We start from the raw sequence: 51,096 nt of genomic DNA, 5'->3' as shown, positions 1-51,096 counted from the left end.
TGTCGCTTCCGCCTGAAGACTGACCCTCTGATTCCGGGTGAATGCTGACCCACCCTGTGAACGATCATGAGGTGCTGAACGTGGAGGACTGGGCGGAGATCCGACGGTTGCATCGCGCTGAGGGGATGGCGATTCGCGCGATCGCTCGTCGGATGAAGGTTTCGAAGAACACGGTGAAGAAGGCGCTCGGTTCCCATGAGCCGCCGCGGTATCAGCGCAAGCCGAAGGGGTCGGCGGTCGATGAGTTCGAGCCGCAGATTCGGGCGGTGCTCGCCGAGTTCCCGGATATGCCGACGACGGTGATCATGGAACGTGTTGGCTGGCAACGCGGCAAGACGGTGTTCTTCGAGCGAGTGCAGCAGCTGCGGCCGTTGTTCAAGCCGGTGGACCCGGCCTCGCGCACTGAGTATCAGCCCGGCGAGCTTGCTCAGTGCGATTTGTGGTTTCCGCCGGTCGATGTTCCGTTGGGGTTCGGCCATGTCGGTCGTCCGCCGGTGTTGGTGATGGTCAGCGGCTATTCGCGGGTCATGGCGGCGACGATGATCCCGACCCGGCAAAGCCCTGATCTGCTGGCCGGGCATTGGGCGTTGATCTCGGATTGGGGGCGTGTTCCGCGAGCTCTGGTCTGGGACAACGAGTCCGCGGTCGGGCAATGGCGCGGCGGCAAACCGCAGCTGACCGAGACGATGAACGCGTTCCGGGGAACGTTGGGCATCAAGGTGATTCAGTGCCGGCCAGGCGATCCGGAGGCCAAGGGGCTGGTCGAGCGAGCGAACGGATATCTGGAGACCTCGTTCCTGCCCGGCCGTGTGTTCACCAGCCCGGCTGATTTCAACACCCAGCTGGGTGAATGGTTGGTCAAGGCCAACCACCGTCACCATCGGCGGTTGGAGTGTCGCCCGGTTGATCGCTGGGATGCCGACCGGCGCTCGATGCTCGAGCTGCCGCCGGTGGATCCGGTGGTCGGATGGAGGCTCACGACCAGGCTGCCTCGCGATCATTACGTCCGGTTGGACTCCAACGACTACTCCGTTCATCCGGTCGCGATCGGCCGGCGAGTGGAAGTCCGCGCCGACCTGACCGAGGTGGTGATCACCCTGGCCGGCGCCGAACTTGCTCGCCATCAACGGTGTTGGGCCGATCACCAATCCATCACCGATCCCGATCATGCGGCCGCAGCCGCAGATCTGCGCCGATCCCGGCGCCTGGTCGCGGTTCCCGCGATCGACACCGATGTCGAGCATCGAAACCTGTCCGACTATGACCGCATGTTCGACCTCGACGAGGCGAGCAGCAGCGAGGAAATCGCCTGATGGCCACCAAGACCGCCAATGGTTCACGCAACGTAACCTCCGAAATCGCTTATCTCGCAAGAGCACTCAAGGCACCGACACTCGGCAGCGCGGTTGAGCGACTGGCCGAACGCGCCCGCTCGGAAAACTGGAGCCACGAAGAGTTCCTGGCCGCCTGCCTGCAACGAGAAGTTTCCGCCCGCGAATCCCACGGCGGTGAAGGACGCATCCGCAGTGCTCGATTTCCGTCGCGAAAATCGTTGGAGGAGTTCGATTTCGACCATCAGCGTTCGCTCAAACGCGACACCATCACCCACCTCGGGACCTTGGATTTCATTACCGCCAAGGAGAATGTCGTCTTCCTCGGTCCACCTGGCACCGGCAAAACGCATCTGTCGATCGGGCTCGGGATCCGCGCCTGCCAAGCAGGTCACCGCGTCGCGTTCGCCACCGCTGCCGAGTGGGTCTCCCGGCTGGCCGAGTCTCATCACGCCGGAAAACTGCAGGCAGAGCTGATCAAGCTCGGCCGGATTCCGCTGATCATCGTTGACGAAGTGGGCTATATCCCGTTCGAATCCGAGGCCGCGAACCTGTTCTTCCAGCTCGTCTCGTCCCGTTACGAACGAGCTTCGCTGATCGTCACCAGCAACAAACCCTTCGGCCGCTGGGGCGAGGTCTTCGGCGACGACGTCGTCGCCGCCGCAATGATCGACCGCCTCGTCCACCACGCCGAAGTCATCTCAATGAAGGGAGACAGCTACCGACTCAAAGACCGAGACCTCGGCCGCGTCCCAGCGGCCAAGACCAACGACTAACCAAACCAGCAGGGGTGGGTCCGGATTCAACCGGAACGACCGGGTCACGATTCAACCGGAGTTGACAGCGGTGAAGAGATATTCGAATTTGGTGTCCCGGGTCGCGGCTTCCCATGGCTACCCCACGATCATCCATCCGATCGATGTCGAAGCGGGACTTCGTGAGATGGCGGAGGCTGAGGCCGATCGAACCGTCAAATGGGAGGCGGTGTTGCTACTCGGCTCTCCGCAGGCTGTCGAGGCGGGGCGGCGGTGGCACAAGGCGGTGGTAGAGATGAGTTGGGTCGCGAGGGGGCAGGAAGTCGATCATGTCGAGTACATCAGACGTCTGGAGGAGACAGGGCGTCGGCGCAATGAGTTCTATGACTGCGCGCGTGCGGATTTGGGGGTGCGCAGTGGGGCCTTGCCGCCGGGCGATCAGGCTTGGCTGCCGCCGACCGCCGCCCCGATCGCACCAGGGGTGTCGCAATCGGGTCCGACGGGGACCGGGTGATTCAATCGGGGACTTCGGCATACGCCCGACGAGGCGTTCCATGAAAGAGGATTACGTCGTTCTTCCGAGATGAGGCGCAGGCGAGTTCTACGAGTGCGCGTGATCGGATCTCGGGGGCAGAAGTGGCACTGTGCCGCCCGGTGATCGGCCATGGGTGTCACCGACGAACTCGATCGAAACCTGGCCTACTACTGCATGACTGGGAGGGCTCAGTGGCCGGTGTGTTTGTGCTGCCAGGCGGCCAGGGTAAGGGTGGCTACTGCTAGCAGTAGGAGGAGGATGGCGGAAGTCATCAGGCGGGTGGAGATTTGGGAGAGGCGGGTGGAGCGGGAGCGGGTGGTGAAGTAGGCGTCGGTGGGGAGGTTGTCGCCGATGAAGCAGGATTTGGCGGCTCGGGTGGCTTTGGTGGCGAGGGAGTCGGTGGCAACGGATCCGGTCAGGGCGGTGACTGCAGCCGTGACGCAGAGGATCGAGATGGTGATGAGTGCGGCGAATGGCATGAGATCCCCCGAGGATGTCGGCTTCTAGACGTCAGTGAGTGAGTGGTCGCGCTGACTACAAGAAGTGTTGCAGCAGGGTCCGACATCTTTTGCGGTACAACAAGCTGACGGCCGGATCAAGTCCACCGGGAACTGGTGGCGGTCCTGCTCGGGCGATGCCGCCAGGGATTCCCGGTGATCGTTGGTCCAGTTGGGGGCGAGTGCGACGCGGATTTGTCAGCGGCGGACTTCGGCCACGCCGACCGGTCGATTTTCGGATCGCGAAAGTTCGCATGCCTCAGCGATATAGAACGCTTCGAGTGCGTCGGCGGGTGTGCAGGGGTTGGCGAGTTCACCGGATACCACGGAGAGGAACGCCGCGAGTTCCTCGGTATATGCGCGCCGGAAGCGTTCCATGAATCCGGGGTAGGCGGGGAAAGCGGAAGGGGCATAGTCGGGTTCGACCGAAGTCAACGGTGACCGGTCGTCTAGGCCGACGATGGCGTTGCCGCGGGAGCCGAGGGCCTCTAGACGGACGTCGTAGCCTGCGCCGTTGTAGCGGCCGAGGGACACGGTTGCGAGGGTGTCGTCGTCTAGGCGCAACAACACGGACGCGGTATCGACATCGCCCGCGTCGGCGAAGAAACTCTCGCCTCGGTTGGCGCCGGTGGCGTAGACCTCGACTACCTCGCGGCCGGTCACCCAGCGGATGATGTCGAAATCGTGGACGCCGCAGTCGCGGAACAAACCTCCGGAGCGGGGGATGTATTCGGCGGGCGGGGGAGCGGGGTCGAGAGTGGTGGCGCGCACGGTATGTAGCCAGCCGAGTGAACCGGAGGCGATAGCGGCGCGGGCGGCGCGGTAGCCCGCGTCGAAGCGGCGTTGGAAGCCGATTTGGACCGGGATGGTGGAGTTTTCGATGTGGCGGATGACGTCGAGGGTGCCTTGGATGTCGGCGGCGACCGGCTTTTCGCAGAAGACGGGGATGCCCGCGTCGACGGCTCGGGTGATGAGTTCGGGGTGGGAGTCGGTGGCGGTGGCGATGACCAGGCCGTCCAGGGGCGCGGCGAGTAGTGCGGCAATGTCGGGGACGGCTTCCACGCCCAGCTTTCCCGCGGCGGCGCGGGCGCGCTCGGTGTCGGCGTCGGCCACGATGACGGTGTCGACACCGGGCAGGTGTTTCAGCGTCTCGGCGTGGGAGGTGCCGATTCTTCCGGTGCCTGCCAGGCCCACGGTGACGGTGCGTGCGGATGTCATCGGCTCTCCTCCTGGTGAAATTTGGCGATAAGGGATGACTGTGATCAGTCACGGGGTGCGGCAGTCGTGGCGCGGACGACCAGCGACGGTTGCAGGCGGCGACGCACCGGTTCGGTGCGGCCGTCGCGGAGGCGTTCGATGAGCGCCTCGATTGCCAAGCGGCCCATCTGGATTCGGGGCTGGTCGATGGTGGTCAGGGAGACGTGGCGCAATGCGGCGAGCGAGGTGTTGTCGTACCCGACGACGGAAACATCGTGCGGCACTGAGAGTCCGGCCTCTTCCAGCGCCGACATCGCACCGACGGCATTGAAGTCGTTGCCGCACACCAGCGCGGTGGGAAAGTTGTCGCGGGAGAACAGGTTCAGCAACTTCTGGACAGCGGTGATGCCCGCGGAGTCGGTGTGCTCGCTCCCGATGATCATGGGCTCCAATCCATTTCGCTCCATCGCATCGCGATACCCGCGACGGCGCGCGGCCGAGGTGAACGCACCGCCGCCGTCGAGGTGCACGATGCGGCGGTGGCCGAGCGAGACCAGATGATCGACCGCCAGTGCCGCGCCGATCTCACCGTCGTCGTTGACGGTGTCGATATCCGCGATCGTGGAACTGCGGGAGACGAGCACGACCGGGCATTTGTCAGAGGCATCACGGATGGCCGCCACGGGCAGCACGGGGCTGAGCAGGATGATGCCGCCGGGACGGAAGGACAGCAGGCTTTCCAATGCGGTGCGCTCGCGGGCGGCGCTGCGGCGACCGGTATTCAGGATCAACTCGAGCCCCGCGTCCTGCGCGGCCGTGTCCATACCCTCCACCACATCGGCGAAGAACGCATTACGCAGGTCGGAGACCATGACGCCGACAATGTTGGAGGTCCGGCTGGCCAGCGACCGCGCCATGATGTGCGGCTGGTAGCCGAGGTCTTTCGCGGCCTGGAGCACCGCGCGGCGGCGGTGTTCGCTGACCTTGGGGGAATTGCGCATGACCAGGGAGACCAGCGCGCGCGAGACACCGGCGCGGGCGGCGACGTCTTCCATGGTTGGTCGTGCCATCTCGCCTCCGTTCTCCGTTCGCCGTGCTCGTGCCGTGTCGGACGTTACAAGGTTGGCGCACGGTAGGCAATAGAGCGCTCTAATCCGACATTTATCCCATCGCCAACTCACCTCATTTGCCCTGGAAGACAATGTTTTAGCAGGCAGGAGGCGATAATAAAGCCGACGATGCAGTACTTGACACACTATGACCCACGTTACATAGTTGGAGCGCTCCAATAGCCGGAGCGCTACATGTCGATCGAAGGCCGGAGAGTCCCGATGACCGAACCTCTCTACCCGCTGCGCATCGCGGCCGCGCCGATCTCCTGGGGAGTCTGTGAAGTCCCCGGTTGGGGTCACGTGCTCGACGCGCGGACCGTCCTGGCCGAGATGGCCGCGCTCGGCATCACCGCGATGGAATTGGGCCCACCCGGCTACCTACCCCGGGATCCCGTCGAACTACGCACGCTGCTGGACGGTTTCGGCGTCAGCTCGGTCGGCGGATTCCTCGCGCTCGCGCTGCACCGCGACCCGCAGCAGGCGATCGAGGCCGCCAGGGAGAACGCCGCGCTGTTCGCCGCGACCGGCGCCGAGGTGATCGTCCTCGCGGCCGCGACCGGACTCGACGGATACGACACGCGCCCAGCACTTTCCGACTCCGAGTGGCGGATTCTCGTCGAAACAGCCGCCGCGATAAGGGATATCGCCGCCGAATACGGACTGCGCACCACCCTGCATCCACACGTCGGCACCTATGTCGAGAGCGAGGCCGAAGTAGAACGCTTCCTGGCCGATTCCGATCTCGACCTGTGCCTGGATACGGGACATCTGCTCATCGGCGGCACCGATCCGGTACGCCTCGCCGAGCGCTTCCCGCACCGGATCGGACACATCCACCTCAAGGATGTGCGCAACGCGATCGCCGACCGAGTACGAAGCGGCGCAATGGAATACAGCGACGCGGTCCGCCAGGGCATCTACGTCCCGCTCGGCGAGGGCGATGTCGACATCGAGACCCTGGTGCGCAGCGTGCACACCGCCGGATACCGCGGCTGGTATGTCATCGAACAGGACACGGCATTGCGCCCGAACGATTCGGCGGAGCTGCCGAGCCGGGATGCCGCCCGCAGTCTGAGCCACCTCGCGGGCATCGCTTCCGCTCTCGCCTCCGCCCGAATCTAGATGGGAAGTGATGACAACGATGTCTCTCGAAACACACACGGCATGGTGGCGGCGATCGCGTCGTCTGGTGCCGTGGCTGGCCGCGGCGACCATCCTCGCCGCTTGTAGCGGACCCGGCGCGGAAGCACCGGCGCCGACCCAATCCCCGGTCGCCCAGGGCAAATTGGGCTCGGTCGCGGTGGTGACCCACGGCAGCCCCGGTGACGCCTTCTGGAATGTCGTCAAGAACGGCGCGGAGGCGGCGGGCAAGGATCTCGGTGTCCGCGTCGAGTACAACTCCTCCGGCGATCCAGGGCAACAGGCCAAACTCATCGATAACGCGGTCGCGCAGGGCGTGGACGGTCTGGTCGTGTCGATGGCGAATCCGGAGGCGCTGCGGCCTTCGATCGAAAAGGCCGTCGCCGCGGGCATTCCGGTGGTGACCATCAACTCGGGCGAGAGCGACAGCGCCAAATTCGGCGCCATCGGCCATGTGGGACAAAGCGAGACGCTGGCCGGGCAGGCCGCGGGTAAGCGCCTCGCCGACGCGGGCCGCAAGAAGCTGCTCTGCGTAATCCACGAGGCGGGCAATATCGGCGCCAATCAGCGCTGCGACGGCGCGACCAAGGCCTTCGGCAATGGCACCACTCTGCAGGTCGATATCAACAACCCCACCGACGCGCAGTCCCGCATCAAGGGCGCACTGGAGGCGGATAGGTCCATCGACGCGGTGCTGACGCTGAATTCACAGGTCGCGGCCCGGGCAGTGGACGGGGTGAAGGAATCGCAGTCGGCCGCGACGGTGGCGACCTTCGACCTGAATACCGATGTGGTCGAGGCGATTCGGGCGGGCAAGCTGCTGTTCGCGGTGGATCAGCAGCAATACGAGCAGGGCTATCTGCCGGTGGTGCTGCTGCAGCTGTATCGGACGAATCTGAACTCGGTCGGTGGTGGCGCGCCGGTGCAGACGGGTCCTGCCTTCGTCGACAAGAACAATGTCGAAGCCGTCGCCGCCCGCGTGGCACTGGGCATGCGCTGAGGGAAGTGGATGAAATGACTATTGCCACAAAGGCTTCCGAGGTCACACCGAGCAGTCCGCCGGAGGGTCCTTCGCTGTTCCAGCGGTTGGTCGTGCGCCCCGAGATCGGGGCATTGCTCGGCGCCGCACTGGTTTTCGTATTCTTCTCGATCATTACCGACCGGTTCCTCAGCCCGCTCGGCGTCGCGACCTGGCTGGACGACTCGTCCACGCTCGGCATCATGGCGGTCGCGGTCGCGCTGTTGATGATCGGCGGTGAATTCGACCTCTCGGCCGGTGTCATGACCGCCTCCACCGCGCTGGTGACCGCATTGCTCGCAGTGCACGCGGGCTGGAATGTCTGGCTGGCGCTGCTGGTTTCGCTGCTGTTCGCGCTGACGGTCGGTGCGTTCAACGGGTGGCTCGTAATGCGCACGGGCTTGCCGAGTTTCATCGTCACCCTCGGCACTTTCCTGGCGCTGCAGGGCCTCAATCTCGGCGTGACGCGTCTGGTCACCGGAACCGTTCAGGTCTCGGGCATTCGCGGCGCCGACGGATACAACTCGGCCGGATGGGTCTTCGCATCGACACTGGATATCGGCGACACCCACCTGCAGGCATCGGTCGTGTGGTGGGTCGTGCTGACCGCGGTCGCCGCACTTGTGCTGGTACGCACCAAATTCGGCAACTGGATCTTCGCGGTGGGCGGTGCACTGCCCAGCGCGCGGGCCGTCGGCGTCCCGGCCGACCGGACCAAGATCCTGCTGTTCATGACCACGGCCTTCGCGGGGTGGGTCGTCGGCTCGTGCAGCATCCTGCGGTTCTCCAGCGTGCAGGCGAATCAGGGCGTCGGGCTGGAACTGCATTACATCATCGCGGCTGTGGTCGGCGGCTGCCTGCTGACCGGCGGGTTCGGCTCGGCGATCGGCGCCGCGATCGGTGCGCTGATCTTCGGCATGGCGCGTCAGGGCATAGTCTTCGCCGGTTGGGACAGCGACTGGTTCATGCTGTTCCTCGGTGTGCTGCTGCTGGCGGCGGTGTTGGTCAACAACATTTTCAAGAAGCGAGCCGAAAGGGTACGCCGATGACAACACCACTGATCGAAGCGACCGATATAGGCAAGAGCTACGGCGGTGTCGTCGCGCTGCGTGACGTCTCCACTGTGGTGAACGCGGGACAGGTCACCTGCATCCTCGGTGACAACGGCGCGGGCAAGTCGACGCTGATCAAGATCCTCGCCGGTGTGCACCAGCACGACCGCGGTGAGCTGAAGATCGACGGGCAGACGATCCGATTGTCCTCGCCCCGAGCGGCTTTGGACCATGGCATCGCAACGGTGTACCAGGACCTCGCGGTGGTGCCGTTGATGAGCGTGTGGCGCAACTTCGTGCTCGGCTCCGAGCCGACGGTCGGATTCGGTGCGCTGCGACTGCTCGACCGTCGCAAGGGCCGCGATATCGCGCGAGAAGCGTTGGCGGATATGGGTATCGAGATCCGGGATATGGAGCAGCCGGTCGGCACACTCTCCGGCGGTCAACGCCAGTGCATCGCGATCGCCAGGGCGGTGCACTACGGAGCCAAGGTGCTCATCCTGGATGAGCCCACCGCCGCACTCGGCGTAAAGCAGGCCGGTGTCGTGCTGAAATACGTTGTACAGGCACGGGATCGAGGCCTCGGAGTCATCCTGATCACCCATAACCCGCACCACGCCTTTCCGGTCGGCGATCGCTTCCTGTTGCTCAAACGCGGTGCGATGCTCGGCTCCTACGAGAAATCGGAGATCGACTTGCCGGAGCTGACGAGGCAAATGGCCGGTGGCGCCGAATTGGACGCACTACAGCACGAATTGCAGCGAGTGGTCACCCCGTGATCGGACTCGAGGTCGCGACGATCGGACAGGTCGGCGTCGCTCTGCATCCACAGCAGAGCGGCGTCGGCGCCGCCGGACTCCAAGGACGGTTCGAATGGAATTGACAATGGCGCAGGCACTGGTCGGCTGGTTGGTCGCCCAGCATTCGGAGACCCTCGACGGTCGTGAAGTCCCCCTGTTCCCCGCCGTTTTCGCGATCTTCGGACACGGCAATGTGCTCGGCCTCGGCACCGCATTGCAGGAGCGGCGCGACGAGATTCCGGTCTGGCGTGGACATACCGAACAGGGGATGGCGCTGGCGGCGATCGGGCTGGCCAAAGCCACCCACCGCCGTCAGGTCGGCATCGCGACCTCCTCGATCGGCCCCGGCGCTCTCAATATGGTGACGGCGGCGGGCGTCGCCCACGCGAATCGCCTGCCACTGCTACTACTTCCGGGCGACACGTTCACCAGTCGAGCACCGGATCCGGTTCTGCAACAGGTGGAGCACTTCGGCGACCCCACCCTCACCGTCAACGACGCGTTCCGTGCGGTGAGCCGATACTTCGACCGCATCACGCGCCCCGAGCAGTTGATGGCCACCCTGCCCCAGGTGGCCCGCGTGTTGACCGACGCTGCCGATGCGGGCCCGGTCACCCTCGCACTGCCGCAGGACGTTCAAGCCGAGATCTACGACTTCCCCGAGGCCCTGTTCGAGCCGGTCGTACATCGAATAACGCGTTCTCGCCCCGACCTTCGCGCAGTGACCGAAGCCGCCGACGCGCTGCGATCGGCGCGACGTCCGCTGCTGATCCTCGGCGGCGGCGTGCGCTACTCGGGTGCGGGCCGACTCATACTCGAATTCGCCGAGCGCCACGGTATTCCGATGACGGAGACGACGGCGGGCCGGACCCTCGTACCGCATGACCACCCCTTGTTCACCGGACCACTCGGCGTGACCGGCTCGACATCGGCCAATACCGCTGCCGCACAGGCGGATCTGGTGCTGGCCATCGGCACTCGACTACAGGACTTCACCACGGCGTCCTGGACCGTCTTCGCCCCCGACGTCCGACTGGTCACCATCAACGCGGCCCGATTCGACGCGGTGAAGCACGGCGCACTCGCGCTCGTCGGCGACGCCGACGCCACGGTGCGGGAACTGGCGGTGCGCCTGGGGAATTGGCGAGTGGACGCCGAGTGGTCGGCCCGCGCCGAAGGTCTGCGCACCACCTGGGACGCCCATATCGACAAGTTGCGCGCCCCGGCGCCGGGCACCCCGAGCTACGCCCAAATCGTCGGCGTCGTCAACGAATTGAGCGCGCCCGACGACTACGTCATGACCGCCTCGGGCGGCATGCCCGGCGAACTGATCGGCGGTTGGCGCGCCACCGGCACCGTCCCGACGATGGATGTCGAGTACGGATTCTCCTGCATGGGTTACGAACTCGCGGGTGCGTGGGGCGCGGCCATGGCGCACGTCCACGGCCTGGTCACCACCATGCTCGGCGACGGCTCCTATCTGATGCTGAACTCCGAACTGTTCTCGGCGGCCTTCGCGGGTCACCGGTTCGTCGCGGTCGTATGCGATAACGACGGGTACGCGGTGATCGCGCGGCTCCAGGAGGGACAGGGCGGCGACCCGTTCAACAACTTCTACGCCGACTGCCGCACCAATCACGCCCAGCCACCCCGGGTCGACTTCGCGAGCCACGCCCGAGCGCTGGGCTGCGCGGTCTACACCGCCGCCGACCTGACCGAATTCCGCGGTGCATACGCCCGCGCCAGAGCCGCGGCCCTCAGCGAGTCCCGCCCGGCCGTCGTGGTCGTGCGCACCCAGCCGTCCGCGTGGACCGAGGCGGGCGCCTGGTGGGAGGTCGGCGTGCCTGAGCATCTATCCGGCCGCGCGGCCTACGACGAGTCGAAGGCGCGGCAGGTGCGCTACATACAGGGGGTGGAGCGGGGTCTTCCGGAGTAGCCTGCCGGCATGGCTGCTCTCGCCGATGCCGAGGTCGTCGCCTTCGCGCCGTCATTGGATCTGGACCGATCGCGTCGGTTCTACGCCGACGTGCTCGAACTCGAGATCGTCGAGGTGACGCCCTTCGCGTGCGTCGCGCGCGGTGGCGGCACCACCATTCGCATAACGCACGTGAACGACCTTGTCCCGCAGCCGTTCACGATCCTGGGCTGGGTCGTGTCCGATATCGCTGGAACCATCGCCGATCTGACCGCGCGCGGCGTGAAATTCCACCGCTATGACGGTATGGACCAGGACGACCACGGTGTATGGACCACACCGGGCGGCGACAAGATCGCCTGGTTTCCCGACCCCGACGGCAATGTCCTCTCGCTCACGGAATTCACGGATACCTAGGACACCCGCCCTGGCGTACCGAGCGATCTTCCAGCGACGCCCCTGGCTGGCCCGGCTGCCCCTCGCCGGTCCGAACGCCATCGATTGGATGGACGCCGGGCCTGCGCTGCCGACGTACTGCCGATCTGGATTGGGCCGCCGAGGTCGGCGTCATCACGGTGGTCAGCGGCCACCGTCCGGCAAGCATTCATATTGGCCGGTCAACTCGAAGCGGGCACCCGCGCAGCCGCTCTCGAACAAACGCAGGTCGGGCAGAACTACGGCCGCGACCGCGTCGATCCGACACGATTTCCGGATGCCGCAAGGCTATTCGCCGCCGATATCCGGGAGCCGCCGCCCGAGGATCCGGACGCCAATTTCGCCTTCGGCCTCGAACTCGTCCTCGACGGCGTCGCCGCCGCGGTCGGCCGGGCACACCAGCAAAACTGAAAACCAACCAGTTAGTGCACATGAATGCGCGGCATCGCGTATTTTCTTTACAACTTCTTAGGGTTGGTCCGAAGTGTGTGCCGCGGATGGTTGCTGACATCGCGCACGCGGCCGTTTCGATAGCTCGAAGTGTGCGCTGACCGGCCGATCTATGCTCCGGGGCGGCATGGGGGCAGGGTAGCCAGCGCTTCGTAACCGGCTTTGCGACCGCGGCCACGACCCTGCGCCAACGTCGGCTTGCTCACAGTCACCACTGTTGGATGTGGCCGAATTCGTCGGATGATGGCATTGTTGATCGCGAGACCGGGCTCATCGAAGTGATCTGCTCGGCTCGTCAACAGGAAGTAAGAAGTAAAGAACATGGCTCAAGGCAGTGTGAAGTGGTTCAACAGCGAGAAGGGCTTCGGCTTTATCGCTCAAGACGGAGGCGGCCCTGACGTCTTCGTGCATTACTCGGCCGTTTCCGGCTCGGGTTTCCGGTCCCTCGAAGAGGGCCAGCGCGTGGAGTTCGAGATCGGCCAGGGCCAGAAGGGTCCGCAGGCCCAGGACGTCCGCGCTATCTGATTCAAGCGTGACTTAGGAGGCTCGCACCCGGCAGGGGGTGCGGGCCTCTCTCGTGTTTCGGGGGGATTATTCACTAGCCCGGCCGTTCTCCTTTTCGGATCTGATTGCAATTTGCAATCGGTTGCGGATGGCGCAAGGGGCAACTGGTTGTAGAGTGCAAGCAGTAGTCTCGGCAGAGGGAGCATCGGATGCGCGACGAGGGACGTTCGGGCTGCCCGATCAACGCGACCATCGAGGTCATCGGCGATCGGTGGACGCTGCTGGTACTGCGCGACGTGATGTTCGGCAACCGCCGTCATTTCCGCGAGCTACTGGCCCGCTCCGAGGAGGGCATCGCCTCCAACATCCTGTCCGACCGGCTCAAGCGCCTGGTCGCGGCCGGACTGCTCAGCCGCGAGGACACCCGACCCGGGCAGAAGGCCGAATACCGACTGACCGAGCCCGCGATCCAGTTGGTGCCGATCATGGCGCAGCTCGGCGCATGGGGGTTGCGGCATCGGCCGACGACCAAACACCTGCGCGTGCGAGCGGAACTGCTGGAGGAGGGTGGGCCGCAGCTGTGGGCCGAGTTCATGGACGAGTTGCGCGAGTCGCACCTCGGGATCCCCCGCCCCGATCCGGACGGTCCGACCGCCACTGAACGGCTGGCGCAGGCCTACGCCGCCGCGGTCGCAGAGACGTAATACGGACCTTTCGCGCACCGGATCCGGCCGCACCGCCAGCCGACGGCGCGGCCGAGTCCCGATGCGCTACAGCTCATCTCCGATGGCCAGGACTTCCTTGCGGAAGAAGGCGGCGGTGATCTCGCGAGCCCGATCGAGATCCCGATCCGCGGTCTTCGGGAAAGCATCTGTCGCGCGGTCGAATTCGTCCGCGATGAACTCGGCGATCGGCACAGGCACTGTGCCGCTGCCCATTTCGCGGGTGCGCGACTTGCGCTCGGTCAGCTCCGCGATCGCGGTCACCAGATCGGCGGGCAGCTCGCATTGCTCCAGCAGCGTCGGCAGATGCATCGGCGCCACCGCCGCGTCGGGATGTTCGCGCAGCCAGCGCAATGCCATGGCCGGTCGCAGCGAGTAGAACACCTTCTTCAGTGACCGGTGATGGTCGAACAGTGCCCACTGTCTGCTGCCCAGATGTAGGTAATGCCGGGCCACCTGATTTCGGTCGGCGACTTCTTCGGCCACCGTGCGCAATTCGGCGCGGAACCGGTCGTCGCCCCGGTACACGATCGGCGACATCAGCCACTCGATCAGCACGGCATTGCCCTTCACCAGCAGCTGAAGGGCCTTGGCCAAGTCCCAGCCGTTCACATCGAGCAGGCCGATCAGCGGGGTTTCGATGACATCCCTTGTCCGCCAAGGTGACACGTAGGTATGCAGACCTGCGACGTAGACGAACCGGCAGTCGTAATCGGAGTCGGGCGAGGGGAATCCCCAAGCTCGGCTGCCACTTTCGATGGCGAGCCGCACCGACACCCGATGCGCGCGCTCGACCCGATCGAGCTCGGCATCGATGGACCCGACCACCGTCGGGTCCATCGATGCCGGAATCGCGCGCAGGGACATGGTCGGTGATGGTAGTTCGGCCCGGAGACCGCGGACCACTCGTTTTCGCCGCGATAACCGCGCGCGGTCGGCGAATGCGTGCCGGACCTGAGCGTCGCGCGCGGCGAGGGGCGTTGCGGTTTCTGGCGGGTCTGATCGGGCTGCCCGTGATGGGTGGGAGTTGGCGGCCTTCGGTGTGGCGGTGTGCATGAACAGCCCTACGTCGACGACTCCGGTGCCCGACACCGGCCGCATCCGAATGGCGTTCAACGTGACCTCGACCGGAACCGTCGCGCAGACCGGCTCGGCAGGCAGCGCCGGATGGTCGAACACCCGCGAAATCACGTCGCCGGGTCGGCCAGCGCGCCGGTGATCCACTTCTTCATCAACGACAACGCGCACATCCGTCTGCTTCCGGTCCAATTTCAGTAGCGCCGCGCTTGCTGTCGCGCTAATTCTGGGGACCGTATCCGGTATATCGCGCCGACTAATCCTATTGCGATGCAACTCGGCGGCGGAACCGTCGGATATGTCCGAAGATTGCCCGGGTTGCGCCAGGTTGTCGGTCCTATATCGGATCGGTCTCGGACAGTTTCAAACCATTCTCTCAGAGATCTCTTAGAGAACATCTTTTGCGGAGCTAATTACGACTCGAAAAAGTATGCCTGACCTGCAAATGCGCGGGTCAGTGCTGATCAGGCGCATGCTGGACGGTTGTCCAGATCACATTGGAACGGCAAATGTAGTCTGCGTCACTATCCAGCGAAAATCCGTAACCGGATTTGTTCGAGCCCCGATGTGCCATGTGTCAGCCAGTTCGACTGGATTTGTTTTCGACGAAGAGGAATTTCATGATCCCCGTTATCATCGACACCGGTTCCGCTGCCCTGAACGGCCTGCTTTCCACCGGTAGCGCTGCTCTGCACGGTATTCTCAACACCCTGTGGACGGGTTCGTTCGGCGGCTGATAGCGCTGTACCGGTCGACTGAATTCGACCTTATCCGCGCCACTCGATTCGAGGCGCGATGAGGGAAGGCCCCGCACCCGACGGTGCGGGGCCTTCCCCCTTGCCGGACCCCGCGACGGCACTGACGGCGGCTGCCTGCCAGGGGGTCGGGCGCTGCGATTTCACGCCCACTAAGCTGGTCGGCGGTAAATGCCGACCCCTTCCTCCCAGGAGTAACCCACAGTGAGCCAAGCAGGCCGTCCTGTTGTTCTGATCGCCGACAAGCTCGCCCAGTCGACCGTCGACGCGCTTGGTGACGGTGTCGAGGTTCGCTGGGTCGACGGACCCGACCGCCCGGCGCTGCTCGCCGCGGTGCCCGAGGCGGATGCGCTACTCGTCCGCTCGGCCACCACCGTCGACGCCGAGGTGCTCGAGGCCGGAAAGAACCTGAAGATCGTCGCCCGCGCCGGCGTCGGCCTCGACAATGTCGATGTGCCCGCGGCCACCGAGCGCGGTGTCATGGTCGTCAACGCGCCCACCTCGAATATCCACACCGCCGCCGAGCACGCGGTCACGCTGCTGCTGGCCGCCGCCCGCCAGATCCCGGCCGCCGACGCCACCCTGCGCGAGCGCACTTGGGCGCGCAGCAAGTTCAACGGTGTCGAGATCTTCGACAAGACCGTCGGCGTTGTCGGCCTCGGCCGCATCGGCCAGCTGTTCGCCGCGCGCCTGGCCGCCTTCGAGACCAAGGTGATCGCGTACGACCCCTACGTCTCCCCGGCTCGCGCCGCCCAGCTCGGCATCGAACTGCTGAGCCTGGACGAACTGCTCGAGCGCGCCGACCTGATCTCGGTGCACCTGCCGAAGACCCCGGAGACCAAGGGCATCATCGGCAAGGAAGCCATCGCCAAGACCAAGCCGGGCGTCATCATCGTCAACGCCGCACGCGGTGGGCTGGTCGACGAGCAGGCGCTCGCCGACGCCATCAAGTCGGGTCACGTGCGCGCCGCCGGTCTGGACGTATTCGATACCGAGCCGTGCACCGACAGCCCGCTGTTCGACCTGCCGCAGGTCGTGGTGACCCCGCACCTGGGTGCGTCCACCGCCGAGGCGCAGGACCGCGCGGGCACCGATGTCGCCAAGTCCGTATTGCTGGCCCTGGCCGGTGAATTCGTGCCGGGCGCGGTGAATGTCACCGGAGGCACCGTCAGCGACGAGGTCGCGCCGTGGCTGGAGATCGTGCGCAAGCAGGGGCACCTGCTCGGTGCGGTGTCCAACGAGCTGCCGGTCAGTGTCGAGGTGCAGGTGCGCGGCGAGCTGGCCGCGCAAGATGTTGCGGTGCTGGAGCTTTCGGCGCTGCGCGGCATCTTCTCCGCGCTGGTCGAGGATCAGGTCACCTTCGTCAACGCCCCCGCGCTGGCCAAGGACCGCGGCATCGCCGCCGAGGTCACCAAGGTTTCGGAGAGCCCGAGCCACCGCAGCGTCGTCGACCTGCGCGCGGTCTTCGGCGACGGCAGCACCCTGAATGTGGCCGGCACGCTCACCGAACCGCAGCAGGTGCAGAAGATCGTCAACATCAACGGCCGCAACTACGACATGCGCGCCGAGGGCCTGAACCTGGCCGTGCTGAACTACGAGGACAAGCCGGGCGCGCTGGGCAAGATCGGCACCAAGCTCGGTGAGGCCGAGATCGACATCCTCGCCGCACAGCTGAGCCAGGATGTCGACAAGGAGGGCGCGACCGTGGTTCTGCGGGTGGCCCGCGAAGTCCCCGCCGACGTCCAGGCCGCGATCGCCGAATCCGTCGGCGCCTCCAAGATCGTCCTGGTCGACCTCTTCTGACCACCCCGGCGCCGCGCACATCGACCCGTGCGCGGCGCCGTCACATGTGCCGCGCACGACCTGTCACGCCGCACACGTGGTTGCCGGGCAAACAGTGCGTGGCATGGGAAGACGTGCGCCGCGATGCCCGGCAGCGGTGGGCTGTGCGGGACGAAGTACGGTGGCCCTCGGCAATACTGAACGGAGCATTGTTGTTATGAAGCTTGCTGTTATCGCTGGTGATGGGATCGGGCCCGAGGTCATCGCGGAGGCGCTCAAGGTGCTCGACGTGGTGCAGCCGGGGGTCGAGAAGACCGAATACGACCTGGGCGCGCGGCGCTACCACGCGACCGGGGAGATCCTGCCGGATTCGGTGCTGCCCGAGCTGAAGCAGCACGATGCGATCCTGCTCGGCGCGATCGGCGATCCGTCGGTGCCGAGCGGTGTGCTCGAGCGTGGACTGCTGCTGCGCACCCGCTTCGCGCTGGATCACCACGTGAACCTGCGCCCGTCGAAGCTGTATCCGGGCGTGACGAGTCCGCTGGTCGGCAATCCGGATATCGACTTCGTGGTCGTGCGCGAGGGCACCGAGGGGCCCTACACCGGCACCGGCGGCGCCATCCGAGTGGAGACCCCGCATGAGGTCGCCACCGAGGTCAGCACCAACACCCGCTTCGGCATCGAGCGCGTGGTGCGCTACGCCTTCGCCAAGGCGCAGGCTCGCCGCAAACACCTGACCCTGGTGCACAAGAACAACGTGCTGACCTTCGCCGGATCGCTGTGGCAGCGCACGGTGAACGAGGTCGCGGCCGAATTCCCGCAGGTGCAGACCGCCTACCAGCACATCGACGCCGCCACCATCCACATGGTCACCGATCCGGGCCGCTTCGACGTGATCGTCACCGACAACCTCTTCGGCGACATCATCACCGACCTCGCGGCGGCGGTCAGCGGCGGTATCGGCCTGGCGGCCAGCGGCAATATCGATGCCTCCGGAACCAACCCGAGCATGTTCGAGCCGGTCCACGGCAGTGCGCCCGATATCGCGGGTCAGTCCAAGGCCGATCCGACCGCCGCGATTCTGTCGGTGTCATTGCTGCTCAACCACCTCGGCAACACCGAGGCGGCCGCTCGGATCGAAGCCGCGGTAGCCAAGGATCTCACCTCGCGCAGCGGCGCGGCCTCGACCGTCGAGGTCGGGGATCGGATCGCTGCGGCAGTCTGATTTGTACTCGGCCCCCGCGCTCGATTTCGAGCGCGGGGCCGCCGCAGTTGTCGAGGTAGCCATGCTGCCCAGATTCGTGTCCACCAACTGGTGCTCGATGGCTCGACCTACCGCGCGGCACCGGTAGTCGCCTCGGGTGCGGCATTTGTCGCCGACGTCGAAGCCGATAAGACCTTCCGGGTGATGTTCGACCCGGGTGATCTCCTCGAGATCTGATCTGTTCGAAAAAAGCGGATAACGCTGCGGCGCATTGCTTTCCGCACGCTGACCGTTGACGCCTCGGCGCAGATCCGAACTACTCGCGGCCCAATGCGTCGCCGACCGCCGCGGCCATGCCGCGTATCGACTCGTAGACGGCATCGGCGATGACATCGTGGACCCGCGCCGCAGGTTCGGCGATCGGTCCGATGGCATCGAACACCTCACCGGCGATGGCTCGATGCTGCCATTCGACGGCAGTGGCCGCCGCACTGACCGATTCGACGATTGCCGATCCGCGCCTGCGCAGTTCTTCGAGTTGTTCAACGGTGGGCGGGAATTGCTCGGTCATCACGGCCGCCCAATGGCGTCGTCGGGCGCACCGGGCGCCTCATCAGCCTGCGGAACACCCTGTGTACCAATTTGATTCGCCGAGCTGGGAGCCTGCCACTGCGATGGAGCCGGTTGTGTCATCGGCCAGCGGGGTCGCATTGGCGGGGTTGCGAATCCGGGTGGTGCCGGGGGACCGGGTGGGGTTGGGGGCATGGGAATGCCTGGCGGGGTTGGGAATCCGGGCAGTGTGGGCGGATTCGGTGGTGTGGGTGGGGTCGGGGGTTGGGGGAATGGGCCCATTGGGGGCATCGGGCCACTGAAGCGTTGGAATGCGGCTTGGCGTGAGGTGCCGAGGAGGTCGCCGATCTCGGCCCAGGTGTGGCCTTGTTCGCGGGCCTGCCGGGCCAGGGTGTGCAGGATGTCGTCGACTAGGCGGCTGAGGTTTCGGGTCGCGGTGAGCGCGGGCAATACCGGCGCGCTGGGCCGTCCCTCTTCCGGGCGCAGCGCACCCACGACCAGTTCCGCATTGGCGGACAACAACTTTCCGAGCATCGCCCGCTCGTCCTGCGGGCCTACGCCTTGCTGTTCATCGGACATATGTAAAGCCTGACTTGACGCCATTACCTTGTCAAGGTCGGATTTACATCGCCACCCGATCGGTTTGCCAACCTGGCCCGGCACGCCGGAAACAGCGAGGCTCATCTCGGCGGGATCTGCTCGGTCGACGGCCGTATGTGGTTGGCGCACATGCATCGCGCCGCCCGGCGAACCGGGACGGGCGCGAATTCGTAAGGGGCCGTTATTCAGATCGTCGGTCGGTGGGAACCAGCGGGACCGCGACCATGGCCAACACGGCGGCCAGCAGGTAGGCGGCGGGGAAGCCGCTGGCCGTGATCAGGGCGCCGAAAGCTGGTGGGATGGCGGCTATTGCGAGATTCTGGCCGGTGTTCTGGATGCCGAGTCCGCGTCCACTCCAGTAGGGTCCGGCGATTTCGGCGACCGCGGTGAAGGCCAAGCCGTTATCGGACACCGTGATGACCGATGCCGCGATCAACAGTGGGATCGCAGCCCACCAGGCATGGGTCCATGCGGCCAAAGCCAAGGCGGCCATGGTGATTACGGCGGCGATGGCGACGGTGCGCAGCGGTCGCAGTCGGCTGCCGACGCGATCCGACCACGCGCCCGCGCCGATTCGCCCTAGGGCGCCGAGGATTTGGGTGAAGGTAACCAGGGCGCCCGCGACGGGCAGCGACCAGCCGACGTCACGATGCATCCACAACAATGCGAAAGTCCATACGGTGCCTTGTGGAACGCACAGCAGCACCGACACCGCATGGATGCGCCACAGCGTGGAGTCGCCGCGATAGGGGTTGGCCCGGTCCGCCGCCGCACCCGCGGGGCGTGGCGGATCGACGATCCCGACCAGGCAGCCCAGCGCGGCCGCGCCCGCCATCACCGCGGGCACCAGGATGGCCGCCGAGACGCCGTGCGTGGCCGCCACCGCCGGAATGGCCAGCGCGCCCACGCCGACACCCAAAGGCTGTGCGGTCTGCCGGATTCCCATGGCCAGCCCGCGTCGATGCGGCGGGAACCAGCCGACGATCACTCGCCCGCTGGCGCCATTGGTGCTCGCCGCGCCGACGCCGCCGAAGAACAGCAGTGCGCCGAGCACGACGTAATTCGACGCGGTGGCCGCCGCCACACCCGCGGCGAACATCAGCAATGGCCCGCCGACCAGCACCTTGCGCTCACCGATCCGGTCGACGACGTAACCCCACGCGATGAGCGTGCACACCAACCCGACCGTTGGCATGGCCACCAGCAGTCCTGCGGTCGCCAGCGGCATGCCATCCGCGGTCAGCGCTGGCAGCAGAAATGGGACCCCGTGGATGAACACGGCACTGGCGGCCTGCGCGAAGACGCCGAGTCCGAGCATCGACCACCGTCGGACCTCGCGCAGCTGCGTCACGGGAGTAGCCATCGGCCTCACCTCGAAATCTCAAAATCTGGGAATGAGTTCTCATTCTATGAACATCGGCTCTTACCGTACACCCGGCGCGCAACCTGATTTCGCGACAGTTCTGTCGAACTGCTCACACCCCAGCGGTTTACGAGCACGCCGATCCGGCGGGCGCATGACGCGGTGCGCGGTATCGGACCGCTCGGTCGGGCGCGTTCGAGCAGGTCGAGGGCGGTCGATAGACTGCGGTGCATGCGTCTAGGTCGAATCGCAAGTCCCGATGGAGTCGCTTTCGTCAGCATCGAAGGGGAGGGGAGCGAGAGCGTCGCCAAAGAGATCGCGGAACATCCGTTCGGTACTCCGACATTCACCGGGCGGAGCTGGCCGGTGGCCGATGTGCGCCTGCTCGCGCCGATTCTGGCCAGCAAGGTGGTCTGTATCGGCAAGAACTACGCCGCACACGCGGCCGAAATGGGCGGCGAAGCACCCGCCGATCCGGTGATCTTCATGAAGCCGAGCACCTCGATCGTCGGCCCGAATGCGCCGATCATTTTGCCGCCCAGCTCTTCCCGGGTCGACCACGAGGGTGAGCTGGCGATCGTCATCGGCCGTCCGTGCAAGGACGTGCCCGCCGCCCGCGCGCTCGATGTGGTGCTCGGCTATACCGTCGCCAATGATGTGACCGCGCGCGATCAGCAGAAGCAAGACGGCCAGTGGACCCGGGCCAAGGGCTACGACACCTTCTGTCCGCTCGGCCCGTGGATCGAAACCTCGCTGGACCCTTCGGATCTGGAGATCGTCACCGAAGTCGACGGCGAAGTCCGCCAACGCAGCCGCACTTCGCTTCTGCTGCACGATATTCCGAAGCTCATCGAGTGGGTGACCACCGTGATGACGCTGCTGCCCGGTGATGTGATCCTCACCGGCACCCCCGAGGGCATCGGCCCGCTGCAGTCCGGACAGAACGTGTCCGTGACCGTCGAGGGCATCGGAACCCTCACCAATCCTGTTGCCGCCAAGCGCTAGTCGAAAGAGAGCCATGACTGAAGTACGGGTCCGCTTCTGCCCGTCACCGACCGGAACGCCGCACGTCGGCCTGATCCGGACGGCGCTGTTCAACTGGGCGTACGCCCGCCACACCGGCGGCAAGTTCGTCTTCCGCATCGAGGACACCGATGCCGCACGCGATTCCGAGGAGTCCTACCGCGCACTGCTCGACGCGCTGCGCTGGCTCGGCCTCACCTGGGACGAGGGCCCCGAGGTCGGCGGACCCTATGAGCCCTACCGGCAGTCACAGCGCCGCCCGCTGCACATGGAGGTCGTGCGGAAGTTGCTGGCGGCCGGTGAGGCGTACGAATCCTTCTCCACGCCAGACGAAGTCGAAGCGCGCCATCGCGCGGCGGGCCGCGATCCCAAACTCGGCTACGACAACTATGACCGGGATCTCACCCCCGAGGCGATCGAGGCCTACCGCGCCGAAGGACGCCCGGCGGTGATCCGGCTGCGCATGCCCGACGAGGACATCACCTGGCACGATCTGGTGCGCGGCGAAACCACCTTCAAAGCGGGTACAGTGCCCGACTTCGCGCTTACCCGCGGTAATGGCGATCCGCTCTATACGCTGGTAAACCCGGTCGACGACGCATTGATGAAGATCACCCATGTGTTGCGCGGCGAAGATCTGCTTTCATCCACTCCGCGCCAAATCGCGCTCTATGCGGCGATGCGCCGTATCGGTGTTGCGGAGTTCACTCCGGAGTTCGGTCATCTACCGTTCGTGATGGGTCAGGGCAACAAGAAGTTGTCCAAGCGCGATCCGGAGTCGAATCTGTTCGTCCATCGGGATCGGGGATTCATCCCGGAGGGTTTGCTGAATTACCTGGCGCTACTCGGCTGGAGCATCGCGGATGATCACGATGTTTTCTCGATGGCGGAGATGGTGGCGGCCTTCGATATCTCGAAAGTAAATTCGAATCCGGCACGTTTCGATCAGAAGAAGGCGGATGCGCTCAACGCCGAACAGATCCGATTGCTGGAGCCGGGTGATTTCGCGCACCGCTTGCGTGAGTTCCTGACCGAACACGGTCACATCGGCGCCGACATCGACGAAAAGATGTTCGCCGCGGCCGCCGAACTTGTGCAGACCCGGATCGTGGTGTTGTCCGACGCATGGGACCTGCTGCGTTTCTTGTTCGCGCCCGCGGAAGAGTTCGCGATTGATCCGGCGGCGGGGTCGAAGAATCTCGGCTCCGAAGCCACTCCGGTATTGGACGCCGCCATTGCCGCGCTGGAGCCGTTGACGGCCTGGACCACCTCGGCCATCGAGGACGCGCTCAAAACGGCGCTCATCGATGATCTGGGGCTCAAGCCGCGCAAGGCGTTCGCACCTGTGCGAGTGGCGGTGACGGGTTCGCACATCAGCCCGCCGCTGTACGAGTCGCTGGAGTTGCTCGGCCGCGAGACGAGCCTGGATCGGCTGCGGTCGGCGCTGGCGTGGCCCGGGTCCGCGTAGAAACCGGGCGGGCCCTTTCGAGCGACCGGTGCGCAGTCGCTCGCGAATAGACCGAAAAACAGGGCGTTGACCAGCCGATTTGTAGTTGACCGTATGCGGTTTGGTACTCTTCTTCTCGGCTCGGAACAGGGCCTCGGGTCAGCCGGACACGAGGTCGAACGTCCTGGTCATTGGGGTATGGTGTAATTGGCAACACAGCTGATTCTGGTTCAGCCATTCTAGGTTCGAGTCCTGGTACCCCAGCGGAGAATGTTGTTCGTCTCTCGGTTCGCGACCGAAAGTTGTTCAGCATCCGGCGATTTGGTCGCCGAGCTTCGGTCCGCTAAGCTAACCGAGCTTCCACTGATCGAAAGATCAAACCGGAAAGGTCACCCACAGAAATGTGGGAGATCGAGTCCTGGCCCCGTCGTCTAGCGGCCTAGGACGCCGCCCTCTCAAGGCGGTAGCGCGGGTTCGAATCCCGTCGGGGCTACAACGAGTGCAAGGCTCATGCTCACACAGAGCATGAGCCTTTCTCGTTTTCGCATTGTTTTGTGGGGGTGGAACCCCCACGCCCCCACCCGGAGGGCTTCGCCCCCGGACCCCCGAGTCGGGCCGGGGGCTTCGCCCCGGATCAGGAGCTCGGGGGCGTTGTGGGGGTTTGAAACCTGCAGCCCATCCGGAGGGCCTCGCCCTCCCGGATTCTCGAGTGGGGCCGGGGGCTTTGCTCTGGACCAGGCGCTCGGGGCATTGTGGGGTGTGGAGCCCCGCAGCCCATCTGGAGGGCTTCGCCCGCGGGTCCTCGAGTGGGGGCGGGGGGCTTTGCTCTGGACCAGGAGCTTGGGGGCGTTGTGGGGGGTGTGGAGCCCTACAGCCCATCCGGAGGGCTTCGCCCTGCCGGATTCTCGAGTGGGGCCGGGGCTTTGCTGGACCAGGAGCTCGGGGCGCGTTGTGGGGGTGTGGAACCGCACAGCCGAGAGCCTCTGGATCCTCGAGCGGGGTCGGCGCTTCGCTCCGGACCAGGAGTTCAGGGGCGTTGTGGGGTGTGGAGCCCCGCAGCCGACCGGAGGGCTTCGTCCCCGGACCCTCGGGTTGGGCCGGGGGCTTTGCTCTGGGCCGGCAGCTCGGGGAGTCATTGTGCGGGTTCGGTGCTGTTCCCTCGCAGCTGTGGGCCTTTGTCTTCCTCGCAGCTGGGGCGATTTGTCGTGGCGGGTGTGCGGCTATCCACTGGTGCGCCGTCGGTGGTGCGACGCGAGTTCGTGTTGTCCGACGGGGCTGGGGGTGCTCGAGAGATTCGGCGATACGCAAAAGGCCCTCCAGGGGTTTCGCTGGAGGGCCTTTCTCGGGTTGGTGGGGCTTTATCCGCTCTTGCGCCGGAACTCGCGCTTGTGGCTTGCGCTGCCGTGTGTTGTCGACGCCTTCGACCTGCCGTCCAGGTGATCGTTCGACTTGGCGTGGTGCTGGTTCTTGCGCTCCAAGGCTTCCTTGAACTTGCGCTTGACCTCGTCGGCGCTGGAACCCGCACTGCCGTTGGAACTATCCGCTTCCGCCATCGTCTGCTCCTCGTCGTCGCGGCCGCGCGCCGCGCCAAAGGGCGTCGTCGCGCGGCCGATTCGGGTCGAACAGGGTTGACGCTACTGTGCGGGGTGCGGTGTGTCAGGCGGATATTGCCCGCGTGCCGCGATCAGTCCAGTGGTTGTGCGGTGGTGCCGCCGAGCGGCAGCTGGGGCAGGCCGAGTTTGCGATGGTCCCAGCTGCGCAGGCGATCCGGGATCACCCGGACGGCGACGCGCTTGTTGAGCATCTGCTCGACGAACGGGCGGACCTCTTCGCTGTAGGGGCCGGTGTAGCGCTCCCAGACGCTCACGCCGACGGCGTACAGCTTGTCCGGGTCATCGATGATCTCGGCGTGGCCCTCGATGGAGACCCCGCGCAATTGGTCGTAGGTCTGGCCCGCCTCCACCATGCAGGTGATGCGCGGGTCGCGGCGCAGATTCACGGCCTTTTGCGACTTGGCCTTGGTTTCGAACCAGACCTCGCCGTCGATCAGCGCGTACCACATCGCGGTCAGGTGCGGCGCGCCGTTCGGGCCGATGGTCGCCAGCGTCGCGATGCGGCTGCGCTGCAGGAATTCGGTGATCTCGGCGTCGGACATGACGATCTGCGCCCGTTGGTTTACTCCCATGCGAACCAACCTTAGATGTTCGAACTAGAACGCGTTACAGTCTCTTGTGCAGCGCGTCCGCGGCGGCGACCAGGTCGGCGGCCCAGCGTGCGCCGGGCCTGCGGCCCATGCGATCGATCGGACCCGACACCGAAACGGCGGCGATGACGTGGCCGGCGGCGTCGCGCACGGGCGCCGAGACGCTGGCCACACCGGTGGCCCGCTCGGCGGCGCTCTGCGCCCAGCCGCGCTTGCGGACCTCGGCCAGCGCTCGCTCGCCGAATACCGCGTCGGCCAGGATGGTGCGCTGCAGTTCCGGATCCGCCCAGGCGAGCAGCACCTTGGCGGCCGATCCGGCGGTGAGCGGCAGTCGCGCCCCGATCGGGACGGTGTCGCGCAGGCCGACCGGCGGCTCCAGGGCGGCGATGCAGACTCGCGCATTGCCGTCACGGCAGTAGATCTGGACGCTCTCGCCGGTGATCTCGCGCAGGCGCGGGAGAATGGCCGAGGCGGCCTCGTGCAGCGGATCGGTGGCGCCGGCGGCGAGTTCGGCGAGGGCCGGGCCCGGCCGCCACAGACCGTTGTTGTCACGGGCCAGCAGCCGGTGCACCTCGAGCCCTACGGCCAGGCGATGGGCGGTGGCGCGGGGCAGTCCGGTGCGGGTGCAGAGCTCGTTGAGACCGCATGGGTGCTCCGCGACGGCATACAACACTGACACCGCTTTGTCGAGGACGCCGATACCGCTATGCTGTCTCATAGAACGATATTAGCGTCTCGGATGTTGAGAAGGCCACTCAAGCGCTCTGCTCGCTCCGTACGTGTCGAATAGCCAAGAAATTGTGCAGCCGGGGGCCGCGCCTCAGCCCAGATCGCGCGAACCGGTTGCTCGTCGGAAAGGTGATCGAGAATGGCCGAGCGCCGCACACTGGCCGAGAAGGTGTGGGAGCAGCACGTCGTCGCCCGCGGTGAGGGCGAAGGCGCCTCCCGTGAGCCCGATCTGATCTACATCGATCTGCACCTGGTGCACGAGGTGACGAGTCCGCAGGCCTTCGACGGACTCCGCGCCGCCGGTCGCCCCGTGCGCCGTCCCGATCTCACCATCGCGACCGAGGACCACAACGTCCCGACCATCGATATAGATAAGCCGATCGCCGACCCGATTTCGCGCACCCAGGTCGAGACCCTGCGCCGCAATTGCGCGGAATTCGGTGTGCGGCTGCATCCGATGGGCGATCTGGATCAGGGCATCGTGCACGTCGTGGGCCCGCAGCTGGGTTTGACGCAGCCGGGTACGACGGTGGTGTGCGGCGACAGCCACACCTCGACCCACGGTGCGTTCGGCGCGCTGGCAATGGGTATCGGCACCAGTGAGGTCGAACATGTCCTTGCCACCCAGACGCTCTCGCTGCGCCCGTTCAAGACCATGGCGATCACCGTCGACGGCCAATTGCCGCCCGGTGTCACGAGTAAGGACCTGATTCTGGCCGTCATCGCCAAGATCGGCACCGGCGGCGGTCAGGGCTATGTGCTCGAGTACCGCGGCGAGGCCATTCGCGCCATGTCCATGGAGGCGCGAATGACGATCTGCAACATGTCGATCGAGGCGGGTGCGCGGGCCGGAATGATCGCTCCTGACGAAACCACCTATGAATTCCTCAAAGGACGCCCGCACGCGCCGCAGGGAGCCGACTGGGACGCCGCAGTGGCCGCCTGGGATGCGCTGAAGACGGACGAGGGCGCCGTTTTCGACGCCGAGGTGCACATCGACGCCAATGCGCTGACCCCGTTCGTCACCTGGGGCACGAACCCCGGACAGGGTGCGCCGCTGGGTGAGACGGTGCCCGATCCCACGCAGATTGCCGACGAGACCGCTCGTGAGTCGGCGGAGAAAGCGTTGCGATACATGGATTTGGAGCCGGGAACTCCACTTCGTGATGTATCGGTCGACACCGTATTCGTCGGTTCGTGCACCAACGGGCGTATCGAGGATTTGCGTGCTGTGGCCGGGATTTTGAAGGGACGCCACGTCGCCGACGGGGTACGAATGTTGGTTGTACCGGGATCTATGCGGGTGCGCGCACAGGCGGAAAAAGAAGGACTGGGCGAGATTTTCACCGCGGCGGGCGCCGAATGGCGTCAGGCGGGCTGCTCGATGTGCTTGGGAATGAATCCCGATCAGCTCGAGCCCGGTCAGCGTTGTGCATCGACGTCGAACCGCAACTTCGAGGGGCGGCAGGGCAAAGGTGGCCGTACACACCTGGTTTCCCCGCTCGTAGCGGCCGCGACGGCGGTCCGCGGCACCCTGTCCGCACCGGCGGATCTGGACTGATCGGCGTGCGGGCACTGTTGCGCCCGCATCGATTCGTCGCTCAGCTCGCGCAAATCGCCTAACGACCCAGGAGAATCAGCAAATGGAAGCCTTCACCGTCCACAAGGGGATCGGAGTGCCGCTGCGCCGATCCAATGTCGACACCGATCAGATCATTCCGGCCGTCTACCTGAAGCGGGTGACGCGAACGGGATTCGAGGACGGACTGTTCGCGGCCTGGCGATCGGATCCGGACTTCATTCTGAACACCGATCCCTATAACCGGGGTACTGTGCTTGTCGCCGGTCCGGACTTCGGTACCGGATCGTCACGAGAGCACGCCGTATGGGCGCTGTCGGACTACGGCTTTCGCGTCGTCATCTCCTCGCGCTTCGCCGACATCTTCCGCGGCAATGCGGGCAAGGGTGGTCTGTTGGCCGCGCAGATGTCACAGAACGATGTCGAAATGCTGTGGAAGTTGCTCGAGGAACAGCCCGGCCTCGAATTGGTAGTAGACCTCGAGGCGCGCACGGTGACGGCCGGAACCGTCGTGTTGCCGTTCGATATTGATGACTACACGCGGTGGCGTCTGCTCGAAGGATTGGACGACATCGGGCTGACCCTGCGGCGCAGTGACGTGATCGACGAGTTCGAAAAGGCAAGGCCAAGTTGGAAACCCACAACCCTTCCGGCGCATATTTCGCAGGCGTAATCACCCGGTAGTGATAGCTGTGCAGCCCTAGGGGCGGTAGCTGGACGTGTGCTAAACCACATGAATTTTGGCGTGGCACATAGACTCTTGCTCAAAGTGGGTTTACCGTGGTACCTAGTCGGTCCGACGACGGGCCATTAGTCTGCGGAGGATTCAATGAACAAGGCGGAACTGATCGACGTTCTGACCGAAAAGTTGGGTACGGACAGGCGCACGGCCACCGCGGCAGTCGAGCATGTGGTCGACACCATCGTGCGTGCGGTGCACAAGGGTCAGAGCGTCACAATCACCGGATTCGGTGTGTTCGAACAGCGTAAGCGTGCGGCTCGAGTTGCCAGGAACCCGCGCACCGGCGAAACCGTCAAGGTGAAGCCCACTTCGGTGCCCGCGTTCCGTCCGGGTGCGCAATTCAAGGCCGTCATCGCGGGTAAGCAGAAGCTGACCGCGAGCGGCCCCGCCGTCAAGCGCGGCGCGAATGCACCGGTGGCAGCGAAGAAGGCGGCTGCCAAGAAGACGGCGGCGAAGAAGACCGCCGCCAAGAAGGCGACCGCCACCAAGGCGCCCGCCAAGAAGGCCGCGGCGAAGAAGGCCCCGGCAAAGACGACCGCGCGCAAGGCAACTGCCACCAAGACGGCCGCCAAGAAGGCGCCCGCGAAGAAGACCGTCGCCAAGAAGGCTCCGGTCAAGGCGGCCAAGAAGGCCACGGCGGCCAAGAAGGCCACCGCCGCGAAGAAGACCGTCGCGAAGAAGGCGCCCGCGAAGAAGTCCGCGGCCAAGAAGGCTCCGGCCCGCCGCGCTCGCTGACGCTTCATCCGTGATCCGACGCCGCATCGAATGCGGCCGAAGATCCGGCACCGCCAGGTGATTCGGCGCCGCTAGGCGCAATCACCTGCCATACCGGCTCGAAACGGCCCCGAGGTTCGCCTCGGGGCCGTTTCGAGCGTCTGGGTCCGGATTTTGGCCCAAATAGAGACCGTATGACGGTTATGGTCCCAAAAGGGGTCAGGACTTGACGATGGCGTCCGAGAGCGACCGGTCGAGGTGGTCGGCGGCGACCAGCCGACCCGAGGCGAAAGACAGCACCCACACACTGCCCTTGCGGTTGCGCGCGGACGGCAACGTGATGCCGTCCCGATCGGCCCACCACGCCAGCAGATCGGGAATTACCTTGCCCTGACTGCACACAACGCGCACCGCGCGATCCGGTACGAGGGAAACGGCGCGTTGGCGGGCCTTGTCCGGCGCTGCGGCATAACCGCTTTCGGACAGCAACGGCTCAATGGCGATGCTCGTACCGAGTTTGTCCGCCAGCGGCATCACCGACTGGACACAGCGCACCGGATCGGCCGAATAGATCTCGGATGCACCGAACGCCAGTAGATTCGGGACCAGAGCCTGTGCCTGTGCCTGTCCGGCCCGCTCCAGTGGGCGCTGCTCGTCCGGACCGTCGAATCGGTTCCTGCTGCCCGCCTTGGCGTGCCGCACCAGCAGCAGCGTGCTGGTGGCCGCGGGCAGGCGGGCGAAGGCGCGCAGCACCTGTCGGTCCATCGGATAGGACAGTTGGTCCATCACCCGGTCCAGTGTGTACCAGGACAGCAGATCGACCTCGGAATTGGCGATGAACGCACCACCGGCCACCTCGGCCGCCCAGTAGTCCACCCGCTTCAATTTCCGGTGTCCCGGAACCGGATACGTGACGTGCCCGAGATAGCGGCCCAGACGGCAGTCCAGGCCGGTCTCCTCGCGCACCTCGCGCACCGCCGCGAGCACCGGTGTCTCGCCCGGATCGAGTTTGCCCTTGGGCAACGACCAATCCTGATACTTGGGGCGATGGACCACTGCTATCTCGATGGCGCCGGAACCGTCGGCCGCTCTGCGCCACAGCACCGCCCCCGCGGCGTGAATGTTGGCTGTTACCCGGGGATCCCAGAACGGTCCCCCGTCCATTTCGTATCCCGTCGTACCACTCACTGTTGATCCGGTCTCCGCAGTCGCATCAGGAATTCTTGGTGGTCGCGTACTCCCACGCCGTCTCGGTCGGCGCCGTCGGGCGAGGCCTGCCAGCTGCCGTCGGCTTGGAGTACCCAGCAGCGGGTCGTGGAATACAGGGCGGAGTCGAATACCGACCCCAACTGCTCGCACAGCTTCGGATCCTTAACCTGCGCCATGACTTCCACGCGCCGGTCCAGATTCCGGTGCATCATGTCGGCGCTGCCGATCCAGTATTCATCCTGGGCCTGGAAGTGCATGACTCGCGAATGTTCCAGGAAGCGACCGAGAATCGAGCGCACCTCGATGTTCTCGCTCATGCCCTCGACCCCCGGTCGCAGGCCGCAGATGCCGCGCACCACGATCTGTACCGGTACACCGGCCTGAGAAGCTCGATAGAGCGCGTCGATGACTTGCTCGTCGACAATCGCGTTGGCCTTCATCCGGATTCGCGCCGGGGCGCCTTGGCGCGCGAGGTCGGTCTCGCGCTGGATGCGGTCGATGATTCCGGCGCGCACACCCTGCGGTGCGACAAGCAGGTTGCGGTAGTTGGCCTTTCGCGAGTAACCGGTCAGCGAATTGAACAGATCGGTCAGGTCGGCGCCGATTTCCGGTGCGGCGGTGAGCAACCCGACATCCTCGTAGAGTCGCGCGGTCTTCGGGTTGTAGTTTCCGGTGCCGATATGGCAATAGCGGCGGATGGTCGCGCCCTCGCGGCGCACCACCAGACAGGTCTTGCAGTGGGTCTTGAGGCCAATGAGGCCGTAAACCACGTGCACACCCGCCTGTTCCAGCGCGCGGGCCCATTTGATGTTGGCCTGCTCGTCGAAGCGCGCCTTGATCTCGACCAGTGCGACGACCTGTTTGCCAGCCTCGGCGGCGTCGATGAGCGCGTTGACGATCGGGGAGTCACCAGAGGTCCGGTACAGGGTCTGCTTGATGGCGAGCACCTGAGGATCGGCAGCGGCCTGTTCGATGAAGCGCTGCACGCTCGTGGAGAACGAGTCGTAGGGGTGGTGCACCAGCACATCGCCCTCGCGCAGCGCCTGGAAGACGTTGCGCGGGGTTTCGCGCTCGCCGAACGCCGGTGGCGTCGCGGGCACATACGGTGCGTCCTTGAGATTGGGCCGATCTACGCCGTACACCTGCCACAGGCAGGACAGGTCCAGCAGGCCGGGCACCTGGATCACATCGCCGGGATCGACCTCGAGTTCGCGCAACAGCAGATCGAGCATGTGCTCGGTCATATCGTCGGAGACCTCTAATCGGACCGGCGAACCGAAACGTCGGCGTGCCAGTTCGCGCTCCAGTGCCTGCAGCAGATCCTCGTCGCGGTCCTCGTCGACCTCGAAATCGGCGTTGCGGGTGATGCGGAACGAGTGGTGCTCGACCACCTTCATCCCGGGGAACAGCAAATCGAGGTGCGCGGCGATCAGTTCTTCCATCGGCAGGAAGGCCGCGACGGGGGAGCCGGAGTCGTTGCGCCGCACCCGCACGAAGCGATCGACGTTATCGGGCACCTTCACCCGGGCAAAGTGCTCACCGCCGGTGGAGGAATCCTTCACCGTCACCGCGAGGTTGAGACTCAGGCCGCTGATATAGGGGAACGGGTGCGCCGGATCCACCGCGAGCGGGGTGAGGACCGGGAAGACCTGATCCTGGAAATAGCTCGAGAGGCGCTGGCGCTCATCGTCATCCAGATCGGACCAGTCGATGATGGCGATGCCCTCGGCGGTCAGCGCGGGCAATACCGAGTCGAGGAAGACGCGGGCGTGCCGGTCGGCGATCTCCTGGGCGTGCGTCGCGATCAGCTCCAATTGCTCGGTGGGCGAACGGCCGTCGGCCGAACGCACCGAAAGTCCGGTCTCCGCACGGCGTTTGAGACCGGCGACGCGGACCATGTAGAACTCGTCCAAGTTGGAGGCGAAGATCGCCAGGAATTTCGCGCGTTCCAGCAATGGCAGCGACGCGTCCTCGGCGAGGGCGAGCACCCGCGAGTTGAAATCCAGCCAGCTGAGCTCGCGGTTCAGATAGCGATCACGTGGCAACCGCTGCGCTTCCGAATCCTCGGTCAGTGGTGTCGCCGCGGGCAGCGGTGTCGGCAACAGCTGCTGCTTGACGGTCTCGGTATCGCTCATGCCCATGCCTCGCTGGCACGCGGCTCCGACAGGCGCGATGCGCGCTGGTACGGCATTCGCTCGCTTCGCTCACTCACGGTAACGATCATCCCCTACGAACCGGGCCCTGTGCAGCCCGACATCATCTTTGACGTGAGTATCACGCCCAGCGTGGCGACCGGCTAGCACACCCGGCGAACCCGATCGTGAATGCGAATCGGCCAGCCGATGTCGTGCAGCACAGCGCACGTCGAATCCCCGGTGCCGAGGTCGACGGCGCGGTCGAGATCGTCGGCGGTGTCCACGTCCAGCCGCAATCCCGGCCAGTCACCGCGCAGATCGACTGCGCCCGCGGCGATATGCCTGCCCGCGGAACCCGGCCCGAAACGTGGGTCGAGCGCGACGACGGTGTCGCGGACGAATAGCGCGGCGGTGCCACTGCCGGCGTGGTCGACGACGACCGAGCGAGCACCGATCGGCGCGGTGGTCAGCATGTCCGAGAGTTCGTCCGGGCGCACCGCGGGCAGGTCCGCCTGTAGCGCTAATAGTTCGACGGGACCGTGCCGGTGCCGCAGGGCGGTCGTCGCGTCGGTGAGCGCGGCGTTGAGACCGTCGGGATCGGCGGGGTCGATCATCGCGCGGCGAGGTTCGGGATGGACCGCCGCGCCGAGCGTGCCCGCCAACTCGGCGACCACCGGATCCGGGGTCACCACGGTGACCGTCGCGATCTGCGGCACGGCGATGGCGGCGGACACGGTGTCGGCGAGCATGGCGAGCACCAGCTGTGCCCGGTGCTCCGGGCGCAGCCGGTCGGCCAGGCGGCTCTTGGCCCGATCGAGGCTCTTGACCGCGATCACGGCGTGCACGGCATGCGGACGCATGGTCCTAATCCTTCCACGAGTGGTTCCGTGGCATATTGGGCAGATGACGAGGGCGGCAGTGCTGGGCGCGGGATCATGGGGGACCGCGTTCGCGAAGGTGTTGGCGGATGCGGGAACCGACGTCACGATCTGGGCCAGGCGGCCCGAGGTGGCCAAGGCGCTGACCACCGAACATCGCAATCCGTTCTATCTGCCCGGTGTGCAGCTCCCGGCGGTTGCGGCCACCCACGATCACGTCGAGGCGCTCGACGGAGCCGACATTGTGGTACTGGCGGTTCCGTCTCAATCCTTGCGCGCGAATCTCGAAACGTGGAAGGACGCGATCGGTACGGACGCCGCGCTGCTGAGTCTGGCCAAGGGCATCGAGACCGGCACGCTGCTGCGGATGAGTCAGGTCATCGGTGAGGTCACCGGAGCCGACGAGAGCCGCATCGCGGTGCTGTCCGGTCCGAACCTGGCCAAGGAGATCGCCGCCGAACAGCCCGCGGCGACGGTGATCGCGTGCACCGATGCCGCTCGGGCGGTCGCGCTGCAGCAGGCATGCGCCAACGGATACTTCCGGCCCTACACCAACACCGACGTGATCGGCTGTGAGATCGGCGGTGCGTGCAAGAACGTCATCGCGCTGGCCTGCGGCATCGCCTCGGGAATGGGGTTGGGCGACAATTCGATCGCCAGTCTGATCACCCGGGGCCTGGCCGAGATCATCCGGCTCGGGGTCGCGCTGGGCGCGGAGCCGGTCACGCTGGCGGGACTGGCCGGGGTGGGCGATCTGGTCGCCACCTGCACCTCGCCGCTGTCGCGGAACCGGTCGTTCGGACATGTGCTCGGGGCGGGTGGGTCCATGGAGGCCGCCCAGGAGGCGACCCATGGCCAGGTCGCCGAGGGTGTGAAGTCGTGCACATCGATTCGGGCGCTGGCCGCCGCGCACAATGTGGAGATGCCGCTGACCACATCGGTGCACCAGGTGTGCCATGAGGGTCTTTCGGTGCGCGAGGCGGTCGACAATCTGCTGGGACGGCGGATCAAACCGGAATAGGGCCGAACGCTATAACCACACGGGCGCGAGGTTGGTTCCACCCGCATAACGGGTACGGTTCCGTGCATGACGAACCGGATCAGGGTGGCTGTGGTGTTCGGCGGCCGCAGCAATGAGCACGCCGTGTCCTGTGTATCCGCTGGCAGCGTGTTGCGCAACCTGGATCCGGAGAAATACGAGGCCGTCCCCATCGGCATCACCCTCGAGGGCGCCTGGGTGCTGGGAAGTTCCGATGTCGCCGCACTCGGATTCAAGGACAACGCACTGCCCGCGGTGGACGGCACCGGCACCGCGCTGACGCTGGCCGCCGACCCGAGCCGGTCCGGCGCACTGGTCGCACTCGACGATCCGAGCGCGGCACTGGGGTCGGTGGATGTGGTGTTCCCGATCCTGCACGGCCCGTTCGGTGAGGACGGCACGCTGCAGGGCATGCTCGAACTGGCCGGGGTGCCGTATGTGGGGCCGGGCGTGCTGGCCAGCGCGGCGGGTATGGATAAGGAATTCACCAAGAAGCTGCTCGCCGCCGAGGGGCTGCCGATCGGACGGCAGGTGGTGCTGCGGCGCGGTACCGATACGCTCGGCGCGGAGGATCGGGCGCGGCTCGGACTGCCGGTATTCGTCAAACCGGCGCGCGGCGGATCCTCGATCGGCATCACCAAGGTCACCGACTGGAACGAGTTGGACGCGGCGATCGCCGCGGCGCGTGAACACGATCCGAAGGTGATCGTGGAGGCGGGCATCCTCGGCCGCGAAGTCGAATGCGGTGTGCTGGAATTTCCGGACGGGCGGGTCGAGGCCAGCGTGGTCGCCGAGATCCGGATGCCGGATGCCGATGCGGCGGCGCCGGAGTTCTACGACTTCGAAACCAAATACCTCGACGACGTCTGCGAATTCGACGTTCCGGCCAAGCTGGACGACGAAGTGTCCGACAGGGTCCGGGAACTCGCGGTGCGCGCGTTCAAAGCGTTGGACTGCCAAGGACTCGCCCGTGTCGACTTCTTCGTCACCGCCGAGGGGCCGGTGATCAACGAGATCAATACGATGCCCGGCTTCACCTCGATATCGATGTACCCGCGCATGTGGGAGGCGACCGGAATCGACTACCGGACACTGGTTTCCACGCTGATCGAGACGGCGCTGGTGCGGGGTACCGGCCTGCGCTAGCCGACGGGATGTGCTGTCCGACCGGCCTTTCGGCCCGTGTCGGCATTGCGGCGATCAGTTCGGAAGCGGGCCGGGATCGATCGGCTGTGCGGGCAGATTCGCGGTGATGGTGTCCGAAACTCCTTGCAGCGGAGTCGGTCCGGAGCCGTCGGGGACGGTCAGCGCGATATAGGTTGCGCGGTCGACGGCGAACCAGGTGCTCGCCTTGGCGGCCGCATCGCGCACCTCGAACCACTGCACGCCATTGACGATCTGCAGCGCGGACGCGCGATTGAACTCCAGTGGGCGCTCCAGACCGCAGCGCAGCACGATGGGGTCGCCGCCGTCCGTGCGCTGCCAGGCGCGCGTCGCGGGCGGGGCGGGTTCCACGAGGGTGGATTTGGTGTAGTCGCCGAGGTCGACCGGCAGTGCGGGCAGTAGGGCCGTGCAGGCGGGTCCGGCCGCTGCGGGCGCGGGGACGGGGCCGAGCACCAGGGGTTCGCGTTCGGTCGGTGCGCGGCGGGCCAGCACCGCGGCGACCAGGACGGCGACGACCAGGACTACCGGGAGGGCGACTGCGGTGGCGATCAGGGCGGGCGGGTAGCCGCGGGTCTCCGGCTCCCCGGTATCGGCGCTGTCGGGCGTGGCGGACTCGGCATCGGCCGGACCTTCGGCGTCATCGTCTTGCGAGCCCTGCGACGCGGAACTGTCGCTCGATGCGGTGGGCGAAGTTTCGGGCGCGGCGCTGTCGGTCGCGGATTCGGCTGCGTCTTTCGACAGCTCGGCGTCCTTCGACTCTTCGGCCTTCGGCGAATCGCCCTTCGACGAATCGCGCTCCGACGACTCCGCCGCCATGCTCACCGGTCCTTCCTGTTCGCGCTGGTTGGCCCGGTCATCTTCGGGATGGATGCCGCGCACCGGCCTGGTAGTACTCGATTGCCCTGGAAAGGGTACCCTCGGTGCCATTTCAGCCAGCATGAAGTCGGGAAGGGACCGGTCATCAGCGACAGCACACGACCGCGAACAGTGCGTGAGCTGGGGGAGTTCGCACTGATCGAGCGGATCAACGCAGGTCGGGTCCAAGCGCCCGGCGTACTGCTCGGTCCGGGCGACGATGCCGCCATGGTCGCGGCGCCGGACGGGCGATTCGTGGTGACCACCGACATGCTCGTTCAGGATCGCCATTTCCGGCTCGATTGGTCGAGTCCGCGCGATATCGGACGCAAGGCGATCGCGCAGAACGCGGCGGATGTGGTCGCGATGGGTGCGGTGCCGACCGCGTTCGTGGTGGCGCTGGGCTGCCCGGCCGATACGCCGGTCGAGGTCATCGACGGACTCACCGATGGTATGTGGGCCGAGGCGGGCCGCGCCGGTGGTTCGATCGCGGGCGGCGATGTGGTGCGCAGCCCGCAGCTGGTCATCTCGGTCACCGCCTTCGGCGATCTGGACGGCCGCGCGCCGATCACCAGAGCCGCTGCGCGCGTGGGGGATACGGTCGCGGTGGCGGGTCGGCTCGGCTGGTCCGCCGCCGGGTTGGCGGTCCTGACTGCCGGCGGCGATCCGGCCGACGAGTTCTTCGCCGAAGCGCTTGCGGCCCATCGGGTCCCGCAGCCGCCCTACGCGGCGGTGCTGGCCGCGATCGCCGATGCCGCTGCCGGAGTGGACGATTCGGATGCGGTACCGGAAGAAGGCGTGCTCGGGTCGCGGCACATCGCGGCGTCGGAGCCGTCGAGCGCGGCGGCGTTCGGGTCGCAGGGCATCATCGGGTCGCCCGCCGCGCGCTCCGTGGCCGCGATACCCAATGCGCTCACCGATGTTTCGGACGGATTGCTCGCGGATCTGGGGCATATCGCCGAGGCGTCCCGGGTCGCGATCGATGTCCATTCGACCGCATTTCGCGATCCGGCGCTGCAGTCGATCGCGCGGCGTCTGGATGCCGATGCGGCGCAATGGATTCTGACCGGCGGCGAGGATCACGCCTTCGCCGGGACCTGGCCCGCGGACCGGGAATTGCCGCCGGGCTGGACGCCGATCGGACGTGTGCTGGCAGGTCAGGGCGTCACCGTCGACGGTGTGCGGCGGCCGGGCAATGGGGGCTGGGAATCATTCAGCGGGGTGGACTCGGCATCCGAGCCCGAGCCACGATAGGTTGTGCGGTCATGGGCGCGAAACCACTGACGGAAATCATGGATCCGGGTTGGGCGAAGGCTCTCGAACCGGTTGCGGAGCAGATCTCGGCCATGGGCGAATTCCTGCGCGCGGAGAACGCCGCGGGCCGCGGATATCTACCGGCCGGTGAGAATGTGCTGCGCGCCTTCCAGCGTCCGTTCGACGCGGTGCGCGTGCTGATCGTCGGCCAGGATCCGTATCCGACACAGGGCCATCCGATGGGGCTGAGTTTCTCTGTCGCCCCGGATGTTTCGCCGGTGCCGCGCAGCCTCGCCAATATCTTCGCCGAATACAGCAAGGACCTCGGCTACAGCACACCGTCCAATGGCGATCTGAGCCCGTGGTCGGATCAGGGTGTGCTGCTGCTGAACCGAGTGCTCACGGTCTCGCCCGGACAGCCCGCCTCCCATCGCGGCAAGGGCTGGGAAGCGGTGACCGACCAGGCGATTCGCGCCCTGGTGGCCAGGGATGAGCCGCTGGTCGCGATCCTGTGGGGCCGCGACGCGCAGACACTGAAGCCGCAGCTGGCCGAGGCCGAGGTGCCCTATATCGAATCCGTGCATCCGTCACCATTGTCGGCTTCACGCGGGTTTTTCGGTTCGCGCCCCTTCTCGCGAGTGAATGAACTACTCGACGAACTGGGTGCCGAACCTGTTGACTGGCGCCTGCCCTGATCTCGGGCGCTTAGGTAAAAAGAAGAGGAGCACAATTCAATGCACACCAAGACCGTCCGCGGCGCCACTGTCGCGCTGGCGTTCTGCGCAGCCATGGCCGGAGGCGCCGCCGCCGCGAGTGCGGCCCCATTGCCGCTGGAGCCCGCTGCGGATACCACCTCGACCAGCAACGCCGCCCCGGTCGGCGAGGAATTCACCTCGAACGGCTCCTCCACCATCTCCTCTTCGGTGAACGCGAAGGTCGCCTGCCTGTTGCAGAACACCATCAGCGCGCAGGGCAAGTGGGACTGCTGACGTCCCATTGACCGGGGGCCAACAATAGGCTCCGGAATTGCTGTGCGATCCTCGGATCGTGAGTAATGCGAACTACCTGCTCGATCCGACTCGGCTGCATTTGCGTGGCTCCGATGGGATCGAGCTGGCGGCCGACCAGTTCGGCCCGGCGGACGGCCCGCTCGTGCTGTTCCTCCACGGTGGCGGACAAACCCGGCATTCGTGGAAGCAGACGGGGGCGAAGCTGGCCGCCGCCGGGATGCGGGTCGTCACGCTGGACGCCCGCGGCCACGGCGACAGTCAGTGGGCGCCGGACGCGAATTACCGGCGCGGCACGATGGTCGCGGATCTCGTCAACGTGCTCGAGCAGTTGGCCGCGCCAGCGGTCGTGGTCGGGGCGAGCATGGGCGGGATCACCGGCCTGCTCACCACCGCGGTGCCGGGCGGCGAGGCGATCAGTGCGCTGGTGCTCGTCGATATCGTCACCCGTCCCGAACCGACCGGTGTCGCGCGGGTGATCGACTTCCTCGGCAAGCATCGCGACGGATTCGACAGTCTCGAGCAGGCCGCCGACGCGGTCGCCGAATATATGCCGCACCGCCCGCGGCCCAAGAACACCGATGGCCTGCAGCGGAATCTGCGCCATCGCGACGGCCGCTGGTATTGGCACTGGGATCCGGACATGCTGAACGACCGCGTGGAGGATGCGAGCGAGATGAGCCAGCAAATGGAGGTCGCCGCGCGTGCACTGACCATGCCGGTGCTGTTGGTGCGCGGTATGCAGTCGGATGTGGTGACTCCCGAAGGGGCCGCGGCATTTCAGGAGATGGTGCCGCATGCGCAGTTGGTCGAGATCGGTGGTGCGGCGCATACCGCGGCCGGTGACGACAATGACGCCTTCACCGACGCGGTCGCCAAATTCGTGCTGGAGACTCGGCGGGCCTGAATCCGCTTGCGGCTAAACGTACTTCGGCTTGCGCTTCGCGACGAATGCGTTGACGCCCTCGATGCCCGCCGGGCTGTTGGCCGCGGCGGCGATCGCGTCGCGTTCATAGTCGAGCTGTTCGCTCAGCGTCGCCGAATTCGATCGCGCCAGTAAGGATTTGATGCTCGCGTAGGTGGATCGTGGTCCGGTGGTGAAGGTTCGGGCCAGGTTCAGTGCCTCGTCGCGCACCTGCTCGTCGTCGACCAGGCGGCTGAGGATGCCGAGCCGCACGGCCTCCTCGGCGGTGAGAATCGCGTCGGTGAGCAGGATTTCGCGTGCCCGTCCGGCTCCTACGATGCGCGGCAGCGTCCACGACATCCCGCCGTCCGGGCTCAGACCGATGCCCGGATAGGCCGGACGCAATTTGGTGCTCGGCCCGCCGATGGCGATATCGGCGGCACACACCAGGCTCATCCCGGCCCCCGCCGCCCACCCCTGCACTCCGGCCACCACCGGCACCGTCGTCTCGTCGAGCGCCCGTACGAAGTCGTGCAGCACCGTCGCCAGCCCATGAATATGCCCCGCCCGGTCCTCCGCCTCGGCAAACCCCCGCACATTCCCACCCGCACAGAAGTTCGCCCCACTCCCCGTCAAAACCACGGCCCCCACCTCACGCCCAACCGCCCGCAACGCCTCCGTCCCCGCGGTAATCCCCGCGAAGTCCATAGAGGTGCCGTTCGCTGCCGTAGCAATAGTGATCCGCAGAACGCCGTCCACAATGGTGACGTACTCGGTTTGCGCGGTGGAGGTCATGCCGAGCACCCTATCTAGCCGTCGACGCCGCGCACCATGCGGACTTCGATGGAGGGGGTGAAGGCTTCGATTCGGGTGGTGCCGTCCAGTTCGAAGCCGTGTTTGCGGTAGAAGGCTTGGGCGCGTGGGTTTTTCTCGAAGACCCAGAGGGAGCAGGGGGTTTCGGGGGGTAGGGCGGCGCGGATGAGGTCGTGGGCCACGCCGGTGCCGTACCAGGCGGCGAGGACGTACAGAGCATTGAGTTCGATAGGGGTTACCGGGGATTCGTCGCGGGAGGCGCCAGCGTTGACGAAGCCGATGACGTCATCGTCGATGAGGGCGACGTGGGTGTTGCCGGGGTAGCGGACGCGGTTGCGTTCCCATTGCTCCGCGCGGCGGTCGACGTCGAAGGCGTCCAGTACGTGGTCGGGGACCAGCAGGCCACGGTAGGCCTCACGCCAGCAGGCGATGTGGCATTCGGCGAGGCTGTGGACGTGTTCGGCGGCGAGTGGGGCGATGCGCCAGACGGGCTGGGTCATGATGACCATCGTTGTCGAAGGATGTCGTCGATGACCAGGGTCCGGAGATGACTACGCCCCGGGCACCAAACGGTGTCCGGGGCGCGTATGTCGGTCTCTTGTGGATCGGCCTCGCGGCAGATCAGCCGCGAACGACCTTGCCCGCCTTCAGGCAGGAGGTGCACACGTTCATGCGGCGGGTGTTGCCCGGGGCGACCTGGGCACGCACGGTCTGGATGTTCGGGTTCCAACGACGGTTGGTACGCCGGTGCGAGTGCGAGACCGACTTCCCGAAGCCGGGGCCCTTGGCGCAGACGTCGCAGACGGCAGCCATAGTCGCGAACTCCTTCATGTCATGTGGGGACCGCTGCACGTCGGCAGCATGTCCGGAAACGATGTCTTAATGCCCTGCCGACTGATGTCGGCCAGCGCAAACCGACCTCGGCCGCGCTAGGCAACCCTGCAAGGGTAGCTGGCGGGGCCAGGATCCACCAAACCGGGTCATGGAGCGACGACCCCGTTGGCACTACCGATCCTAGTGGATCGGTGTCGCCGATCGACTGTCGGTATCGCCAGCTAACCTGGCGAACGGTGGCAGGCCCTTTCGAGCGACCTGCAAGCAGTCGCTAGCGGTGTGGACGATCGCGGAGAGAGGTGGCGGTGCCCGGAGTGCGGGACATGATGAGCGATGGCCGCGGTGACGCAGAACTTCCCTCCCTTGCCGGGGCGAACGCTCTGAACGGCGCGGCGCTGATGCGCTGGGGCCGGGTCTGCCTCGAGGGTCTCGAGCAGCGGCGCGAAGAGATCAACGCGCTCAATGTCTTCCCCATCGCCGATGCCGACACCGGCACGAACATGCTGGCGACCATGCGGGCCGCGATGCAGGCCGCCGAGGCCGCGGTGGTCTCGGCGCGCGGGTCCGGCAAGCCGGAGAGGCCGGTGGCAGCCGATGATGTCCGGGCGGCGTCGACGCCGGAGTCCGCGACGGTGGACGGCTCGGTTGTCGCACACGACGTCGACCAATTGGCCATGCCTGTCGAGTTCGGGACCTCGCTGTCGACCCATGAGGTCGTCGCGGCAATGGCGCGCGGCGCGACCCTCGGTGCGCGCGGCAATTCCGGAATCATCCTGTCGCAGGTGCTGCGGGGGATCGCCGAGGCGGTGCGTGGCGAGCCGTTGACGGCGCGCACGCTCCGCGAAGCGCTGGCTACCGCCTCCGCGCTGGTGCGGGAATCATTGAGCGTGCCGGTCGAGGGGACGATTCTCACCGTGCTGGATCGGGCGTCGGAATGTGCCGCGGACTGTCCGGAATCGACATTGGCCGAGGTCGCGGTGGCGGCGGCCGACGGTGCCGCCAAGGCGCTCGGTGACACTCCCGCCCAGCTCGGGGTGCTGCGCGAGGCCGGGGTGGTCGATGCGGGTGCGCGCGGGCTCGTGGTGCTGCTCGACAGTCTGGTCGCGGTCACCCTGGGCGAGGCGCCCTCCCGGCCGCAGTATGTGCGCGGCGAATTCACCTCCGTTGCCGCCCCGGCTCGAGACGATGTGAACTCACTCGCCGCCGCCGCCGCCGCGGCGTGCGACGACTCCGCGCTGCGGGGTAGTGCCGCACGGCGGGACGGCGTGCAATCGCAGGACGGTGCTGAGGTCGACAACGGTGCGGAACCGCACTTCGAGGTGATGTACCTCCTCTCCGACACCGACGACCAGCGAATCGCCCGCCTCCGTGATCGCCTCGCCGAACTCGGCGACTCCGTCGTGGTCGTCGGCGACGGCGCGGGCTCCTGGTCCGCGCACGTGCACTGCGCTGACGCCGGAGCCGCCGTCGAAGCGGGTATCGCCACCGGCACCCTGAGTGCCATTCGCATCGAAAGCTTCGCCATCACCGCCGGCCCCGACCGCGCGGCCACCGCTCGTCGTGCCGACTTCACCGGGTATTTCGACATCACGCCGCAGGTCTCTGCTGGACCTGATGCGGACGGTCGTACCGACTCCGCCGCGAGAATCCACATCGGCGGGCACGCTTACGCCGCCTCGCGTGCCGACTTCACTGACCGTGCCGGCACCGCTGACCGCTCAGATCCTGCTGATCGCGCCGGGACCGCTGATCGCGCCGGGACCGCTGACCGCGCCGCCACCGCTGACCGCGCGGGCACCGCTTCGAACGCTGCCGTGCATGCCGCCGCTGACCGCGCTGGTACTGGCGACCGCTTGGGCACCGCTTCGATCACTGCCGCACATGCCACCGCTAACCGCGCCAGCACCGCCGACCGCGCGGGCACCACCTCAACCGCTGCCGCACATACCGCCGCGGAGCACGGCGGCCCCGCCGACCGCGGCGTCCTCGCGGTGGTGGCGGGCGACGGAGCGGCGGCACTCTTCGAGGCCGGAGGAGCGGTTGTGCTCGGTGGTGACGGCACGGTCACCAGCGCCGCACTGCTGGCCGCGATCCGGCAGCTGCCGAATCGGGAGGTGCTGGTCCTGCCGAATGGCGCATTGCCCGCGCACGAACTGGTCGCCGTCGGTGTCGCGGCTCGCGACGCATACCGCGACGTACTACTGCTGCCGAGCGGATCCATGGTGCAAGGCTTGGCCGCGCTCGCCGTGCACGATTGCGGGCGGATCGCGGTGGACGACGCCTTCGCGATGTCGGAGGCGGCGGCCGCGACCCGGTGGGGAGCGCTGCGCGCCGCCACCGAGCGTGCGCTGACGATGGTGGGTACCTGCGAGGCGGGCGACGGACTCGGCCTGTTCGGCCACGATGTGGTGGTGATCGACCGGGATGTGCCGACCGCTGGCCGGACCCTGCTCGACCGCATGCTCGCCTTCGGCGGCGAGCTGGTCACCTTGCTCATGGGTGCGGACGCCCCCGCCGAACTCGCGGACGAACTCGCCGCGCACATCGCCAACGGTTTCCCCGGCGTCGAGGTGAGCGTGTATTCCGGTGGGCAGCAGGCGGATCTGGTGCAGATAGGGGTGGAATAGGGATATGGCGACACTGAGTGATCGGCTGGACCACCTGCTCGGCGTGAAGGCGGCCGAGCCGCTGGCCGACGCCTTCGACATGCAGACCGTCGAGGATCTGTTGCGGCACTACCCATTACGCTATGCCACCCAGGGCCAGCCGCTCACCCAGGAGCAGCCGGAAGAGGGCGCGCACATCACCGTCATCGGCCGGGTGACCAAAACCGAGCTGCGGCCGATGAAGAACCGTAGGGGCCGACTGCTCAAGGTCGCCCTCGACACCGGTTCGGTCGCCCCGATCGACATCACGTTCTTCAATGGGGACAAGGTGAGTTACCTTGTCCGCGAAGGCGTTCGGGCGATGATGTCGGGCACGGTGCACTGGTGGCGACCGGACCGCTGGAACCTCTCGCATCCCGATTACCTGATCCTGCCGGACAAGGAAGACGCCTCGATCGAGAACCTCACCTCGGTGCGCGGCGGCGGTGCCTTGCGCGGACTCGCCCAGAGCGCGAAAGGTAAAGGGGGAGTGGATGTCTCGTTCTTCGAACGGGAATTCATTCCGGTGTATCCGGCGACCGCGAAGGTGCAGAGCTGGGATCTGCTGGCCTGTGTCCGGCAGGTGCTCGACCAGCTCGACCCGATCGAGGATCCGCTGCCGAGCGAGCTGCGCGAGGATCGCGGGCTGGTGCAGGTCTACGACGCACTGCGCCTGATCCACCTGCCCGAGCGCAAGTCCGATATCGAACAGGCCAGGGAGCGTTTGCGTTTCGACGAGGCGCTGGCCCTGCAGCTGGTGCTGGCCGAGCGGCGACACGATGCGGAGGCCAGGACGGCTCGGCCGTGTCCGCCGCGATCCGGCGGTATCGCGGCGGCTTTCGACACTCGACTGCCTTTCGAACTCACCGAGGGCCAGCAGCAGGTGATCTCGGAGATCTCCGACGATCTCTCGCGCAGCCATCCGATGCACCGGCTGCTGCAGGGTGAGGTGGGTTCGGGCAAGACGATCGTCGCGTTGCACGCGATGCTGCAGGTGGTCGACGCCGGACAGCAATGCGCACTGCTCGCGCCGACGGAAGTCCTTGCCGCCCAGCACTATCGGTCGCTGCGCGCGATGCTCGGCGATCTCGGCACCGCCGGTGAACTCGGCGCCGCCGACCAGGCGACCAAGGTGGTGCTGGTGACCGGCTCGATGTCGGCCTCGGCGAAGAAGGCCGCGCTGCTGGACGCGGTCACCGGCGAGGCGGGCATCGTGATCGGCACGCATGCGCTGATCCAGGACGCGGTGGAGTTCTTCGATCTGGGCATGGTGGTCGTCGACGAACAGCACCGGTTCGGTGTCGAGCAGCGGGATGCGTTGCGCGCCAAGGCGCAAGCCGGCGCAAGCCCGCATCTGCTCGTCATGACCGCGACCCCGATACCCCGCACCATCGCCATGACCACCCTCGGTGACCTGGAGACCTCCACCCTCACCCAGCTGCCCCGCGGCCGCTCGCCGATCGTGTCGAAGGTGGTTCCGCGCAAACAGCATCCGAACTGGGTCGACCGTGCCTGGGAGCGCATCCTGGAGGAGGTCGCGGCCGGACGGCAGGCCTATGTGGTGTGCTCGCGCATCGGCGACGACGAGGAGAACGGCAAGAGCCGCAACGGTAAGAAGCCCGGCAAGTCGAAGGACGGCGAGGAGAAGGAAGGCCCGACCACGGCCGCGGCGGTCGAGGTCTTCGACATGCTGCGCACCGGTCCGCTCGCGAATGTTCGGGTCGGTCTACTGCACGGCAGGCTGCCGACCGATGAAAAAGACCAGGTGATGCGGGCATTCAACGATGGCGACATCGATGTGCTGGTCTGCACCACCGTCGTCGAGGTCGGCGTCGATGTCCCGAACGCGACCGTAATGGTCATCGTGGACGCGGACCGCTTCGGCGTCAGCCAGCTGCATCAGCTGCGCGGACGCATCGGCCGCGGCGAACATCCCGGCTTGTGCCTGCTCATCACCGACGCCGGTCCCACCGGCACCGCCATGGCCCGGCTCGACGCGGTCGCCGCCACCACCGACGGCTTCGAACTCGCGGTACTCGACCTGCGCCAACGCCGTGAAGGCGATGTTCTCGGCGCCGCCCAATCCGGCACCGCCCGCTCGCTGCGCCTGCTCTCCCTACTCGACGACCTCGAAGTCATCACCGCCGCACAGGAACTCGCCCGCGAGGTAGTCCAAGCCGATCCGGGGCTGCACAAGCATCCGGGTTTGGCGAGCATGATGCACGCCGCCGTCGACTCCGAACGCATCGAATATCTGGCCAAGTCCTGATCCGGAGTTCGTCGCCTCACCGTCCGATCCGTGGATAGGGCAGATCCGTACTGATGTGTTCGGTGACCGCGAGGGGACTGCCGATCTGCGGGAAGGCGCGCTGCGGGCAGCCGGGGCGCTCGCAGACCTTGCAGCCCGCGCCGATCGGCACCGCGGCGGCCGGAGTGTCCAGTTGCAGGCCGGTGGAATACACCAGGCGGTCGGCGTATTCGATATCGCAGCCCAGGCCGATCGCGAAATCCTTTGTCGCCGTGCCGAATCGGTGCGGCGCGGCCAGTGCGGTGCGGGCGATCCACAGGTAGCGGCGGCCGTCGGGCATCGCGGCGATCTGGGTCAGGATGCGGCCCGGATTGGCGAAGGCCTCGTGCACCACCCAGAGCGGGCAGCTGCCGCCGACCCGGGAGAAGTGGAATGCGGTGGCGGACTGGCGTTTCGAGATATTGCCCGCGCGGTCGGTGCGGACGAGGAAGAACGGAACGCCGCGCTGCCCCTGCCGCTGCAAGGTGCTCAACCGGTGGCAGATGGTCTCGAAGCCGACCTCGAAACGCATACTGAGCAGATCGATGTCGTAGCGCAGCTCCTCGGCGGACCGCAGAAAGCGGCCGTAGGGCAGCACCAGCGCGCCCGCGAAATAGTTGGCCAGCCCGATGCGCGCCAATGTCCGGGATTCGCCGATGAGCGACGGTGTTTCGGCCAGTACGGCATCCAAGTCCTTGCCGTACAGCAGAAACCCGAGTGTGGTGGCGATTTGGAAGGCGCGCTGCCCGGGACGCAGCCGTCGCGCCAGGGTCAGCGTGCGGCTGTCCGCATCGTAATGCCGTTTCGGGATGGACGGATCCGCGCCGTCGCCGCGCACCAGCACCGTCACCCCGGCGCGCTCCTCGGCCACCCTGGCGAGTTGCCGATCGAGCGAGCCGATGCTCAGGCCGCTCTCCTCGAAGAGCTGCTCGGCCGCGTGATCGAGTTGGGCGATGTGATTGTGATGGTCGTAGAAGAAGTCCCGGACATCCTCGTACGGCATCGGCACACCGGGACCGCCCGTCGGCGCGGCCACCCGGGCGGAGAGCAGATCGAGTTGATCGGTCGTGGCGCGTAGTCGCCGATGCATCGCGACAACGATCCTGGCGACCTCCGGTAGTCGCGTCGCCAGTTCCTCCACCTCGGTCAGCGGCGCGCTGTCGCCGCCCGCCGCGTCCACCAGCACCTCGTGCAGATCCGATACCAAGCGGGCATCGGAGTCGGCGGCGAAAAATTGCACGTCGAGGTCGAAGGTGGAGTTGAGCTTCAGCAACACCGGGATGGTGAGCGGTCGCTGGTCGCGCTCGAGCTGGTTGAGGTAGCTGGGCGATAGATCGAGCGATTTCGCCAGCGCCGCCTGGGTCATCCGCCGTTCCTCGCGCAACCGTCTCAGTCGGGCGCCCGCGTACATCTTGCGCACCGCAAGATGGTAGCCCTCGGAATTCGCAATCATCGCAAAATCCGTGATTCTCGCCCGCAGAAATCTGCTGTTGCAAGGGATTTTGCCGTAGATCAATCCTGCGTAGCGTGCGAAGCAGGGCAGCCGGCAGCTGGCCCCGCCTGGAACCGGAGGATGGATGAAGACCCACATAGTACGCGCCCACGGCGCCGCCGAGGCCTTTCCGCGTTCGGAACATCTGGCCACCAAGATTGCTGAGGTCGCCGCCGATCCGGTCGAGGTGACCGACGAGGTGACCGAGATGATCGTGAACCGGATGATCGACAACGCGGCCGTCGCGGCGGCCGCGCTGGCCCGCGGCCCGGTGACGAGCGCGCGGGCGCAGGCACTCGCGCAGCCGTATGCGCCACGACCGGGTCGGGCCGGGGCGACCGTTTTCGGTCTAGCCGCGTCGGACCGGGTATCGCCGGAGTGGGCGGCCTGGGCCAACGGAGTCGCGGTGCGCGAACTCGACTTCCACGACACCTTCCTGGCGGCCGAGTACTCGCATCCGGGCGATAACATTCCGCCGATCCTCGCCGTCGCCCAGCACACCGGGCGCAGCGGCGCCGCGCTGATCCGCGGCCTGGCCACCGGTTACGAGATCCAGATCGACCTGGTGCGCGGAATCTGTTTGCACGAGCACAAGATCGATCACGTCGCGCACCTCGGTCCGTCCGCCGTTGCGGGCATCGGGACACTGCTCGGGCTCGACACCGAGACGATCTATCAGGCGATCGGGCAGGCGCTGCACACCACCACCGCGACCCGGCAATCCCGCAAGGGCGAAATCTCTAGCTGGAAGGCCTATGCGCCCGCGTTCGCCGGCAAGATGGCGGTGGAGGCGGTGGACCGCGCCATGCGCGGCGAGGGTGCGCCCGCGCCGATCTGGGAGGGCGCGGATGGCGTGATCGCCTGGCTGCTCGGCGGCCCGAATGCCGAATACCGAGTGCCGCTGCCGAGTCCGGGCGAGGCGAAGCGGGCGATCCTGGACAGCTACACCAAGGAGCATTCGGCCGAATATCAGAGTCAGGCGCCCATCGATCTCGCGCGCCGGATGCGCTCGCGCATCGGCGATCTCGATCAGATCGCCACGATCGTATTGCACACCAGTCATCACACCCATGTGGTGATCGGCACGGGATCCGGTGATCCGCAGAAGTTCGATCCGCAGGCGAGTCGGGAGACCCTCGACCATTCCGTGCCCTATATCTTCGCGGTCGCGCTGCAGGATGGCGGCTGGCATCACGAGCGGTCGTATGCGCCCGAGCGCGCCCGTCGGGCCGATACCGTCGCACTGTGGCGCAAGATCTCGACCGTCGAGGATCCGGAATGGACGCGCCGCTATCACGCCGCCGATCCGAATGAGAAGGCGTTCGGGGCACGGGCCGTCGTGACCCTGAAAAGTGGCGAGACGATCGTCGACGAACTCGCGGTCGCCGACGCGCATCCGCTGGGCGCGCGGCCGTTCGCCCGCGAGCAGTACCTCGCGAAGTTCCGAACGCTCGCCGAAGGCGTCATTGATCCGGCGGAGCAGGACCGCTTCCTCGACGCGGTCCAACGCACGCCCGCATTGGCCGCCGGTGCGCTGGATCAGCTGACGTTCACCGTGTCGCCCGAGGTCCTCGGGCGGTCGCCGGAAGTGCGGGAGGGGATCTTCTGATGTTCGGTTTACTCCTCGCCCCAGACCACCGCCTGTGCGGCGATCACATCGGTGCCGTTGAAGGTGACGGCGGGCGATCCGTGCAGCCGGTAGCCCTGATCGAGCAGGCCGCTGATCCGCTCACAGAAGGTGGCGTCGTCGACGCCGGTGATCAGCCGGTAACGCAGTGGACGATCTTCGGTCATGGGCCAAGCCTAGGGCGGTGGTCACGGTGACGGGACTGCTGGCCGCGGCGACCAGCGCGGCGGATAAACGTGCGGCGCTGCGTGCCGGATTGGCGTCGGGGCGGATTCAGCGCTGGCCGGGCGCGTTCAATCCGCTGGTGGCCAAGCTCGTTCAGGAACTCGGCTTCGAAGGCGTCTATGTGTCCGGCGCGGTGGTTTCGGCCGAACTCGCACTGCCGGATATCGGGCTGACCACACTCACCGAGGTGACCGCACGCGGGCAGCAGATCGCGCGGGTAACCGATCTGCCGGTGCTGATCGATGCCGATACCGGTTTCGGCGAGCCGATGAATGCGGCGCGCACGGTGAGCTTGCTCGAGGATGCCGGGTTGGCGGGCTGCCATATCGAGGACCAGGTGAATCCCAAGCGCTGCGGACATCTCGACGGCAAGGCGGTGGTTCCGGTTGTCGAGATGATCCGGCGGCTGCGTGCCGCGGTCTCGGCCCGACGAGATCCGAATTTCGTCGTATGCGCGCGTACCGATGCGCGGGGAACCGAGGGGCTGGACGCGGCGATCGACCGGGCCAAGGCGTACGCCGACGCGGGGGCGGATCTCATCTTCACCGAGGCGCTGGCCGATGCCGCCGAATTCGCGAAGTTCCGTGCTGCGGTGGATATTCCGTTGCTCGCGAATATGACCGAGTTCGGCAAGTCGGAGCTCCTGTCCGCGCGGGCGCTGGCCGATCTCGGCTACAACGCCGTCATCTATCCGGTGACCACGCTGCGCTTGGCGATGTACGCGGTCGAGCGCGGACTTCGTGAAATCGCGGCCACCGGAACGCAATCCGGCCTGGTCGGGCAGATGCAGCACCGGGCGCGGCTTTACGAATTGCTCGATTACCAGCAGTACAACGACTTCGATTCCGGAATCTTCGATTTCACAGTCAGTGAGCGGAGCGAGCGAACCATGAGCACAGCGCGCTTCGCGCACGACGGAGCCGAGCGCCAGCGCGGCGCAGGAGTGAGCGAGTAAGCGATGACCGAGATCAAGAAGGGCTTGGCCGGGGTGGTGGTCGATACCACCAGCATCTCCAAGGTTGTGCCCGAGACCAATTCACTGACCTATCGCGGCTATGCGGTACAGGATCTGGCGCGGCACTGCGGGTTCGAGGAGGTCGCGTATCTGCTGTGGTACGGCGAATTGCCCGATGCCGCCCAGCTCGAACTGCTGTGCCAGCGTGAACGTGCGCAGCGGCGCATCGATCGGTCGATTCTGTCGCTGGTCGAGAAGATGCCGGAGAACTGTCATCCGATGGATGTGGTGCGCACGGTCGTCAGCTATCTAGGTGCGGAGGACGCGGATCTCGATGCCGCGCAAGGGGATCGGGCGTTATTGGCGAGGTCGCTGCGACTGACCGCGGTGCTGCCCACGGTGATCGCCGCGGATATGCGCCGTCGTCGCGGGCTGGAACCGATTGCGCCGCACTCACATCTGGGTTTCGCCGAGAACTTCCTGAACATGTGCTTCGGAAAGGTTCCCGATCCGCGTATCGTG

At 66.3% G+C, this 51,096-nt stretch carries 50 protein-coding genes and 2 tRNA genes (1 of these 52 only partly in view); 33 read left to right on the top strand and 19 right to left on the bottom strand.

Annotation, left to right across the window (positions count from 1 at the left end):
* The first annotated feature begins 71 nt into the window (after positions 1 to 71).
* The 3 genes from istA (at position 72) to ACHQ4I_RS20330 (ending at position 2,600) form a co-directional block, all read left to right on the top strand.
* Positions 72 to 1,313, top strand: a complete 1,242-nt coding sequence (istA, locus tag ACHQ4I_RS20340) for an IS21 family transposase (protein ID WP_420771243.1) — start codon at positions 72 to 74, stop codon at positions 1,311 to 1,313.
* A complete protein-coding gene (gene istB / locus ACHQ4I_RS20335; protein WP_420771240.1) occupies positions 1,313 to 2,107 on the top strand; it encodes an IS21-like element helper ATPase IstB in 795 nt (264 codons plus the stop codon). Before istA ends, istB begins: the two co-directional genes overlap by 1 nt.
* Positions 2,108 to 2,177: 70 nt before the next feature.
* Positions 2,178 to 2,600 (top strand): hypothetical protein, encoded by a 423-nt coding sequence (locus ACHQ4I_RS20330; protein WP_420773357.1) that lies wholly within the window; start codon positions 2,178 to 2,180, stop codon positions 2,598 to 2,600.
* Between the two features lie 209 nt (positions 2,601 to 2,809).
* Here ACHQ4I_RS20330 and ACHQ4I_RS20325 read toward each other — a convergent pair whose 3' ends face one another.
* The 3 genes from ACHQ4I_RS20325 to ACHQ4I_RS20315 all read right to left on the bottom strand — a co-directional run bounded on the left by ACHQ4I_RS20325 (position 2,810) and on the right by ACHQ4I_RS20315 (position 5,385).
* Positions 2,810 to 3,100, bottom strand: coding sequence for a hypothetical protein (locus tag ACHQ4I_RS20325; RefSeq protein WP_420773356.1), 291 nt, complete (start codon positions 3,098 to 3,100; stop codon positions 2,810 to 2,812).
* Between the two features lie 216 nt (positions 3,101 to 3,316).
* The gene (locus ACHQ4I_RS20320) at positions 3,317 to 4,336 is read right to left on the bottom strand and encodes a Gfo/Idh/MocA family protein (protein ID WP_420773355.1); all 1,020 of its coding nucleotides are present in this window, start codon (positions 4,334 to 4,336) and stop codon (positions 3,317 to 3,319) included.
* A 44-nt stretch (positions 4,337 to 4,380) separates the two neighbouring features.
* Positions 4,381 to 5,385, bottom strand: a complete 1,005-nt coding sequence (locus ACHQ4I_RS20315; RefSeq protein ID WP_420773354.1) for a LacI family DNA-binding transcriptional regulator — start codon at positions 5,383 to 5,385, stop codon at positions 4,381 to 4,383.
* Between the two features lie 261 nt (positions 5,386 to 5,646).
* Between ACHQ4I_RS20315 and ACHQ4I_RS20310 the strand changes: the two genes are divergently transcribed.
* The 9 genes from ACHQ4I_RS20310 to ACHQ4I_RS20270 all read left to right on the top strand — a co-directional run bounded on the left by ACHQ4I_RS20310 (position 5,647) and on the right by ACHQ4I_RS20270 (position 13,445).
* Positions 5,647 to 6,549 (top strand): TIM barrel protein, encoded by a 903-nt coding sequence (locus tag ACHQ4I_RS20310; protein ID WP_420773353.1) that lies wholly within the window; start codon positions 5,647 to 5,649, stop codon positions 6,547 to 6,549.
* 19 nt (positions 6,550 to 6,568) lie between these two features.
* Entirely contained in the window at positions 6,569 to 7,567 is a 999-nt protein-coding gene (locus ACHQ4I_RS20305) for a substrate-binding domain-containing protein (RefSeq protein ID WP_420773352.1), read from the top strand.
* Positions 7,568 to 7,581: 14 nt separating this feature from the next.
* Positions 7,582 to 8,634, top strand: a complete 1,053-nt coding sequence (locus ACHQ4I_RS20300; RefSeq protein ID WP_420773351.1) for an ABC transporter permease — start codon at positions 7,582 to 7,584, stop codon at positions 8,632 to 8,634.
* The gene (locus ACHQ4I_RS20295; protein WP_420773350.1) at positions 8,631 to 9,416 is read left to right on the top strand and encodes an ATP-binding cassette domain-containing protein; all 786 of its coding nucleotides are present in this window, start codon (positions 8,631 to 8,633) and stop codon (positions 9,414 to 9,416) included. Before ACHQ4I_RS20300 ends, ACHQ4I_RS20295 begins: the two co-directional genes overlap by 4 nt.
* 94 nt (positions 9,417 to 9,510) lie before the next feature.
* Positions 9,511 to 11,373, top strand: a complete 1,863-nt coding sequence (iolD, locus tag ACHQ4I_RS20290) for a 3D-(3,5/4)-trihydroxycyclohexane-1,2-dione acylhydrolase (decyclizing) (RefSeq protein ID WP_420773349.1) — start codon at positions 9,511 to 9,513, stop codon at positions 11,371 to 11,373.
* A gap of 9 nt (positions 11,374 to 11,382) precedes the next feature.
* Positions 11,383 to 11,769: a VOC family protein gene (locus tag ACHQ4I_RS20285; protein WP_420773348.1), complete on the top strand. Its 387-nt coding sequence runs from the start codon at positions 11,383 to 11,385 to the stop codon at positions 11,767 to 11,769.
* A 192-nt stretch (positions 11,770 to 11,961) separates the two neighbouring features.
* Positions 11,962 to 12,198: a hypothetical protein gene (locus ACHQ4I_RS20280; RefSeq protein ID WP_420773347.1), complete on the top strand. Its 237-nt coding sequence runs from the start codon at positions 11,962 to 11,964 to the stop codon at positions 12,196 to 12,198.
* A gap of 360 nt (positions 12,199 to 12,558) precedes the next feature.
* On the top strand, positions 12,559 to 12,762 hold the full coding sequence (locus ACHQ4I_RS20275) for a cold-shock protein (protein ID WP_040693519.1): 204 nt from the start codon (positions 12,559 to 12,561) through the stop codon (positions 12,760 to 12,762).
* Positions 12,763 to 12,950: 188 nt separating this feature from the next.
* On the top strand, positions 12,951 to 13,445 hold the full coding sequence (locus ACHQ4I_RS20270; protein WP_420773346.1) for a winged helix-turn-helix transcriptional regulator: 495 nt from the start codon (positions 12,951 to 12,953) through the stop codon (positions 13,443 to 13,445).
* Positions 13,446 to 13,511: 66 nt separating this feature from the next.
* Here the strand turns inward: ACHQ4I_RS20270 and ACHQ4I_RS20265 are convergent, their stop codons facing one another.
* Positions 13,512 to 14,711 (bottom strand): nucleotidyltransferase domain-containing protein, encoded by a 1,200-nt coding sequence (locus tag ACHQ4I_RS20265; RefSeq protein ID WP_420773345.1) that lies wholly within the window; start codon positions 14,709 to 14,711, stop codon positions 13,512 to 13,514.
* A 788-nt stretch (positions 14,712 to 15,499) separates the two neighbouring features.
* Here ACHQ4I_RS20265 and serA point away from each other — a divergent pair.
* From serA to ACHQ4I_RS20250, 3 genes are all read left to right on the top strand, one after another.
* Positions 15,500 to 17,098 (top strand): phosphoglycerate dehydrogenase, encoded by a 1,599-nt coding sequence (gene serA / locus ACHQ4I_RS20260; protein ID WP_420773344.1) that lies wholly within the window; start codon positions 15,500 to 15,502, stop codon positions 17,096 to 17,098.
* 196 nt (positions 17,099 to 17,294) lie between these two features.
* A complete protein-coding gene (locus ACHQ4I_RS20255) occupies positions 17,295 to 18,302 on the top strand; it encodes a 3-isopropylmalate dehydrogenase (RefSeq protein WP_420773343.1) in 1,008 nt (335 codons plus the stop codon).
* 90 nt (positions 18,303 to 18,392) lie between these two features.
* Positions 18,393 to 18,518 (top strand): hypothetical protein, encoded by a 126-nt coding sequence (locus tag ACHQ4I_RS20250; protein WP_420773342.1) that lies wholly within the window; start codon positions 18,393 to 18,395, stop codon positions 18,516 to 18,518.
* A 79-nt stretch (positions 18,519 to 18,597) separates the two neighbouring features.
* Here the strand turns inward: ACHQ4I_RS20250 and ACHQ4I_RS20245 are convergent, their stop codons facing one another.
* From ACHQ4I_RS20245 to ACHQ4I_RS20235, 3 genes are all read right to left on the bottom strand, one after another.
* Entirely contained in the window at positions 18,598 to 18,852 is a 255-nt protein-coding gene (locus ACHQ4I_RS20245) for a hypothetical protein (protein WP_420773341.1), read from the bottom strand.
* On the bottom strand, positions 18,852 to 19,430 hold the full coding sequence (locus ACHQ4I_RS20240) for a hypothetical protein (protein WP_420773340.1): 579 nt from the start codon (positions 19,428 to 19,430) through the stop codon (positions 18,852 to 18,854). Before ACHQ4I_RS20240 ends, ACHQ4I_RS20245 begins: the two co-directional genes overlap by 1 nt.
* Positions 19,431 to 19,632: 202 nt before the next feature.
* A complete protein-coding gene (locus ACHQ4I_RS20235) occupies positions 19,633 to 20,814 on the bottom strand; it encodes an MFS transporter (protein ID WP_420773339.1) in 1,182 nt (393 codons plus the stop codon).
* Between the two features lie 231 nt (positions 20,815 to 21,045).
* On the opposite strand from ACHQ4I_RS20235, the gene ACHQ4I_RS20230 reads away from it, so the two are divergent.
* The 4 genes from ACHQ4I_RS20230 (at position 21,046) to ACHQ4I_RS20215 (ending at position 23,777) form a co-directional block, all read left to right on the top strand.
* On the top strand, positions 21,046 to 21,819 hold the full coding sequence (locus ACHQ4I_RS20230; RefSeq protein ID WP_420773338.1) for a fumarylacetoacetate hydrolase family protein: 774 nt from the start codon (positions 21,046 to 21,048) through the stop codon (positions 21,817 to 21,819).
* A gap of 13 nt (positions 21,820 to 21,832) precedes the next feature.
* Positions 21,833 to 23,305, top strand: coding sequence for a glutamate--tRNA ligase (gene gltX / locus ACHQ4I_RS20225; protein WP_420773337.1), 1,473 nt, complete (start codon positions 21,833 to 21,835; stop codon positions 23,303 to 23,305).
* 171 nt (positions 23,306 to 23,476) lie between these two features.
* A tRNA-Gln gene (locus tag ACHQ4I_RS20220) sits at positions 23,477 to 23,548 on the top strand.
* Positions 23,549 to 23,704: 156 nt separating this feature from the next.
* Positions 23,705 to 23,777 (top strand) — tRNA-Glu (locus ACHQ4I_RS20215).
* Between the two features lie 865 nt (positions 23,778 to 24,642).
* Here the strand turns inward: ACHQ4I_RS20215 and ACHQ4I_RS20210 are convergent.
* From ACHQ4I_RS20210 to ACHQ4I_RS20200, 3 genes are all read right to left on the bottom strand, one after another.
* Complete coding sequence (locus ACHQ4I_RS20210) at positions 24,643 to 24,837, bottom strand: DUF5302 domain-containing protein (protein WP_420773336.1); 195 nt, start codon at positions 24,835 to 24,837, stop codon at positions 24,643 to 24,645.
* Between the two features lie 131 nt (positions 24,838 to 24,968).
* A complete protein-coding gene (locus ACHQ4I_RS20205) occupies positions 24,969 to 25,469 on the bottom strand; it encodes a PPOX class F420-dependent oxidoreductase (RefSeq protein WP_420773335.1) in 501 nt (166 codons plus the stop codon).
* A gap of 34 nt (positions 25,470 to 25,503) precedes the next feature.
* Entirely contained in the window at positions 25,504 to 26,205 is a 702-nt protein-coding gene (locus ACHQ4I_RS20200; protein WP_420773334.1) for an IclR family transcriptional regulator, read from the bottom strand.
* 150 nt (positions 26,206 to 26,355) lie between these two features.
* Here ACHQ4I_RS20200 and leuC point away from each other — a divergent pair, with 150 nt between their 5' ends.
* From leuC to ACHQ4I_RS20185, 3 genes are all read left to right on the top strand, one after another.
* Entirely contained in the window at positions 26,356 to 27,777 is a 1,422-nt protein-coding gene (leuC, locus tag ACHQ4I_RS20195) for a 3-isopropylmalate dehydratase large subunit (RefSeq protein ID WP_420773333.1), read from the top strand.
* A gap of 82 nt (positions 27,778 to 27,859) precedes the next feature.
* Complete coding sequence (gene leuD, locus ACHQ4I_RS20190) at positions 27,860 to 28,468, top strand: 3-isopropylmalate dehydratase small subunit (RefSeq protein WP_420773332.1); 609 nt, start codon at positions 27,860 to 27,862, stop codon at positions 28,466 to 28,468.
* 156 nt (positions 28,469 to 28,624) lie between these two features.
* Positions 28,625 to 29,272, top strand: coding sequence for an HU family DNA-binding protein (locus ACHQ4I_RS20185; RefSeq protein WP_420773331.1), 648 nt, complete (start codon positions 28,625 to 28,627; stop codon positions 29,270 to 29,272).
* 198 nt (positions 29,273 to 29,470) lie between these two features.
* Here ACHQ4I_RS20185 and ACHQ4I_RS20180 read toward each other — a convergent pair whose 3' ends face one another.
* The 3 genes from ACHQ4I_RS20180 to cofC all read right to left on the bottom strand — a co-directional run bounded on the left by ACHQ4I_RS20180 (position 29,471) and on the right by cofC (position 33,455).
* Positions 29,471 to 30,415 carry an NUDIX hydrolase gene (locus tag ACHQ4I_RS20180; protein ID WP_420773383.1) on the bottom strand — a complete coding sequence of 315 codons (945 nt, stop codon included), beginning with the start codon at positions 30,413 to 30,415 and terminating at the stop codon, positions 29,471 to 29,473.
* Between the two features lie 20 nt (positions 30,416 to 30,435).
* Positions 30,436 to 32,595, bottom strand: coding sequence for an RNA degradosome polyphosphate kinase (locus ACHQ4I_RS20175; RefSeq protein WP_420773330.1), 2,160 nt, complete (start codon positions 32,593 to 32,595; stop codon positions 30,436 to 30,438).
* A 161-nt stretch (positions 32,596 to 32,756) separates the two neighbouring features.
* Positions 32,757 to 33,455: a 2-phospho-L-lactate guanylyltransferase gene (gene cofC / locus ACHQ4I_RS20170; RefSeq protein WP_420773329.1), complete on the bottom strand. Its 699-nt coding sequence runs from the start codon at positions 33,453 to 33,455 to the stop codon at positions 32,757 to 32,759.
* A gap of 43 nt (positions 33,456 to 33,498) precedes the next feature.
* Between cofC and ACHQ4I_RS20165 the strand changes: the two genes are divergently transcribed.
* Complete coding sequence (locus ACHQ4I_RS20165) at positions 33,499 to 34,494, top strand: NAD(P)H-dependent glycerol-3-phosphate dehydrogenase (protein WP_420773328.1); 996 nt, start codon at positions 33,499 to 33,501, stop codon at positions 34,492 to 34,494.
* A 66-nt stretch (positions 34,495 to 34,560) separates the two neighbouring features.
* On the top strand, positions 34,561 to 35,658 hold the full coding sequence (locus ACHQ4I_RS20160) for a D-alanine--D-alanine ligase family protein (RefSeq protein ID WP_420773327.1): 1,098 nt from the start codon (positions 34,561 to 34,563) through the stop codon (positions 35,656 to 35,658).
* Positions 35,659 to 35,712: 54 nt separating this feature from the next.
* Here the strand turns inward: ACHQ4I_RS20160 and ACHQ4I_RS20155 are convergent, their stop codons facing one another.
* Positions 35,713 to 36,492 carry a DUF3515 domain-containing protein gene (locus ACHQ4I_RS20155; protein WP_420773382.1) on the bottom strand — a complete coding sequence of 260 codons (780 nt, stop codon included), beginning with the start codon at positions 36,490 to 36,492 and terminating at the stop codon, positions 35,713 to 35,715.
* 171 nt (positions 36,493 to 36,663) lie between these two features.
* Here ACHQ4I_RS20155 and thiL point away from each other — a divergent pair, with 171 nt between their 5' ends.
* The 4 genes from thiL to ACHQ4I_RS20135 are packed head-to-tail and all read left to right on the top strand — an operon-like array spanning position 36,664 to position 39,699.
* Complete coding sequence (gene thiL, locus ACHQ4I_RS20150; RefSeq protein WP_420773326.1) at positions 36,664 to 37,785, top strand: thiamine-phosphate kinase; 1,122 nt, start codon at positions 36,664 to 36,666, stop codon at positions 37,783 to 37,785.
* Positions 37,786 to 37,796: 11 nt separating this feature from the next.
* A complete protein-coding gene (locus tag ACHQ4I_RS20145) occupies positions 37,797 to 38,480 on the top strand; it encodes a uracil-DNA glycosylase (protein WP_420773325.1) in 684 nt (227 codons plus the stop codon).
* Positions 38,481 to 38,519: 39 nt separating this feature from the next.
* Positions 38,520 to 38,774: a hypothetical protein gene (locus tag ACHQ4I_RS20140; RefSeq protein ID WP_420773324.1), complete on the top strand. Its 255-nt coding sequence runs from the start codon at positions 38,520 to 38,522 to the stop codon at positions 38,772 to 38,774.
* A gap of 58 nt (positions 38,775 to 38,832) precedes the next feature.
* A complete protein-coding gene (locus ACHQ4I_RS20135) occupies positions 38,833 to 39,699 on the top strand; it encodes an alpha/beta fold hydrolase (RefSeq protein ID WP_420773323.1) in 867 nt (288 codons plus the stop codon).
* A 12-nt stretch (positions 39,700 to 39,711) separates the two neighbouring features.
* On the opposite strand, the gene ACHQ4I_RS20130 is transcribed toward ACHQ4I_RS20135, so the two are convergent.
* The 3 genes from ACHQ4I_RS20130 to rpmB all read right to left on the bottom strand — a co-directional run bounded on the left by ACHQ4I_RS20130 (position 39,712) and on the right by rpmB (position 41,322).
* Positions 39,712 to 40,491 (bottom strand): enoyl-CoA hydratase/isomerase family protein, encoded by a 780-nt coding sequence (locus tag ACHQ4I_RS20130; RefSeq protein WP_420773322.1) that lies wholly within the window; start codon positions 40,489 to 40,491, stop codon positions 39,712 to 39,714.
* A 14-nt stretch (positions 40,492 to 40,505) separates the two neighbouring features.
* Positions 40,506 to 41,009 carry a GNAT family N-acetyltransferase gene (locus ACHQ4I_RS20125; protein ID WP_420773321.1) on the bottom strand — a complete coding sequence of 168 codons (504 nt, stop codon included), beginning with the start codon at positions 41,007 to 41,009 and terminating at the stop codon, positions 40,506 to 40,508.
* A 121-nt stretch (positions 41,010 to 41,130) separates the two neighbouring features.
* The gene (gene rpmB, locus ACHQ4I_RS20120) at positions 41,131 to 41,322 is read right to left on the bottom strand and encodes a 50S ribosomal protein L28 (protein WP_011210730.1); all 192 of its coding nucleotides are present in this window, start codon (positions 41,320 to 41,322) and stop codon (positions 41,131 to 41,133) included.
* Positions 41,323 to 41,666: 344 nt separating this feature from the next.
* Between rpmB and ACHQ4I_RS20115 the strand changes: the two genes are divergently transcribed.
* A complete protein-coding gene (locus ACHQ4I_RS20115) occupies positions 41,667 to 43,970 on the top strand; it encodes a DAK2 domain-containing protein (protein ID WP_420773320.1) in 2,304 nt (767 codons plus the stop codon).
* A 4-nt stretch (positions 43,971 to 43,974) separates the two neighbouring features.
* A complete protein-coding gene (gene recG / locus ACHQ4I_RS20110; RefSeq protein ID WP_420773319.1) occupies positions 43,975 to 46,257 on the top strand; it encodes an ATP-dependent DNA helicase RecG in 2,283 nt (760 codons plus the stop codon).
* Between the two features lie 16 nt (positions 46,258 to 46,273).
* Here the strand turns inward: recG and ACHQ4I_RS20105 are convergent, their stop codons facing one another.
* Complete coding sequence (locus ACHQ4I_RS20105) at positions 46,274 to 47,695, bottom strand: short-chain fatty acyl-CoA regulator family protein (protein ID WP_420773381.1); 1,422 nt, start codon at positions 47,693 to 47,695, stop codon at positions 46,274 to 46,276.
* Positions 47,696 to 47,852: 157 nt separating this feature from the next.
* Between ACHQ4I_RS20105 and ACHQ4I_RS20100 the strand changes: the two genes are divergently transcribed.
* Entirely contained in the window at positions 47,853 to 49,376 is a 1,524-nt protein-coding gene (locus ACHQ4I_RS20100) for an MmgE/PrpD family protein (RefSeq protein ID WP_420773318.1), read from the top strand.
* A gap of 8 nt (positions 49,377 to 49,384) precedes the next feature.
* Here ACHQ4I_RS20100 and ACHQ4I_RS20095 read toward each other — a convergent pair whose 3' ends face one another.
* Positions 49,385 to 49,561 (bottom strand): DUF1737 domain-containing protein, encoded by a 177-nt coding sequence (locus tag ACHQ4I_RS20095; protein ID WP_420773317.1) that lies wholly within the window; start codon positions 49,559 to 49,561, stop codon positions 49,385 to 49,387.
* Between the two features lie 26 nt (positions 49,562 to 49,587).
* Here ACHQ4I_RS20095 and prpB point away from each other — a divergent pair, with 26 nt between their 5' ends.
* Positions 49,588 to 50,574 (top strand): methylisocitrate lyase, encoded by a 987-nt coding sequence (gene prpB / locus ACHQ4I_RS20090; RefSeq protein WP_420773380.1) that lies wholly within the window; start codon positions 49,588 to 49,590, stop codon positions 50,572 to 50,574.
* Positions 50,575 to 50,577: 3 nt separating this feature from the next.
* Positions 50,578 to 51,096, top strand: partial view of a bifunctional 2-methylcitrate synthase/citrate synthase gene (locus ACHQ4I_RS20085; protein WP_420773316.1) — the start only. It continues 609 nt past the right edge of the window; the window shows 519 of its 1,128 coding nt (coding positions 1–519); it begins with the start codon at positions 50,578 to 50,580; its stop codon lies off the right edge, out of view.

The sequence above is a fragment of the Nocardia nepalensis genome (assembly GCF_048910785.1).
Taxonomy (GTDB): Bacteria; Actinomycetota; Actinomycetes; order Mycobacteriales; family Mycobacteriaceae; genus Nocardia; species Nocardia nepalensis.
The sequence above is the reverse complement of the archived record's forward strand: the minus strand, read 5'-3'. Positions and strand labels throughout refer to the sequence as shown.

Excerpts from the sequence above, each read along its gene's own strand:
- ACHQ4I_RS20300 (WP_420773351.1), top strand. The coding sequence starts at position 7,582 with ATGACTATTGCCACAAAGGCTTCCGAGGTCACACCGAGCAGTCCGCCG.
- cofC (WP_420773329.1), bottom strand. The coding sequence starts at position 33,455 with ATGCGTCCGCATGCCGTGCACGCCGTGATCGCGGTCAAGAGCCTCGAT.
- ACHQ4I_RS20275 (WP_040693519.1), top strand. The coding sequence starts at position 12,559 with ATGGCTCAAGGCAGTGTGAAGTGGTTCAACAGCGAGAAGGGCTTCGGC.
- ACHQ4I_RS20205 (WP_420773335.1), bottom strand. The coding sequence starts at position 25,469 with ATGGGAGTAAACCAACGGGCGCAGATCGTCATGTCCGACGCCGAGATC.
- ACHQ4I_RS20325 (WP_420773356.1), bottom strand. The coding sequence starts at position 3,100 with ATGCCATTCGCCGCACTCATCACCATCTCGATCCTCTGCGTCACGGCT.
- ACHQ4I_RS20270 (WP_420773346.1), top strand. The coding sequence starts at position 12,951 with ATGCGCGACGAGGGACGTTCGGGCTGCCCGATCAACGCGACCATCGAG.
- ACHQ4I_RS20285 (WP_420773348.1), top strand. The coding sequence starts at position 11,383 with ATGGCTGCTCTCGCCGATGCCGAGGTCGTCGCCTTCGCGCCGTCATTG.
- ACHQ4I_RS20145 (WP_420773325.1), top strand. The coding sequence starts at position 37,797 with ATGGGCGCGAAACCACTGACGGAAATCATGGATCCGGGTTGGGCGAAG.
- ACHQ4I_RS20125 (WP_420773321.1), bottom strand. The coding sequence starts at position 41,009 with ATGACCCAGCCCGTCTGGCGCATCGCCCCACTCGCCGCCGAACACGTC.
- ACHQ4I_RS20235 (WP_420773339.1), bottom strand. The coding sequence starts at position 20,814 with ATGGCTACTCCCGTGACGCAGCTGCGCGAGGTCCGACGGTGGTCGATG.
- gltX (WP_420773337.1), top strand. The coding sequence starts at position 21,833 with ATGACTGAAGTACGGGTCCGCTTCTGCCCGTCACCGACCGGAACGCCG.
- iolD (WP_420773349.1), top strand. The coding sequence starts at position 9,511 with ATGGAATTGACAATGGCGCAGGCACTGGTCGGCTGGTTGGTCGCCCAG.
- ACHQ4I_RS20245 (WP_420773341.1), bottom strand. The coding sequence starts at position 18,852 with ATGACCGAGCAATTCCCGCCCACCGTTGAACAACTCGAAGAACTGCGC.
- ACHQ4I_RS20100 (WP_420773318.1), top strand. The coding sequence starts at position 47,853 with ATGAAGACCCACATAGTACGCGCCCACGGCGCCGCCGAGGCCTTTCCG.
- ACHQ4I_RS20210 (WP_420773336.1), bottom strand. The coding sequence starts at position 24,837 with ATGGCGGAAGCGGATAGTTCCAACGGCAGTGCGGGTTCCAGCGCCGAC.
- istB (WP_420771240.1), top strand. The coding sequence starts at position 1,313 with ATGGCCACCAAGACCGCCAATGGTTCACGCAACGTAACCTCCGAAATC.
- ACHQ4I_RS20200 (WP_420773334.1), bottom strand. The coding sequence starts at position 26,205 with ATGAGACAGCATAGCGGTATCGGCGTCCTCGACAAAGCGGTGTCAGTG.
- ACHQ4I_RS20115 (WP_420773320.1), top strand. The coding sequence starts at position 41,667 with ATGATGAGCGATGGCCGCGGTGACGCAGAACTTCCCTCCCTTGCCGGG.
- ACHQ4I_RS20130 (WP_420773322.1), bottom strand. The coding sequence starts at position 40,491 with ATGACCTCCACCGCGCAAACCGAGTACGTCACCATTGTGGACGGCGTT.
- ACHQ4I_RS20305 (WP_420773352.1), top strand. The coding sequence starts at position 6,569 with ATGTCTCTCGAAACACACACGGCATGGTGGCGGCGATCGCGTCGTCTG.
- ACHQ4I_RS20310 (WP_420773353.1), top strand. The coding sequence starts at position 5,647 with ATGACCGAACCTCTCTACCCGCTGCGCATCGCGGCCGCGCCGATCTCC.
- ACHQ4I_RS20175 (WP_420773330.1), bottom strand. The coding sequence starts at position 32,595 with ATGAGCGATACCGAGACCGTCAAGCAGCAGCTGTTGCCGACACCGCTG.
- ACHQ4I_RS20230 (WP_420773338.1), top strand. The coding sequence starts at position 21,046 with ATGCGTCTAGGTCGAATCGCAAGTCCCGATGGAGTCGCTTTCGTCAGC.
- rpmB (WP_011210730.1), bottom strand. The coding sequence starts at position 41,322 with ATGGCTGCCGTCTGCGACGTCTGCGCCAAGGGCCCCGGCTTCGGGAAG.
- recG (WP_420773319.1), top strand. The coding sequence starts at position 43,975 with ATGGCGACACTGAGTGATCGGCTGGACCACCTGCTCGGCGTGAAGGCG.
- ACHQ4I_RS20165 (WP_420773328.1), top strand. The coding sequence starts at position 33,499 with ATGACGAGGGCGGCAGTGCTGGGCGCGGGATCATGGGGGACCGCGTTC.
- leuC (WP_420773333.1), top strand. The coding sequence starts at position 26,356 with ATGGCCGAGCGCCGCACACTGGCCGAGAAGGTGTGGGAGCAGCACGTC.
- ACHQ4I_RS20155 (WP_420773382.1), bottom strand. The coding sequence starts at position 36,492 with ATGGCGGCGGAGTCGTCGGAGCGCGATTCGTCGAAGGGCGATTCGCCG.
- ACHQ4I_RS20160 (WP_420773327.1), top strand. The coding sequence starts at position 34,561 with ATGACGAACCGGATCAGGGTGGCTGTGGTGTTCGGCGGCCGCAGCAAT.
- ACHQ4I_RS20255 (WP_420773343.1), top strand. The coding sequence starts at position 17,295 with ATGAAGCTTGCTGTTATCGCTGGTGATGGGATCGGGCCCGAGGTCATC.
- ACHQ4I_RS20295 (WP_420773350.1), top strand. The coding sequence starts at position 8,631 with ATGACAACACCACTGATCGAAGCGACCGATATAGGCAAGAGCTACGGC.
- ACHQ4I_RS20140 (WP_420773324.1), top strand. The coding sequence starts at position 38,520 with ATGCACACCAAGACCGTCCGCGGCGCCACTGTCGCGCTGGCGTTCTGC.
- leuD (WP_420773332.1), top strand. The coding sequence starts at position 27,860 with ATGGAAGCCTTCACCGTCCACAAGGGGATCGGAGTGCCGCTGCGCCGA.
- ACHQ4I_RS20320 (WP_420773355.1), bottom strand. The coding sequence starts at position 4,336 with ATGACATCCGCACGCACCGTCACCGTGGGCCTGGCAGGCACCGGAAGA.
- ACHQ4I_RS20240 (WP_420773340.1), bottom strand. The coding sequence starts at position 19,430 with ATGTCCGATGAACAGCAAGGCGTAGGCCCGCAGGACGAGCGGGCGATG.
- ACHQ4I_RS20315 (WP_420773354.1), bottom strand. The coding sequence starts at position 5,385 with ATGGCACGACCAACCATGGAAGACGTCGCCGCCCGCGCCGGTGTCTCG.
- ACHQ4I_RS20095 (WP_420773317.1), bottom strand. The coding sequence starts at position 49,561 with ATGACCGAAGATCGTCCACTGCGTTACCGGCTGATCACCGGCGTCGAC.
- ACHQ4I_RS20185 (WP_420773331.1), top strand. The coding sequence starts at position 28,625 with ATGAACAAGGCGGAACTGATCGACGTTCTGACCGAAAAGTTGGGTACG.
- ACHQ4I_RS20180 (WP_420773383.1), bottom strand. The coding sequence starts at position 30,415 with ATGGACGGGGGACCGTTCTGGGATCCCCGGGTAACAGCCAACATTCAC.